Below are 55,964 nucleotides of genomic sequence, written 5' to 3'. Positions count from 1 at the left end.
GGCCCGCGCGATGGCCAGCGGCTTCATCTTGCCGGCGCGGATATGGGGCTCGGCGATGGCCGCGCCCACCATGGCCAGCTGCACCTCGCCGCCGATCAGCGCCGTCACGGCCGGCATGATGCCTTTGTAGGGTATCTGGGTGATCTGTATGCCCGTCTTGTGGCGCAGCCCCTCGAACAGCAGGTGGGGCAGGCTGCCCGAGCCCATCGAGGCGTAGTTCAGCTCGTTGGGCCTGGCCTTGGCCAGCGCCACCAGGTCGTCGAGCGAACCGGCTTGCACCGAAGGATGCGCCAGCACCATCTGCGGCAGGCTGACCAGTTGCGAGATCGGCGTCAGGTCGCGCACGGCGTCGTAGGGCAGCTTGTCATACAGGAAGGGATTGCTGGTGATGGTCGATTCGCTCGTCACCAAGAGGGTATGGCCGTCGGGCGCCGCCTTGGCGACGGCGTCGGCGCCGATGATGGAGGCCGCGCCCAGCTTGTTCTCGACGATGACCGGACGGCCCCATTTCTGCCCCAGGCGCTCGGCCAGGGCCCGGGCGATCACGTCCACGCCGCCGCCGGGCGCATAGGGCACCACGATGCGCACCGGCCGCGCCGGCCAGGCCGGCTGCTGTCCCATCGCCGGCACGGCGGCCGCGACGCCCACGGCCGCGACGCCTGCCGCCAGCCACCGGCGGCGGCCCGTGGCCACCGCTGCACTTCCTTGCCTCATCACGTCTCCTTCCCGCCGGACGGCCCGGGAAGCAGGCCCGCCTTCCGATGCCCCGCGGCGACATGGCAAGCATTTCACCCGCGGCCGGCGGGACAGGCAAACGAGAAAAAGTTGTAGTCCTATCAGTTACCCATCTGAATCGCAGCCGTCCTCGCACTTACACGCTGTCATGAAAAATGCCCCCACGCTTGCCCGCTTCGCGGGCTGCGCTGCCCCCCAAGGGGGCGCTTTTTCATCTTGGGGCGGCCCGGCGATGAAAAAAGACTCAAAATCTGCAAGAATCGGGCGCTCCGCCTTCGCCGGCCGCGCCCAGCGGCCCTCTCTTGCGAGTCCCCATGGCCTACATGCTGCTCATCGTCGAACCCACCGGCCAGCGCGCCGAGCGCAGCGAGGAGGCCGGCCGCGACCTCTACGACCGCATGGTCGCCTTCGGCGCCGACCTGAAGACGCGGGGCCTGTTGCTGGCCGCCGAATCGCTGGCCTCGCAGGACAGCGCCGTGCGAGTGCAGAAACGGGACGGTCGCGCCCGCCTGGTGGACGGGCCCTTCGCCGAAGCCAAGGAAATGATAGGCGGCTTCTTCCTGCTGGACTGCGCCACGCGCGAGGAAGCCGTGGCCATCGCGCAAACCTGCCCGGCGGCGCAATGGTGCACGATCGAGGTGCGGGAAGTGGCGCCCTGCTACCGCTGAGCCACCCGGTTAGGTAGTTTCCCTAGGCCGGCTCCGCCATGTCGATTCCGGCCCGTCCCGATCGTCGTAGGGACAGAAGCCCACGTGCGGGCTTGCCACCACCGGAGAAACCGCCATGCGATTCATGATCATCGTCCGCGCCACCGCCGACACCGAGGCCGGCGTCATGCCCGAGGAACCCCTGCTTGCCGCGATGACCGCCTACCACGAGGAACTGGCCCGGGCCGGCGTGCTGCTGGACGCCAACGGCCTGAAGCCGTCGTCCCGGGGCTGGCGCGTGCGCTACCGCGCCGGCAAGGGCTCGGTCATCGACGGCCCGTTCACCGAGACCAAGGAACTGATCGCCGGCTACACGCTGATCCAGGTGCGCTCGCGCGAGGAGGCCATGGAATGGGCCCGGCGCTTTCCGTCGCCCATGGGCTCCGAGGCCGATGGCGAGATCGAGGTGCGCGAGCTCTTCGAGCTGGATGACCTCGGCCCGAGCGAAGCGGTAGACCGCTTCCGCAAGCTGGAAACGGCCAGCCGATAACCCACCGCGCGTCCAACTCTTTCCAAGGAATCCGTCATGCACAAGCAGATCTTCGTCAACCTGCCCGTCGCCGACCTGCCGCGCACCCAGGCCTTCTTCGGCCAGCTCGGCTTCACCTTCAACGCCCAGTTCACCAACGAAAAGGCCGCCTGCATGGTCATCGGCGAAAACATCTACGCCATGCTGCTCACCACGGATTTTTTCCGCGGTTTCGCCAGCAAGCCGATCAGCGATGCCCGGCAAAGCACCGAAGTCCTGGTGGCCCTGACCTGCGACAGCCGGGAAGCCGTCGACGACATGGTGCGCAAGGCCCTGGCCGCCGGCGGCACGGCGCCGCGGCCTCCGCAGGACCACGGCTTCATGTACAGCCATGGCTTCGACGACCCGGACGGCCATGCATGGGAGGTCTTCTACATGGACCCGGCCACGGTCGAGCAGGGCTGAGCCTGTGACCCAGGCCGCCACCCACCGTGCCATCGAAGCCGTCTGGCGGATCGAATCGGCCCGCATCATCGCGGGCGTCGCGCGGCTGGTGCGCGACGTCGGCCTGGCCGAGGAACTGGCGCAGGACGCGCTGGTGGCCGCGCTGGAACGATGGCCCGAAGGTGGCGTGCCGGACAACCCCGGAGCCTGGCTGATGACCACCGCGAAGAACCGGGCGCTGGACCGCCTGCGCCAGGCCGCCCTGCATGCGCGCAAGCACGAGGAGTACGGCCACGAGACCGAAGTGCTGGGCGCCGGCCATGCGCCGGACCCGGCAGCCCTGGTCGAGGCGGCACGCGACGACGAAGTGGGCGACGACCTGCTGCGCCTGATCTTCACCGCCTGCCATCCCCTCCTGTCCACCGACGCCCGCGTCGCGCTGACGCTGCGCCTGCTGGGCGGCCTGACGGCCGGCGAGATCGCGCGCGCCTTCCTGGTGCCCGAGGCCACCATCGCCCAGCGCATCGTGCGCGCCAAGCGTTCGCTGTCGGCGGCCAAGGTGCCGTTCGAGGTGCCTCGCACGCAAGAGCGCGAGGCCCGGCTCGAATCGGTGCTGGAAGTGATCTACCTCATCTTCAACGAAGGCTATTCGGCCACGGCCGGCGACGACTGGATGCGGCCGGCCCTGTGCGGCGAGGCACTGCGGCTGGCGCGCGTGCTGGCGGAGCTGGCGCCGGACGAGGGCGAGGCCCATGGCCTGTGCGCACTGCTGGAGATCCAGGCCTCGCGCCTGCCGGCCCGCACCGACGCCGACGGGCGTCCCGTGCTGCTGATGGAACAGGACCGCGCGCGCTGGGATCCGCTGCTGATACGGCGCGGCCTGGCCGCCCTGGCCCGGGCCGAGGCCCTGGACGGGGCCCACGGCCCCTATGCGCTGCAGGCCGCGCTGGCCGCCTGCCACGCCCGGGCCCGCACGCCGGACGAGACCGACTGGGAACGCATCGTGGCCTTGTACGATGCCCTGGCGCAGGTCGCTCCCTCGCCCGTGGTCGAACTGAACCGCGCCGTGGCGGTCGGCATGGCGTTCGGTCCGGCCGCCGGGCTGGCGCTGGCGGACGCGCTGCGTTCGGAACCGGCCCTGGACAACTATCACTGGCTGCCCAGCGTGCGCGGCGACCTGCTGCACAAGCTCGGACGCCACGCCGAGGCGCGCGAGGAATTCCTGCGCGCCGCCGCCATGACCCGCAACCTGCGCGAACAGGAACTTCTATTGGCACGCGCTGCCCAAGTCCTCCCCTCCCACTGATTCCTCCATGACATCCCCCCCGTCTCTCAAAGCCACCCGCAAGGAATGGATAGGACTGGCCGTCATCGCGCTGCCCTGCATGGTCTACGCGATGGACCTGACCGTGCTCAACCTGGCCCTGCCCGCCATCAGCGCGCAGTTGAATCCCTCCAGTTCGCAGCTCTTGTGGATCATCGACATCTACGGATTCCTGGTCGCGGGCCTGCTTATCACCATGGGCACCCTGGGCGACCGCATCGGGCGGCGCAAGCTGCTGCTGATCGGTGCCGCGGCGTTTGGCGTCGCTTCGGCCATCGCGGCCTTCTCCGACAGCGCGGGCATGCTGATCGCCATGCGGGCCCTGCTGGGCATCGCGGGCGCCACCCTGGCGCCATCGACCATGTCCCTGATCCGCAACATGTTCCACGATGAGCACGAGCGCCAGTTCGCGATCGGCGTCTGGATCGCCAGCTTCTCGCTCGGCAGCGCCATCGGGCCGCTGGTGGGCGGGGTGCTGCTGCAGTTCTTCTGGTGGGGATCGGTCTTCCTGGTCGCGGTGCCGGTGATGCTGCTCCTGCTGGCGCTCGGCCCGGTGCTGCTGCCGGAATACCGCGATCCGGACGCGGGCCGCATCGACCCGCCCAGCGTGGCGCAGTCCCTGTTCGCCGTGCTGGCCATGATCTACGGCCTCAAGCAGATCGCCCAGCACGGGGCGTCATGGACCGCCGGCGCCATCATCGTGGCGGGGTTCGCGGTGGGCGTGGCCTTCGTGCGGCGGCAGCGGCGCCTGCCCTATCCGCTGCTGGACCTGGACCTGTTCATGCGGCCGGCCTTCAGCGCGGCCATCGCCGCCTACGCGCTGTCCTGCCTCGCCATGTTCGGCGTCTACATCTTCATCACGCAATACCTGCAACTGGTGCTGGGCCTTGATCCGCTGCGGGCGGGCCTGGTCACCGTGCCGTGGGCGCTGGGCTTCGTCGCGGGCTCGCTGCTCGCCCCGCGCCTGGCCCGGCGCGTGCCGCCGCTGTCCATCTTCGTGGGCGGCCTGCTCGCGGCCACCGCCGGCTTCCTGTTGGTGCTGCTGGCCGACCGCCCCTACGGACTCGAGGCCATCATGGCGGGCCTGATCGTGATGAGCCTGGGCATGGCGCCGGTGTTCACCATCGGCAACGAAATGATCATCACCTCGGCGCCCCCGCAGCGGGCCGGTTCGGCTTCCGCCATTTCCGAAACCAGCGCCGAATTCAGCGGCGCGCTCGGCATCGCGATATTCGGCAGCCTGGGCACGATGATCTACCGCGCCGGCCTGTCCGCGGGCATGCCGGACGGCATCCCCGCGCAGGTGGCCGAGACCGCCTCGTCAACGCTGGGCGCGGCGGTGGCGGTGGCGCCTGCCCTGCCCACGCCGCAAGCCGACGCCATGCTGGCGGTGGCGCGCGCGGCGTTCGTCGATGCGCTGCAGTTGTCGGCCGCCGTCGGCGCGGTGCTGACCCTGTGCGCGGCCGTGGCCGCGGCCTGCATCCTGCGCGGCGGATCCGCCCGCGCCGAGGCGCTGCGCGACGACGCAGCGTAGCGCGGCCGGGTCCGCCCGCCGCTCAGCCGCCGAAAGCGAGCACCAGCGCGTGCAGCGCGATCCCGATCAGTCCGCCCACCAGCGTGCCGTTGTAGCGGATGTATTGCAGGTCGGGCCCCACGCTCAGCTCCAGCGCCTGCACCAGCCGCCCTTCGTCCCACCCCTTGACGGTCTGCGCGATGTGCTCGGTGACGCCCTCGCGCAGGCGGCCCGCCAGGCTGCGCGCGCCGGTCATGACGTGCTCGTTGATCGCCTCGCGCAAGGCCGGATTGGCGGCCAGCTGGCGCCCCAGCCCCGACAGGCTCCGCTCCAGGTGCCGGGCCAGCGGCGAGTCCTGGCTGTCCAGGTTGCGGCGCAGGGCGGCGTGGATCTCGACCCACAGGCCCTGCACGTACTCCTGCACCGACGGATGATCGATCAGCCTTGCCTTGATGCCGTCGATCTGTTCGCGCAGTTGCGCATCGTCGCGCAGGCGCGCCACGTAGTCCGCCACCCAGGCCTCGTAATCCTGGCGCAACGGATGCTCCGGCCGCGACAAGACTTCGTGCAGCTCGTCCAGCAGCGCGCGGGCCAATCGATCCGCCAGATTGTCCGCGATGCGGTCGACCGGCTTCACCAGATTCACGGTCCCGACAATCTTGGGCCATTCCTTGCGGGCGTATTTCACCATCAGGTCCGACACTCGCTCCTTGACGGTTTCGTCGTCCAGGTAGCCTCCCAGGCGCCGCAGGGCCTCGTCCAGCAGTTGATGGTGGCGGCCGTCGCGCGTCAGCAATCCCAGCACTTCGCCCGCCGTCGCCCCCGCATCCCAGGCGCGCAGGCGCGCGACGACGAAGGACTGGATGGCCTCGCGCACGGCCCGCTCGTCCAGCAGGTCCAGCGCCTGGGACAGCCAGGTGCGCGCCATGCCCGCCGCCATGCGCGCCTGGGCCGGCTCGCTCAGCCATGCGCCCAGCCTGCCCGCGGGATCGAACACCTGGAGTCTTGCCAGCAGGGCATCCGGCGCCAGGAAATGGTCGCGCACGAACACGGCCAGATTGTCCCCCAGGCGCGCCTGGTTGGCGGGGACGATGGCGGTATGGGGAATCGGCAGGCCCATGGGCCGCTTGAACAGCGCCACCACGGCGAACCAGTCGGCCAGCGCGCCGACCGTGGCGGCCTCGCAGAAGGCCCGCACCCAGGCCCAGGCGCCTTGTCCGCCCATGGCATGGCTGAGCCCGAAGCCCGCCAGCGACGCGGCAAGCAGCCCCAACGCGCTCAGCTTCATGCGGCGCAGGCGGACCAGGCGGGGATCGGCGGATGGAGCGGAATTCAAGACGGCGAGGCTTGCATGGACAAGCCTCCACTTTACCCACGGGCGGCGCGCGCTTCCAGCCGAGAGCATCGCGGGCGATAAAATCTCCGGTCACGATTCGCTTCCGGAGCTCGACCGCCATGACCGTTCGCCGCATCGTCGCCAACCTCACCACCCCCGACCCCGCCCTCGCGCGGGAGTTCTACGGCAGGCTGCTGGGCCTGGACGTGGTCATGGACCACGGCTGGCTCATGACCTTCGCCTCCGGCGGCAGCCAGACACCGCAGGTCAGCGTGGCCAGCGAGGGAGGTTCGGGCACGCCCGTGCCGGCCCTGTCCATCGAGGTCGACGATGTGGACGAAGTGCTGGCGCGCGCCCGCGCGCACGGGGCCGAGATCGTCTACGGACCTTGCGACGAAGCCTGGGGCGTGCGGCGCTTCTACGTGCGCGATCCGTTCGGCAACCTGGTCAACATCCTGATGCATCGCTCGTGAGTGGCCTTTCGCGCAAGAGCGGCGCCTCGTCGCCCAACGCCCCTATGTTCTAATCTGCGGGCAGGGCCGTGCCGGCCGCCGACTCACAGGAAGCAAACCATGGCATCCCAGATCCACATCCTTTCCTCGATGGCAACCAAGCAGCTGCTTGCCGATCTCGTCGCCCAGTACCCCCAGGCGCAGGCCCAGGACGTCCTGGTGGAGTCGGTCGGCGGCGTCGATGCCGCCCGGCGCGTGCAGTCCGGCGAGGCCTTCGACGCCATCGTGCTGGCCGCCAACGTCATCGACCAGATGACCGAAGCCGGGCACATCGTGGCGGGCAGCCGCGTGGACCTGGTCGAGTCGGGCGTCTACGTGGCCGTGCGCGCCGGCGCGCCGCGGCCGGACCTCGGCTCCGAGGCCGCGGTCAAGCAGGCCGTGCTGGATGGAGGCACGATCGGCTACTCCACCGGCCCCAGCGGCGTCTACCTGTCCAAGCTGTTCGAGCGCTGGGGCATCGCCGACCAGATCAAGGACCGCACCGTCCAGTCCAAGCCGGGCGTCCCGGTGGGCACCCTGATCGCCAAGGGCGAAGTCGATCTCGGCTTCCAGCAACTGAGCGAGATGATGAACGTGCCGGGCATCGACATCGTGGGGCCCCTGCCTCCCGGCCTGCAGATCATGACCACGTTCTCCGCCGGCGTGGCGGCCACGTCCGCCCAGCCGGACACCGTACGCAAGCTGCTGGCCTTCATGGCCAGCGCCGAGGCCGCGGGGATCAAGCGCAAGAACGGCATGGAACCCCTATAGGGCGGCCATGAGCGCGGCGACGCCCCTGTTCCGGGCCGACCGGCTGACGCTGGGCCTGGCCCTGCCCTGGGTCGACGCCGCCGAACATGCCGGCCAGCGCGAAGTCGATTTCCCCCGCCAGCTGGAACTCGCGGCACAGGCCGAGGCGGCGGACTTCGCCGCGCTCTGGGTGCGCGACGTGCCGCTGAACCATCCGGGCTATCCCGAGGCCATCGGCCATCTCGATCCCTGGACATGGCTGGGCGCCCTGGCGGGGCGAACCCGGCGCATCCACCTCGTGACCGGCGCCATCGTGCTGACGCTGCGCCATCCGCTGCACGTCGCCAAGGGCGCCGTCTCGGTCGCCGCGCTGGCGCCGGGGCGCTTCGTGCTGGGACTGGGATCGGGCGACCGCCCGCCCGAATACCTGGCGTTCGGCCGGGACTCCGCCACCCGGCGCGAGGATTTCCGGGCCCGCTGGGAACAGGTGTCGGCCGCGCTGGACACTCCGCCGCGCGTCGTGCCCGATTTGCAGGACGACCCGCCCGTGGCCTTCAGCCTGCGGCCACACCCCGCTACCCCCGTGCCCATGCTGGCCGTCGGCTCGGCCGGCCAGAGCCTGGACTGGATCGCCCGCCATGCGGTGGGCTGGACCACCTACCACCGCCCGCCGGAGGTCCAGCGCGGCCGCCACGCCATGTGGCGCCAGGCGGTGGCGCGCGCCGCGCCCGGCCAGTTCCGCGCCTTCGGCGTCGCCATGCGCGTGGAACTGCTGGACCGCCCCGATGCGCCCGCCGAAACCATCGAACTGGGCTACCGCACCGGCGTGCGGGCGCTGGCCGGCATCCTCGCGCGCATGCGCGAGGCCGGCACGCATCACGTCAGCCTGAACCTGCCCGCGGGTGCCCGGCCGCTGCCGGACGTCATCGCCGAACTGGCCCCGCTGAACGCCGAATTGTCCTGAACGGCGCTCAGGACAGGCCCGTCACCGGCACCACCGCGCCATGGATGGCGCGCGCCGCCGGCGAGGCCAGGAAGCGGATCACTTCGGCCAGGTCGGCCGGCGCCACCCAGCGCGCGGGATCGGCATCCGGCATGTCGCGCCGGTTCTCCGGCGTGTCGATGATGGTGGGCATGACGCCATTGACGTTCACGCCCCGTTCGCGCAGCTCCGCGGCCATCGATTCGGTCAGCCGCATGACCGCGCTTTTCGAGGCGCAATAAGCGCCCATGCCGGCCACCCCGCGCTGGGCGGCATGGGCGGCGACGTTGACGATCCGGCCTTCGCCCCGCTCCACCATGCCGGGCACGACGGCGCGCGCGGTATGGATGATGCTGCGGGCGTTCAGGTCCAGCAGGAAATCCCAGGTGGCATCGCTGGTCTCGTGCACGGCCTCGCCCATGCGGAAACCGCCCGCGATGTTGCACAGCACGTCGATCGCGCCGTAGCGGTCGCGCGCGCGGCCCGCGGCGTCCGCGACCTGGCCGGCGTCCAGCAGGTCCACCGCCAGGGCCAGGCACGAAGCCGCATCCAGCCCCGCCGGCGGCCGCGCCTCGCGGCGGTCCAGCAGCACCAGGTTGGCGCCTTCGGCGGCGAAGGCCGCGGCAACGGCGCCGCCCAGCGTTCCGGCCGCGCCGGTAACCATCACCGTACGCCGGCCCGTGTGTGTCGATGCCATCTCAGTTCCCTTGCGCCCGCGCGGCATGGTAGGTGCCGATGCCCCGGGTCATGATGTCGTCTTCCGGCAGCAGGATGCCGGGCTCCAGTTCGGACTGCTGGCGGATGCGCTGGTAGATGGGCGCGAAATCGACCCGCGCGAGCTCCAGCAGTTCTTCCAGGTCGTGCAGCACGAAATAGGTCTCCTGGAAATCGTCGATGCGATAGTGCGTCCGCATCACGCGCTCCAGTTCGAAGCGGACCCGGTTGGGCGAGGGGTCGTCCAGCGCGAACAGGCTTTCCGCGTACGACGAGATGATGCCCGAGCCATAGATGCGCAGGCCCTCGGCCTGCTGCACCAGGCCGAACTCCACGGTGTACCAGTACACCCGCGCCAGGTTGGGCAGAACGCCCATGCGCTGGGCCCGCAGCCCGCCTTCGCCGTAGGCCTGCACGAAATCCGCCAGGATGGGATTCATCAGCATGGGCACGTGACCGAAGACATCGTGGAAGACGTCGGGCTCTTCCAGGTAGTCGAGCTGGTCGGCGCGGCGGATGAACTGCCCGGCGGGAAAGCGCCGGTTGGCCAGATGCTCGAAGAACACGTCGTCGGGCACCAGGCCGGGCACGGCCACGACCTGCCAGCCGGTGCGCCGGGACAGCACCTCGCTCAGGCGCCGGAAATCGGGAATCTGGTCCGCGCCTATGGGCAGGTCGCGCATGCCCGCCTCGAATTCGCGGCAGGCGCGGCCCGGCACCAACCTGGACTGCCGTTCGAACAGGAATTTCCAGACCGCGTGTTCTTCCTGGGTGTAATGTTCCCAGCCCTGGTCGACGGTCCAGTCCGCCCGTTCCGGCCGGCTCCCGTCGCCGGCGGCCAGACCGTGCTTGGGCGCGGTGGATGGCTGCTTCATCCTGGCCTCTTACCTGGAGTGGGCCCGCGCGGCTTCGTCGGCATGGCGCGCCAGGTCGATGTCGCGCTGCGTCAGGCCGTTCGCGTCATGGGTGGTCAGCGTGACGTCCACCCGGTTGTAGACGTTGGACCACTCGGGATGGTGATCGTTCTTTTCCGCGTACAGGGCGATGCGCGTCATGAACGCGAAAGCCTGGCTGAAATCCTCGAACTGGAACCGGCGCCGGATGGCGCCCCGCTGCGTGTCCAGTTGCCATTCGGGCAACCGCGCCATCGCCTGCTCGATGTCCTGCGCACTCAACTTCTGCATGGCCTGCTCCTCGCGCCGGGAGATCGCACCGCCAGCCGCGCCCCGGCTATCCGCGCGGCCAGCTCTCCCCAGCAAATCTTATTCCGTTGCCTTGAAACCGGAAACCCGCATCCGGTCGCTCCACTGCCCCCGCTCGCGCTCCAGCCGGGGCCCGAGCCCGGCCGTGGGCCGGGCCGGCAAGGCGTAGCCCAGGTCGGCGATCGCCTTGCGGTAGGCCGGGCTGGCCATTACCGCATCGGCCCGCGCCCGCCACTCCGCCAACCGATCGGCCGGCGTTCCCGCCTTGACGAACAGGCCGAACCAATCGACCGCCTCGAGCTGCGGCAGGCCCGCTTCGCGCGCGGTCGGCACGCCGGGCAGCTTGGCATTGCGCTGCGGCGAAGTGATCAGCACCGGGCGCAGCTTGCCCTGGGCGTGGTAGGGCACGAGCAGTTGCTCGGTCGTGATCAGCGCCGCGACCTGCCCACCCAGCACGTCGGTGACGGCATTGGCGCCCCCGCGGTAGGGCACGTGCGTAAGCGGCGTGCCGGCCTGCTTGGCCAGTTCCGCGCCCAGGAAGTGCTGCGGCGTGCCCAGGCCGGGGGTCGCATAGTTGGCCTGGTCGGCATGGCTCTTGGCCCAGGCCATGAATTCCGCCAGGGTGGCTCCCTGCGCGGCGGGCCCCAGTGCTACGCCGAAGCCATATTCGGCCAGCGCCGACACCGGCGCGAAATCCCGGACGGCATCGTAGTTGGCGGACTTCAGCACCATGGGCGTCAGCAGCAGCGAACTGGCCGGCATCACCATCAGCGTCTGGCCGTCGGCGGGCGCCGCCTGCACGGCGTCGATGGCCAGCTTGCCGGTCGCGCCGGCGCGATTCTCCACCACCACCGACACACCGGATACCTGCCGCAGGTGCTCGGCGAACACACGCGCCACGGCATCGGGCGCCCCGCCGGCGGGATAGCCCACCAGCACGCGCACGCCGGCCGGCTGCGCCTGCGCCGTGCCGGCCGCGACGGCCAGCATGGCCGCGAACAATCCGCGTAGGACCTTGGGATACTTCATGTCATGTCTCCTGCCTGTTCTGTCGATCACGCGGCGCCAGGCGCCACAAAACATTCACTTCACGCCGAAACCGGCGTGTACCCCCCTATGCCCGCTCCCGCCCGGATCGCCGCGTCTCCGCCATGGCGCCGGATCAGTTCGGCCTGCCGGGCCTTGGCGCGGCGGTCGACCTCGTCGGGATCGCAGAATTCGGCCAGGCGCTCGCGCCAGGCTTGCACCCGTCCCGGCGATTGCGCGGCGATGTCTCGCAGTTCGCCCGGATCGTCGTCCAGGTCGAACAACTGGGGCGGATGGTCGCAGTAATGGACGTACTTGGTATGAGCATCGCGCAGCATGAAGACACCGGCGCGCGAGCCGACGGTATGGTATTCGGACAGCACCGCGCGGCCGGCGGGCAGGTCCCGCAACAGCGAACGGGCCGATGGCGATATCCGTCCGGCATCGGCCGGCACGCCCACCGCGTCGAGCACCGTGTCGTAGACGTCGGTCTGGCCCACGGGCGTATGCTCGACGCGCCCGGCCGCGATGCCCGCCCCGGACAGGATCATCGGTATGCCCGCCGATTCGGCGTACATGGTGCTCTTGCCCCACAGCCCCCGGGCGCCCACGTTGTCGCCGTGGTCGCTCAAGTACATGACGCAGGTGCGGTCGTCCAGCCCGCCGGCCTTCAGCGCCTGGAGCAGCGCGCCGACCTTGGCGTCCAGGAAGCTGACCAGGCCGTAGTAGCCGGCCAGCGCCCGCCTGACGTCCGACTCGTCGCGGAAATGGACGTTGTAGCCGGTCTCGCGCGCATATTGCCGGATGAAGGGATGGGCCTCGTCGTCGATGCCGAACCGGTAGGCCTTGGGCAAGCGCAGCGGCTGCCCGGCGTAGCGGTCGAAGAAGGGCGCCGGCACGGTCAGCGGAAAATGCGGCGCGACCAGCGACACCATCAGCACCCAGGGCTTGTCCGGGGCGGGCGACGCCGCCTTGCGCCGCAGCCACTCGACCGCCGTCTCGCAGATGCGATCGTCGTAGCGGTTGTAGTCCGACTCGCCCGCGCGCGCCGAGGCCAGCATGTTCGCGCCATCGCCCAGCGAGGCGGGCGGATTGCGCAGCAGCATCTTGACCTCGCCCCGGCCGCCATGGATGTGCATGGGCAGCAGGCTCTCGGAAAAACCGTAGTCGTCGCCCGGCGCGCCGCGGTAATGGAGCTTGCCGATGGACACCACCTCGTGCCCGCGCTGGCGCAGCACGTGGTGCCAGCCGGGCACCGCGCCGTCGTAGGCGTCGACGTTGTCCCAGTACCCTGCCTCGTGCACGGCCCGCCCGGTAGCCAGCGCGGCGCGGGTCGGGACGCAGATGGGGCTGGCGCACACCGCGTTGGCGAAGCGCGTGCCGGACGCGGCCAGCGCGTCCAGGTGCGGGGTCGACACCTCGCCATGGCCGGCGCAGCCCATGACGCCGGGGCTGTGTTCGTCCGACAGGATGATCAGGAGATTGGAAGCCATGAAGCGGATCGTTGAACGGTGCGGGAGAGACGATGCGCGCTTTTTGTTGTGTTGTCAATGATGTTTTGACAACAAATTGGCGGCCGGCGCGCGCTTCTGTCAACATGGCGCCTGTCCGTCCTACTCTCATCCCGGCCCATGCCCATGACCGCCCCCTCCCGATCCTCGTCCCGCCGGCGCGGGCCCGCGCCGGTCGATTTCGAACTGACCTCGCTGCTGGGCTTCGTCATCTTCCGCCTGTCATCCAGCCTGGGCGGCCTGGCCGAACGGGATGCGCAGGAAGTGGCCGGCCTTACCCTGCCCGAGTACCGCTGCCTGGTGGTACTGGCCACGCGCGGCGACATGGGCGTCACGCCGCTGTGCCAGGTCATGCACATCGACAAGGCCTGGGTCAGCCGCACGCTGGCCAAGCTGGCGCAGGCGGGACTGGTCAGCTCGATCCCCGACCCCGCCGATGCCCGCCGCACCATTTTCAGCGTGACGCCGCGGGGCCGGCAGACCAGCCAGGCGCTGATCGCCCAGGCCATGGACAGGCAGGCCAGGATGCTGGAAGGATTCGACGGGGACGACGTGGAGCGCTTGCTGGGACTCCTGCGCCGGATGCAGGAGAACGCCGATCGCGTGAAGGGCCAGTAGGCGGGCGCGGTTCAGGCCTCGCCGGCCGGCGTCCCGCAATCCATGCACTTCATGGGTCCCCGGCGGGGCGGAAAGATGACGCTGCTCCAGCACAGCGTCACCAGTGCCAGCGCCACCTGCGGCCAGTTCACGTCGCGCGCGAACCGCGCGCCGCCGCAGGCCTCGCACCGCGCGGCGATGGGCTGATCGAACACTTCCTGCTGATATTCCCCGCTGTTGCGGCGCGCCAGCACGGCCTGCGCGCGCGACAGCGACGATGCGGGAACCTGCACCTGCACGCCGCCCAGGGCCAGCGAAAAGGGCCAGTTGGCCCATACCTGGTGCTCGTTCTGCAGCAGCACCGGGATCCCTTCGCTTTCCAGCAGCCCGCGCGTGATGTGGGCATCCCAAGGGTTGGTATGGACTTCCAGGGTGACGAACTCGGCCATTTCACGTCCCTCCCGTCGCCACGCGGCGCCGCCCCCGGGAAGGGAAACGCCGCGCCTCGTCCTGCGCTAGACCCGCTCGAAGATCCCCGCGGCGCCCATGCCCGTGCCCACGCACATCGTGACCATGCCGTACTTCAGGTTCCTGCGCCGGAGCGCATGCACCACGGTGGAGGCACGGATCGCGCCAGTCGCCCCCAACGGGTGGCCCAGGGCTATGGCGCCGCCCATGGGATTGACCTTGGACGGATCCAGGCCCAGGTCCCGGATCACCGCCAGCGACTGCGCGGCGAACGCCTCGTTGAGCTCGATCCAGTCGAGATCCGCCAGCGACAGGCCGGCCTGCCGCAGCGCGGCGGGCACCGCTTCCTTGGGACCGATGCCCATGATCTCGGGCGGCACGCCCCGTACCGTCGCGGTCACGAAACGTGCCAGCGGCACCAGGTTGAATTCCTTCAGCGCCTTCTCGGACACCAGCACCAGCGCCCCCGCGCCGTCCGAGGTCTGGGAACTGTTGCCCGCGGTCACGCTGCCCTTGGCCGCGAACACCGGCCGCAGGCGGCCCAGCGCCTCGGCGCTGGTGTCGGCGCGCGGTCCCTCGTCCAGCGACATCATGCGCTTGCGCACCGCCACCTTCTCCGCCTCCAGGTCGGGAAAGCGCGTCACCACCTCGATGGGCGCGATCTCGTCCTTGAACTCGCCCGCCTGCTGGGCGGCCAGGGCCTTCTGATGCGAGGCCAGCGCGAACGCGTCCTGGTCTTCCCGCGACACCTTCCACTGGGCGGCCACCTTCTCGGCGGTCAGGCCCATGCCGTAGGCGATGCCGATGTTCTCGTCGCCCTCGAACACCCGCGGGTTCAGCGACGGATTGACGCCCATCATCGGCACCATGCTCATCGACTCGGTGCCGCCGGCGATCATCACGTCGGCCTCGCCCACGCGGATCCGGTCGGCGGCCATCGCCACGGCGGTCAGCCCCGACGCGCAGAAACGGTTGACCGTGACGCCGCCCACGACTTGCGGCAGGCCGGCAAGCAGGGTCGAAATCCTGGCCACGTTCATCCCCTGCGCGCCCTCGGGCATCGCGCAGCCGATGATCGCATCCTGGATGCGCCGCGGATCCAGCCCCGGCACCTGCGCCAGCGCCGCGCGCAGCGCATGGATCAACAAATCATCCGGCCGCACCGTCCGCAACGCCCCCCGCGGCGCCTTCCCGATAGGCGTCCGCGACGCGGCAACGACATACGCATCCTGAACCTGACGTGACATCCCCATCTCCTTCAATCCTATTGGTAGCGCAATGGCGCCCCGTTATTCCACATCCCCGCCCCACCCAGGATGCGGTGGATCCGGCTCCGCCGGTCCACCCGCATCGCCCCCTGGGGGGCGCGCGTCAGCGCGTAGGGGGGGGTCAATTCCTTATAGGCTTGCCCGTCTGCATCATGCCCATCAGGCGCTCCTGCGTCTTGGGTTCGCCCAGCAGCGACATGAACGTCTGGCGCTCCAGCGCCATGATCCATTGCTCATCCACCAGCGATCCGGCCTCGATCTCGCCGCCGCACAGGATCTCGGCAATGGCATGACCCAGGCGGTAGTCGTAGTCCGAGATGAAGCCGCCGTCGCGCATGTTCACCAGTTGCGCGCTCAGCATGGCGATGCCCTCGCTGCCGGCGGCCGCGAAGGGTTCCTTCCACGGCGCGCGCCAGCCCGTGTCGTGCAGCGACTGCGCTTCGCGGATGGCGGCGTACAGCACCTCGTGCACGTTGAAGACGATGGGGTCGTCGTCCAGCAGGTAGCCCATGCGCCGGGCCTCGACCGCGGACTTGGAGACCTGCGCCGTGGCGGCCTGGAAGGCATACTTCTTCAGGAAGGCCATCAGCGGCATGTCCGGCGCCAGCGCCCGCTCCTGCGCCGCACGCCGGGCCAGGTAGGTCAGGCCGCCACCACCCGGGATCAGGCCCACGCCCACCTCGACCAGGCCCAGATAGGTCTCGATATGCGCGACGCGGCGCGCGCAATACACCGACAGCTCGCAGCCGCCGCCCAGCGCCATGCCCGCCAGCGCGGCCACCGTGGGCACCTGGGCGTAGCGCAGCCGCAGCATCAGCTGCTGCAGGCGTTCTTCCTCGGGCGCAACGGCCTGCACGCCGCCGCTCATGAACAACGGCACGATGGCCTGCAGGTCGGCGCCAGCCGAGAACGGCTCGCCCGGATTCCAGACCACCAGCCCGCGATAGCTTTCCTCGGCCAGGTCGACGGCGCGCAGCAGCCCCAGCGTCACGGCGGGGCTGATGGTGTGCATCTTGGTCTTGAACGAGGCGATCAGCACGTCGTCCATGCCGCTGCGGTCCAGCGTCCACAGGCGGACGGCCTCGTCCTCGAAAACGGTCTTGCCGGTCGCCAGCGGCACGATGCCCTCGCCCGCCAGCGGCGCGCGGAAGATCTGGCGCGCATAGACCGGCAGGCCGGAACGCGGCTCGAACCTGCCCGCCGCCGGATTCCACGACCCTTCCGGGGTGTGCACGCCGCCGCGCTCGGCCACCGGGCCGCTGGTCACCCAGGCCGGCAGCGGCGCGCTGGACAGCGTCTTGCCGGCGGCGATGTCGGCTTGCACCCACTGCGCGACTTGCAGCCAGCCCGCCTGCTGCCACAGCTCGAACGGCCCGACGCCATGGCCGAAGCCCCAGCGCATGGCGAAATCCACGTCGCGCGCGGTACCGGCGATGTCGGCCAGGTGCACGGCGATGTACTGGAAGGTGTCGCGCAGGATGGCCCACAGGAACTGTGCCTGCGGATGCTCGCTGTCGCGCAGCGCCTGCAGGCGCTGCCCGGCGTCCTTGTTCTTCAGGATGCGCGCGACCGCGTCGTCGGCCTTGCCCTCGGCCGGCACATACTCGCCCTTGGCCGGATCCAGCCGCAGGATAGCCTTGCCCTGCTTGCGGAAGAACCCCGCGCCGGTCTTCTGCCCCAGCGCGCCCTGCTTGATCAGCCCGGCCAGCACCGGCGGCGTGCCGTAGTGCGCGGCGAACGGATCGTCGGGCAGGTAGTCCTCCATGGTCTTGATGACATGCGCCAGCGTGTCCAGGCCGACCACGTCGCCGGTGCGGAAGGTACCCGATCTGGCGCGCCCCAGCTTGGCGCCGGTCAGGTCATCCACCACGTCGTAGGTCAGCCCGAAGCGTTCGGCCTCGATCATGGCGGACAGCAGCCCGAACACGCCCACGCGGTTGCCGATGAAGTTGGGGGTGTCCTTGGCCCGCACCACGCCCTTGCCCAGCACCGTGGTCAGGAAGGCCTCGAGATGATCCAGGATGGCGGGCTGGGTATGCGCGGTGGGAATCAGCTCCACCAGGTGCATGTAGCGGGGCGGATTGAAGAAATGCACGCCGCAGAAACGCGGCAGCAGCGCGGGAGCCATGCCCTTGGACAGCTCGGTGATCGACAGCCCGGAGGTATTGGTGGCGAAGATGGCTTGCGGACCGATCGCCGAGGCGACCTTGGCATACAGGTCGTGCTTCCAGTCCATGCGTTCGGCGATGGCCTCGATCACGAGGTCGCATTCCCTGAGCTTGGCCAGGTCGTCCTCGTAGTTGGCGGGCTCGATCAGCGATGCCAGTTCCGGCACGGCCAGCGGGGCGGGGCTGAGCTTGCGCAGATTGTCGATGGCCTTCTGCACGATGCCGTTCTTGGGGCCTTCCTTGGCGGGCAGGTCGAACAACACCACCGGCACCTTGGCATTGACGCAGTGCGCGGCAATCTGGGCGCCCATGACTCCGGCACCCAGCACTGCGACTTTGCGAACGAGGAAATTCGACATGGTCTTCCTGGCGATAAACGGGCCGGAGCGGCCGGCCCCATCTAGGGCATGCACGGCAGCGGCCGCGCACGGACGATTCGGAACTAAGGACGCGCGCAGCCACCACGCATCATCGCGGCAACTGCCTACCCCCATAGTCTACCTCCTGAGGCTGTAAGCCCTGGGGGAAGCAGGGGGGGTCCACACATCTCGATGGGACTTGGTGCTATAGAGAGCCGGTTCCAGCTTGCGCAACTGCGGCAGGCCATTCGCTCCCTTGGGCTGCGCCGTGATGTACTCCAGGAACACGTCAGCATCCAGCGCGCCCACGTCCATCCGCCGCGATGCCGGCACCGCCGCCAGCGTGCCATAGCCGTCGCCGCCGCTGGCGTTGAAGCTCAGCACGAACAGCTTGTAGGTGCGGGTGGCATTGCCCAGGTCCAGCGGCGCCCAGGTCCCCGTGACGCTGTCGCGCAGTTCGATGTTGGCGATGCGGCTGCCCTTGGGCCGGGTCGCATCCACGTCCCAGCGCAGCCCGCCGGTGTAGGGATAGGGCCCCGTGGCGCCGGTACCGCCATAGGTCGCCTCGATTCCGTCCTCCAGCAGATTCCTGATTTCCGTCGCGGTCACCTCCAGGCGATACATCGGGTTGCCGAAGGGCACCACCTCGATCGCGCGGCCCGCGGTGATGTCGCCGTGCAAAGGCACCCGCACGCCGCCTCCGCTCTGAAGCGTCAGGTCGGCGCCGCCGTAGGCCTGCTGCGCGATTTCCAGGAAGGCCTGCGCCACCAGTTGCTGGATGTCGCCGCCGCGCCGGGTCACGTCGCCCAGCGCGTTGCAGGCCGCGCTGGAGCGGCCGTAGTCGTTCCAGCCGGCGGTCCGCGTGGGCGAGCCGCCCGGGACGCGGCGCGAGCAGAGCTCATCGGGCGCCTGCGCGACGACGGTCTTGTCGAACGCATCCACCCGCAGCTTGAACGGCTGGAGCCGCCGCGCCGCCGCGGAATCGGGCGCCACGATCGCCAGGAAACCGCTGGCCCGCACGTCGGCCAGGATCGCCGACCGGTCCGGCGCCCCCACCGCCGCGCCGCCGATGGTGAAATCGTCGCCGATCAGGACATGGGGCGTGCCTTCGCACTTGCTGACCTCGCCGCGGGCATCGAACTCCACGTTCAGCTCCCCCACCACCCGGCCATACTCCCAGGCCTGGACCAGGCACACCGGCTTGCCCAGCTTGTCGGTCGTACGCGTGGGATAGGGGCCAGCAGGCGTCGCGCCCATCGCGTACGTGCCAGCCATCGAAGCGGGGCCCAGCAGGCTATGCGAATCCCCGCCCACCAGCACGTCCACGCCATCGAGCCGGGCGACGATCTGCTTGTCGTAGCCATAGCCCGTGTGACTGAGCAGGATGATCTTGTCGATGCCCTGCCCGCGCAGCGCATCGATCTCGCGCTGGGCTGCCACCGCCTCGTCCTCGAACACCGTCCCCCTGTCCGGCCGGGAAGAAGCCTGGGTCTTGGCGGCGATCGTCAGGCCGACGATGCCTATCCGCTGGCCGTCGCGCACGATGACCGTGGACGGCGACACCACGTCCGGCGCGCGCGAGGGATGCAGCGCCGAAGCGGCGGCGAAGCGGACGTTGGCGCTCAACACAGGCGTCTTGCAGTGGCCCGCGTGCAGCAGGTCGATGAAGCGCTTCAGGCTGCTGTCGCCCTTGTCGAACTCGTGATTGCCGAGCGCGAACGCATCGAAGCACACCGTGTTCATCATGGCGGCATCGGGTTCGCCCATCTCGCCTGCGCGGGTGAAATAGGGCGTGCCGGTCAGGGCGTCGCCCGCGTGCAGCTTCAACACATGAGGCGACCGCGCGGCCAGTTCGTCGATCGCCGCCTTGACCCGGGGAAAACCGCCGGCCGATACCGCCACGGCCTGGCGCGACCCGTCGGCCGTCTTCAACCGCAGGGTGGCCCGCGTGGCATCCAGGTGCGAATGGTGATCGTTGATGTGCAGGATGGTCAGAGCCAACGGCCGCGGCGCCGAACCGGCGGGAGCGGGAGCCTTGCCGCCCATCGGCGCACATCCCGCCGCCAGCAGCAGCGCTGCCAGTCCGAGCCAGGGGATGGGCGATCTGTCATGAAACGGTCGTGGAGCTTGCATGAAACCCATCCCTCGGCGGTTGATCGCCATCGTAGCCGCATTCGCGGCCACGGTGCGCCTAGAACAGGCCGAGCAATGCCGCCAACCCCAGACAGGCGAAGATCAGAGCCGCGATGCCGTGCACCAATCGCACGGGCAGCCGATGGGCCAGCTTGTCGCCCAGCAGCACGGCCGGCACGTTGGCGATCAACATGCCCAGGGTGGTGCCGGCCACCACGGCGTAATAAGCCTGGAACTGCGCGACCAGCGCGACGGTCGCGACCTGCGTCTTGTCGCCCATTTCCGCCAGGAAGAACGCCACCACCGTGGTGCCGAACACGCCCAGCCTGAGCTTGCCGGTCTCGGCTTCATCGAGCTTGTCGGGAACGAGCATCCAGGCCGCCATGGCGATGAAGGACACGCCCAGTATCCAGCGCAGCGCGTCGGGGCCGATGACCTGCGTCAGCCATGCGCCGACGGCGCCGGCCAGGGCGTGATTGACGATGGTCGCGGTGAAGATGCCCAGGATGATGGGCCAGGGCCGCCGCCAGCGGGCAGCCAGGAACAGGGCAAGCAGTTGGGTCTTGTCGCCGATCTCGGCCAGGGCCACGATGCCGGTCGAGACGAGGAAGGCTTCCATGTTTGATACGCGCTCCGGGCCGGACGGTTGACCGAATGATCGTGCAACAGCCCCGGCCCACCGGAAGCTGCACGATCAAAGGTCTTGCCAAGTCCTTGACCGCCTGCGCCATGCCCGTAGGCAAGTGTGTTGACGCAGGCCCTTGCACCCGAAGGCAAGGAGGCTACTCCCCAATGACGGGCGCAAGTATAGCGCAACTGGCCCGCCGCGCGCCGTACACCGCATAATATGCGCTGCTTCAAGATGGAATGCCCGAATGAAGAACCGCTCCTCCGACCAGGACGGCCGGAGCCCGGCCGGCTCGCTGGCGCAGGCCACCGGCGCCTGTCTCGCCGCCGCGGCGCTGCTCTCGCCGGTCGCCCACGCCCAGGAAGACCTGCTTCCCATTCCCGTCGGCTTCGTCCACCTGACCGACGTCGCCCAGACCGTGCGGCTGGACATCCGCTATCACGGCAGCGCCAATTTCATGGGCCGGCCGGCGGCGGGCTACGACGCCCCCACCTGCATCCTGACCGAGCCCGCCGCGCGGCGCCTGCTGGCCGTGCAGCGCGAGGTCCGGCCCCAGGGCCTGACGCTCAAGATCTTCGATTGCTACCGGCCCCAGCGCGCGGTGACCGATTTCGTGGCCTGGACGCGCGACACCGCCGACCAGAAGACCAAGGCCGAATACTTCCCCGGCGTGGACAAGGCCGCGCTGCTCGAACTGGGCTATATCGCCGAGCGGTCCGGCCACAGCCGGGGCAGCACGGTAGACCTGACGCTGGCGGCGCTGGAGCCTGAAACCGCCCCGGCCCTGCCCATCCGCGGGCCGCTGCTGGCCGGCGGCGAGGTCGACATGGGAACTCCCTTCGACCTTTTTGATGTAAAGTCGCATACAGACAATCCTGATTTACCCGAGGCTGTCCGACACAATCGCCGGTTCCTCAAGGAACTCATGGCCAGGCACGGTTTTCGCAACCTGCCCGAAGAGTGGTGGCACTACACTCTGGACGAAGAACCGTATCCGGACACCTATTTCAATTTCCCCGTACGCTGACCCGCGCGCCGCGCGCACGGCGCACGCACAACAAGAAGATGCATCCCCTGGACGGACTCACCCCGCCGCGCAAGTACTGGGCCCTGGCAGCCACGATGCTGGCGATGGCGATGACCGTCCTGGAAACCACCATCACCAACGTCGCGCTGCCGTCCATCGCGCGGGACCTGGGCGTGTCCCCGGCGCAGGCCGTCTGGATCGTCAACACCTACCAGCTCGCGATCGTCGTCGCCCTGCTGCCCTTCTCGTCGCTGGGCGAGATCCTGGGCTACCGGCGGGTGTTCGGCATGGGCCTGACGGCTTTCACGATCGCCTCGGCGGGCTGCGCGATGTCGCAGTCGTTCACGATGCTCATTTCCTTCCGCGTGCTCCAGGGCCTGGGCGCGGCGGCCGTCATGAGCGTCACGCCGGCGCTGCTGCGCTTCATCTATTCGCAGAAACAGTTCGGCCGGGCCATCGGCTATAACGCGCTGGTCGTCGCGACCTCGTCCGCCGCCGGACCGATGATAGGTTCGCTGATCCTGTCGGTCGCCTCGTGGCCCTGGCTGTTCGCGGTCAACCTTCCCATCGGCCTGTTCATCCTGTCCATCGGCAGCCGCATGCTGCCCGAGACCGAACTCGCCAAGCGCCCTTTCGATGCGCTCAGCGCCACGCTTAGCGGCCTGACCTTCGGCCTGATCGTGGTGGGCGTGGACCGGCTGCTGCACGACTTCAAGACGGCGCTCGCGCTGCTGGCCTGCGGCGCGATCAGCGGACTGGCGCTGGTCCGGCGCGAACTGACCCAGGCGACGCCGCTGCTGCCACTCGACCTGCTGCGCATCCGCCCGTTCGCGTTCTCGGTCTGCGCCTCGGTCTGCGCGTTCTCGGGCCAGACCATCTCCTACATCTCGCTACCCTTCTACTTCCAGCAGACCCTGGGCCGCAGCCAGCTGGAAATGGGCATGATGATGGTGCCCTGGCCGCTGGCGGTGGCCATCGCGGCGCCCTTGGCCGGGCGCCTGTCGGAGTCCATCGCGCCCTCGATCCTGTGCTCGATAGGCGCCGGCCTGGTTGCCGGCGGACTCGTCATCATCTCGCTGCTGCCCGCCGGCACGCCCAACGGCTGGATCATGGCCTGCATGGTGGTCTGCGGCACGGGCTTCGGCATGTTCCAGACGCCCAACAACCGCGTCATGCTGACCGCGGCGCCGCGCCATCGCAGCGGCGGCGCCGGCGGACTGCAGGCCACCGCGCGCCAGTTCGGCATGGCCCTGGGCGCGGCGCTGGTGGCGCTGGCCTTCACCGCAGCGTCCTCGCATGGCCCCACCACCGGCCTCGTGCTGGCCGCCGTGTTCCTGGCCGCGGCCTCCGCGGTCAGCGCGGCCCGGCCCGGCACGCAGTTGTCAGGGTAGTTCGAGTTCAGCCAGCAGCGGCGCGTGGTCGGACAGGCGCGTCCAGGGCCGGCCGTACAGCACGCTGGCCTGCCTGACCGAAAAACCTCGCTGGTAGATCCGGTCCAGCCTCAGCCACGGAAAGATGGCGGGGAAGGTGCGGGGCGGGCGCGGCGCCATCAACTCGTTGCCCAGGCCCAGCTTGGGCGGCCCCTGGAACCCGGCCCGCAGCCGCCAGGGCGAGGCCTCTCCGCCCCGCAGCACGCGGCCCAGCATGCGGACCGAATCGCGCAGGCGCGGAAGCTCCACGTTATTGCCCCGTGGCGCGGTCGCGAATACCTCGTGCAGGCCCAGGCGTTCGACCAGGATGTCCGACAACACGTTGGTCCAGTCGTTGAAGTCGCCCGCGATCAGGATGGGGGCCGAAGCCGGCACGACCTCTTCGATGCGCGACACCAGCGCCCCGACCTGGCGCGAGCGGCTGCCCGCGAACAGCCCGAGATGGACCACGAAGCAATGCACCTCGTGTCCGCCTATGCCCACGCGCGCGTGCAGCAGGCCGCGCTGCTCCATGCGGTGATCGGAGATGTCCTGGTTCTGGTGCGACAGGATGGGAAAGCGTGACAGCAGCGCATTGCCGTGGTCGGTGTGCCGGTAGACGGCGTTGCGCCCGTAGGCGGCCTCCAGCCGCAGCGCCGCGGCCAGCATCTCGTGCTGCTCGTGCAAGGTACCGGACCTGTCGTTGCGGCCCTGGACTTCCTGGAGAAAAGCCAGATCCGCGCGCAACCCGTGCAGGCCAAGGCGCAGTTCCTGCACGGACTCGCGCTTGCCCAGGGCGGACATGCCCTTGTGAATGTTGTAGCTGACGATACGAACGACAGACATCGTGAGCATCAAGGGGTGACAAGGGATTCATTCTAGTGGATTCGCTGCGCTATCATGAATCGGCAGTTCCCCCGTTCCGGAGCGGCCGGCCGCCATGCGTGGCCACCGCGCTCCGGCATCCCCTTTTTCGCATCCAGATCCGGGAATCTTCATGAGCACCACCAAGATCGGCGTGATCATCGGCAGTCTCCGCAAGGAATCGTTCAACCGCCAGCTGGCAAAAGCGGTGACGAAGCTGTTGCCGTCACACTTCCAGACCGAGGAAATCGCCATCGGCGATCTGCCCCTGTACAACCAGGATCTCGATACCGCCCTGCCGGCGTCCGTCGTCACGTTCAAGCAGCAGGTGGAATCCGCGGACGGCCTGCTGTTCTTCACGCCGGAATACAACCGGTCGTACTCCGGCGTGCTCAAGAACGCGCTGGACTGGGGCTCGCGCCCCTGGGGCAAGAGTTCGTGGCCGGGCACGCCCGCCGGCATCATGGGCGCCTCGCCCGGCCAGGTCGGCACCGCGCTGGCTCAGGAACACCTGCGCATGGTGCTGTCGGCGCTGGATGTGCCCGTGCTGCCTCAGCCCAGCATCTTCGTGCAGTACACGGGTGGGCTGGTGGACGCCGAGGGCAAGATCACCAACGAAGCCAGCGCCAAGTTCATCCAGGGCTTCGTGGATCGCTACGTGGCCTGGGTGGAGAAGTTTCCCGCCCCTACGCGCTGAGGGGCGCCCCCTCGAGGAGGCGGCACTGGCGGACCGGAAGGGAAGCCCACCCCGTACACCCTTCGGGCGCCCCCTCAAGGGGGCGGCACTGGCGGACCGGCGGAGCCGGATCCGCGGCGTCCTGCTAACGACAGGAGGGTCAGCGGTTGGGCATGAGGGCGGCGACGGCTACGCCCAGCCAGCCTACGATCATGGCGCCGCCGCCGAAGGGGGCGGTGCCGCCCAGCAGTTTCATGCCGGCCAGCTGGCGCAGGGCCAGGTCGACGGAGAACAGCAGCGTGCCGGCGATGATGAGGGCCGCAGCGCCGATCAGGGCGGTGCGGCCGCGCTGGACGTGGGGCACCACGGCGGCCAGGCCGGTGATGGCGGCGGCATGGAGCAGCAGGAACAGCGCGGCGGTGGACAGGATGCCGCCGCCCGCCAGGTGCGTGGCCATGGCGGCCAGCATGACGCCGGCGGCGCCCATCGGTGCGGCACACCCCAGCAAGACTCGAGAAGATAACAACATGCAGCGCTTCCTTGAAAAATGCCCCCACGCTTGCCGCTTCGCGGCGGCGCTGCCCCCCAAGGGGGCGTTTTTCATCCAGGGGCGGCCCGGCGACGAAAAACCGGTCGGGCCTGGGTCGCGCCGCCTGCCGGCTACTTCGCGAACACCTGGCCGAGATCGCCAAATGCCTTGAATTCGAGCGCGTTGCCCGAAGGATCCAAAAAGAACATAGTAGCCTGTTCACCCACCTCGCCCTTGAAACGGACATGGGGTTCGATCACGAACCGGGTGCCGGCCTGGCGCAGCTTCTCGGCCAGGGCCTCCCATTCGTCCATGGGCAGGATGGCGCCGAAGTGGCGCACGGGAACGTCGTCGCCGTCGACCGCGCTGGTATGGCGCGTGCCCGCTTCACCGGGCGACAGATGGGCCACGATCTGGTGGCCATGGAAGTTGAAGTCGACCCAGGCGTCGGAACTGCGGCCCTCGGGACAGCCGAGCAGGTCGCCATAGAAGGCCCGCGCCTGCGCCAGATCGTCGACGGGGAAAGCCAGGTGGAAAAGGGGGATGCCAGCCATGAGGAACTCCGGTGCAGGCCCGCCATCCGGGCCCGGGCTATGATTGTATTGAACGAAACTTCCCATACGAAACGAAAATTTCCCGGCCTTGATATCGATTTTTTCTATTAGTTCCGCGCCGCCCCCATGGTGATCCGCTACCTGCAAACCTTCTTGGCCGCCGCCCGCGACTCGTCCTTTTCGGCCGCCGGTGCGCGCCTGGGGCTGACCCAGTCGGCCGTCAGCACCCAGATCAAGCGCTTGGAGGAAGACCTGGGCTGCCTGCTGTTCGAGCGGGCGGGCAAGTCGGTCCGCCTGAGCGAGCGCGGACGCCAGCTGCTGCCCGAGGCCGAGCACATCGTGCAGCGCTACCAGGCCATGCGCGGCGCCAGCCGGCAGCCGGCGCCGGTGGCGATCATGGTGGGCGCGATCTCCACGGCGCAGACCGGGCTGCTGCCCGGTGCGCTGCGGCGCTTCCGGCAGACCCTGCCCGCCGTGCACGTCAACGTGGTGCCGGGCATGTCCTCGCAGCTCCTGGCGCAGGTAGACGAGCAGGCACTGGACCTGGCCGTGCTGATCAAGCCCAACCTGAACCTGCCGCGCCACCTGAAGTGGACGACGCTGATGCGCGAGCGCTACGTCGGCATCGCCCCTCGCGGGACGCGGGGCGACTGGCAGGCGGTGGCGGCGGCGCTGCCGTTCATCCGCTACAACCGCAAGTCGCATGGCGGGCATCTGGTGGACCAGTTCCTGCGCCGCCTCTCGAGCGGCGTGGACGAGTTCATGGAACTGGACGAACCGGCCGTCATCCTGCGCATGGTCCGCGAGGGGCTGGGCTGTGCCGTCATCCCCGGCACGCTGGTGGACGCGGCCGCCGACCGGCGGGTGCGCATCATCGAGCTGCCCGGTCCGCCCTTCTTCCGCGAGATCGGCGTGGTCGCGCATCCACGCGACGCCAACGAAGCCGTGCTGGCAGCACTGATCGAGAACATGCGGGAACAGGCGGTCGAGCTGGAAACACGGGCCTGACGCGGCGCCTTGTTCGCCCCACGGACGCCATGCTACGGTTTTCGTACGCCCCCCTGTTTCCCCGCTCCAGGAGACCGTTCATGACACGCACCTCCATCATGCCCTGCCTGGTCTATCGCGACGCCCCCGCCGCCATCGACTGGCTCTGCCAGGCCTTCGGCTTCGCCCAGCACCTGGTGGTGCCGGGCGATGGCAATACGATCGCGCACGCGCAACTCACCCTGGGAGACGGCATGATCATGCTGGGCTCCGGGACGAGCGAACTCATGCGCCAGCTGACCGCCCTGCCAGCCGACATCGGCGGCCGGCAGACCCAGACGCCCTACGTCGTCGTCGCCGATCCCGAGGCGCACTATGCCACCGCCATCAAGGCCGGCGCCCGCATCGTTCGCCCGATCCAGGAGGAGGACTACGGCGGCAAGGGCTATACGCTCGCGGATCCCGAAGGCTACGTCTGGCACTTCGGCAGCTACGACCCGTGGCAGGACTCGGAGCTGAATCCTCCGTAGCCCTTCGGTTTCAGCCCGCCACGCGGCGCGACAGGAACACCGCCAGCGCGGGCGCCACGGCAAAGGCGCCGAACAGCCACAGCGCGGCGCCCTGGGCGCCGGCCAGGCCGCCCGGGTCGGCCAGCCCGGCCGCGTTCGCCACCATGCCCGCCAGCGCCGAGGCCAGCGACATCGCATACAACTGCACCGTCGTGATCGATGCCGACGCCAGGGTTTCCTCGCCGGGCGGCGCCGCGACGAACAACCTGGTCAGCAGATGCGGCCATCCCACGCCTATGCCCAGGCCCACGCCCGCCAGCGCCAGGCAGTACAGCATCAGGCCCGGCACGCTTTCCAGCCATCCAGCGCGCGGCGTCAGGACCGCCAGCGCCACCAGTGCCGCCAGGCTGATCCACGGCCCCGCGCGCACCATCCGGTCGGCCGCGGCGCCATGCCGGCCGGCGCTGCCCACCGAACCCAGCGTCCAGCCGCCGGCCATGACGGCGGTCAGGTAGCCGGCGGCAAGCGGCGTCATGCCGTGGATGACCTGCAGGAAATACGGTACGAAGATCTCGGTCGTGATGCCGACCACCAGCAGGCTCATCAACGCGTACAGCACGCCCAGGCGGGCCGACAACGAGTACGCGCCCGTCGGCAGCAGCCGCGCGGCGGCGCGCCGGTCGATCGCCGCGATGCCTGCGGCCAGGAGGCAGCCCACCGCGACTCCGGCCAGGTTCCATAGCGCGCTCGACGTCAGGCTGCCCAGGGACACGGCCAGCACCGACACGACCAGGAGGCCTATCGTCGCGTAAGGCGGACGCATGCCGGTATCGCCCGTGGACCGCGTCCGGCCCGGCAGTTGGACGGACACGATGGCGGCCAGCACGGCGGCCACCGGAATCAGCGACCAGAAGGCCCAGCGCCAATGCCCTTCCCCGGCGAACAGCCCGCCCACCGCGGGGCCGCACAGCGTCGCCACGCCCCACATGCCCGACACCAGCCCCATCGCCCGGGGCCACAGCCGCGCCTCGAATACCTGGCGGATCAGCGCGTAGCTCAGCGCGAGCAGTATGCCGCCGCCGAAGCCCTGCACCGTTCTAGCGGCCAGCAGGCTGGGCATGGAGGGGGCCAGCGCGCACCACGACGACCCCGCCGCGAAGGCCGCCAGCGCCAGCAGGTAGGCCCCCCGGGGCCCCAGCAGTTCCAGCAGGCGGGCCGACAGCGCCGACCCGACGATGGACGCGACGACGAACAGCGAGGTGTTCCAGGCGTAGTACTCCAGCCCGCCTATGTCGGCGATCATGCTGGGCAGGATGGTGGTCACGACGTAGACGTTGATGGCATGCAGCGCGACGCCGCCCGCCAGCGCGATGGACCGCAGCGCGTTGCGGCCGTGGAGCAGCTCGCCCCAGGAAGCGTCGGGCAAGGTCGATGCACTCATGATTTTTCTCCGGCCGCGCCCACGCCCCAGCCCAGGGCCTTGTACAAGGCCACCGCGTTCACGTAGGAAGCGGTCTCCGCTTCGGTGGCCTCCTGGCTGATCTGGTAGTAGCTGCGCTGGTTCTCCAGCACGGCCAGGTATGGCCCCGCGCCGGCCCGGTAGCGCCGCGTGGCGATCTCCAGTCCCGAGCGCGCGTGCGCCGCGGACCGCGCCAGCGCCGCCAGGCGCTCCTGCTGGTGGGCCAGCCGCGTCAACGCCCCCTCGACCTCTTCCTGCGCCAGCAGCAGCGTCTGCTCGTAGCGGGCCTGCGCGCCGGTCGACTGCGCCTGCGCGGCGCGCAGCCGCGCGCGGGCGCTGCCCAGCCGGAACGCCGGCCAGTCGACGGTGGGCGCGACCTCGAACGCCCGCGCGGCGCCGCCGAGGTCGCCGCCGCGCAGCGCGAAGAAGCCGATGAACCCGCCCAGGCTCACGCGCGGATAGAGATCGGCGGTGGCCGCGCCCTCGTTTTCGGTGCTGGCGGCAAGCAGCCTTTCGGCGCGCACCACGTCGGGCCGGTTGCGGATCAGCGCGTCAACGTCGCCCAGCGGCAGGCGGCCCACCAGCGGGGCCTGCCCGCCGGCATCGGCCGGTACGGCCGTCTCGCCCGGCCGCCGGCCCAGCAGCACATCCAGCCGATAGCGGGCCTCCTGGCTGGCCGCCCACAGCGGCGCGATGGCCGCCTCGCTGCGGGCCAGGTTCGCGCGCGCGTTCTCCAGGTCCTCCCGCAGTCCGCTGCCGGCGCGGACGCTGGCGTCCACCAGCCGCACCGTCTGGCGCCAGCTCTCGGCCTGGGCCCGCGCCACGTCCAGGCGTCGCTGCAAGCCCCGGTACTCGTAGTGATAGCGGGCGACGTCGGCGGCGATGGCCAGCCGCACGCGATCCAGGTCGGCCCGCGCCGCCTCGGCCTGGGCCTGGGCCGAGGCGGCCAGATGGGCCAGGCGGCCGAACAGGTCGATCTCCCACTGTGCGTCGAACCCCGCGCGGAAACTCTCGAAGGGCTTGCGCGCCGGGTCCCCCGTGGCCATGGCCTGCTGCTGGACGCCGCGGCGCCCGGCGGCCTGCGCGGTCACGGCGGGATAGCGATCCAGCTCGCGTTCGTCGTACATCGCCCGCGCGCCCTGCAGGCTGGCGTAGGCCTGGCGGACATCGTGGTTGTGTTCCAGCGCGGCGCCGATCAGGCGCTCCAGCGCGGGATCGTCAAAGAACGACCACCAGGGCGCCGTGGAGGATTCGGCGGCGAACCGGGCCTGCTCGGGGCTGGCCAGGGTGATCGTGGCGACCGGCGGCGCCTCGTAGCGGGGCCCGACGGCGCATCCGGCGATCAGTGCCGCCATCGCCAGCATGGCGGGCATGACAGGTTGCTTGTACATGCGATGCTCCTCAGTGCGCCTGCGGCGCGGCGGCACCGGCCTCGGCCAGTTCGCGCCGGCGCGCCGCGCCGGTGGCGTGGTCGCGGGCCAGCAGCGAATAGACGGTGGGCAGCACGAACAGGGTGAACAGCGTGCCCACCACCATGCCGCAGACGATGACAATGCCCAGGCCGAAGCGGCTCTGCGCGCCCGCGCCCGAGGCCCCCAGCAGCGGCAGCAGCCCGAACACCATGGCGGCCGTGGTCATCAGGATGGGCCGCAGGCGGATCTGCGCGGCGCGCAGCACCGCCTCGATGGGCGTGAGCCCTTCGGCGGCGCGCAATTCGTTGGCGAACTCCACCATCAGGATGCCGTGCTTGCTGATCAGGCCGATCAGCGTCACCAACCCGATCTGCGTATAGATGTTCAGCGTGGCCCCGCCCAGCGCGAGCGGCACCAGCGCGCCGCAGATGGACAGCGGCACGGTGATCAGGATGACCAGCGGATCGACCAGGCTCTCGTACTGGGCCGCCAGCACCAGGTAGATGACGACCAGCGCGGCGACGAAGGCCAGCGCCAGCGCATTGCCCTCCTGCTTGTACTGGCGGGCATCCGATTGCCAGTCGTGGCTGAAATCGGCAGGCAGGCTCGCCGCCACCGACTCCAGGAACGCCACCGCATCGCCCAGCGTCACGCCGGGCGCGGGAATGGCCTGGAAGGTGGCCGAGTTCTGCTGGTCGAACTGCGTCAGCTTGTTGGGTTCGACCTGCACCGACACCGCGACCACCGACGACAGCGGCACGAGGTCGCCGTCGGCGGTGCGCACGTACTGGAGCGCCAACACCTCGGGCGTGAGCCGCCGCTCGCGCGTGCTTTGCGGGATCACGTCGTACGAGCGGCCGTCCAGGCCGAAACGGTTGATGTAATTCTCGCCCACCAGCACCGCCAGCGATTCGCCGATGTCGCGCATGCCTATGCCCAGGCTGTTCGCCTTGGCTCGATCCACCTTCACCTGCACGACGGGATTGTTGTAGTCGAGGTCGCTGTCCACCACCACGAACAGGCCGCTCTGCCGGGCACGCTGCTTGATGTCCTCCATGACGTCGAACAGGGTGCGATAGTCCAGCGAGCTGCGCAGCACCATCTGCACCGGCAGCCCGCCGGTGGATCCCGGCAGCGCGGGCAGCTGGAACGCGAAGATGCTGCTGCCCTCGACGTCGTTCACGGCCGCCTGCAGGGCCGACTGGACTTCGGCGCCCGAGCGGTCGCGCTCGTCCCACGCGGACAGGTCGATGCCGCCTATGCTGGAGGCCAGCCCGTCGCTGCCGTTGATGATCCAGCGCCCCGTGGTCTCGGGCAGGCTCTTGTAGACGTCGTCCAGCTTGCGCGAGAAGTGCTCGACGTAGTCGAGGTTGGCGTACTGCGGCGACTTGACGGCGGTCAGCACGCTGGCCTGGTCCTCCACCGGCGCCAGCTCACGCTGGGGCATCGAGTACAGCACCGGCAGGCTCACGCAGACCGCCAGCGCCAGCGTGCCCGTCACCCAGCGGTGCCGCAGCGAACGTTGCAGCAGCGAGGCGTAGCCGCGCGTCAGGCCGCCGAAGAAACGCTCGGCCAGCCGCGCCATGCGCCCCTCGTTCTGCTGCGCGGGCAGCAGGAAGGAACTCATCACCGGAGACAGCGTCAACGCGATCACGCCGGACACCACCACCGAACCCGCCAGGGTGAACGCGAATTCCTTGAACAGGGCGCCGGTCAACCCGCCCATCAGGCCGATGGGCGCGTACACGGCCGCCAGGGTCAAGGTCATGGCGATGACCGGGCCCGCCACCTCGCGCGCGCCGATCAAGGCGGCCGCGGCGGGCGAGCGCCCTTCCTCGATGTGGCGGTGAACGTTCTCGACCACCACGATGGCATCGTCCACCACCAGCCCGATGGCCAGCACCATGGCAAGCAGCGTCAGCAGGTTCACGCTGAACCCGAACGCCAGCATCAGCGCCGCCGCGCCCAGCATGGACAGCGGGATGGTGGCGATCGGCACCAGCACCGTGCGCAGCGAACCCAGGCACAGGAAGATCACGGCCACCACGATGACCAGCGCCTCGATCAGCGTGTGCACGACCTCGTCGATGGAGGCCTTGATGAAGCGCGAGGTCTCGAACGCCAGCCTGGCGTGCACGCCAGGCGGCAGGGTCTTGTCGATCTCGGCCAACTGCTTGCGTATGCCATCCACGATCACCAGCGGATTGCCGGACGGCGTCGAGGCCAGGCCCACGAAGATCGCCGGCGTGCCGTCCATGGTGGCGCTGCTCTCGGTCGAGGCCGCGCCCAGTTCCACCGTGCCGACGTCGCGCAGCCGCACCAGCCCGTTGGCGTCGCTGTGGACCACCATGTCGCGGAATTCCTCGACACTGATGAGATCGGTATCAACACGCACGTTGGCGATCACGTACATGCCCTTCACCTTGCCCGGCGCCGCCTGGTAGTTGTTGCGCCGCACGGCCTCGGCCACGTCGGCCGCGGTCAGCCCCCGCCCGGCCAGCCGGTCGGGATCCAGCCACAGCCGCATCGCCAGCCGCTGGCCGCCGTAGACCGAGACCTTGGCGACGCCCTCGATGCCGGAGAACTTCGGCTCCACCACCCGGCGCACATAGTCGCTCAGGGCCGGCATCGACAGCGTGTCGCTGGCGAAGCCGACATAGGCGACGTCGGTGGACTCGCCGGCGGATCGTTCGATCACCGGATCGTAGGCCTGCTCGGGCAGCCGGTAGCGCACCTGATTGACCTTGGCCATGACCTCGGCCAGGGCCTGCGTGGAGTCGCGGTTCAACTCCATGCGCACCGTCACGATGCTGCGGCCCTGTACCGAGGACGAGGACAGATAGTCGATGCCTTCCACCGAGGACACGGCCTGGGCGATGGGCTGCGTGACGAAGCCCTGCATCAGCTCGGCGGAGGCGCCGGGATACTCGGTCGTGATGGTGACGGTGGAACTTTCCAGCAGCGGATACTGGCGGATGGGCAGCCGGCTCAGGGACAGCAGGCCCAGCAGCAGGATGAGCGCGCTGACCACCAGGGCCAGGACCGGGCGGCGGACGAAGACGTCGGTGAATGTCATGGCGGCACCCGGGTCAGATGCCGGAGACGCGCGTGGGCGCGGCGTCGCGCAGCGTATCGCCCGCGCTCAGCTCCACCGGCATGCCGTCGTTCAGCTTGAGCTGGCCCGAGGTGACCACACGGTCGTTCTCGCGCAGGCCTTCTTCGATTTCCACCAGGCCTTCGTGGCGCGTACCGACCTTGACCGCCACCCGCTTGGCCACCAACCCCTTGCCCGGCGCGTCCTGCACGACGAACACCGTATCGCCATAGGCGGTATACGTGACCGCGGTCTCGGGCACCGCCAGCACCGAGGCCGGGCCGTCCTGGCGCTCGACCCTGACGCTGGCGTACATGCCCGCTTTCAGCGCGCCTTCCGGATTGGCCAGGCTGGCCTGGACCCGCACGGTGCGCGAACGCGAGATCATGGGATCGATCGCGTTGATCGTGGCCCGAAAGCGCCTGCCCGGATAGGCGTCCACCCGCACGTCCACGGGCTGGCCGGCGCGCAGCCGCGGAACGGCCTGTTCGTCCAGCGAGAAATTGGCCCGCAGCGACGCGGCATCGACCAGCGACGCGATGGGGTCGGCGGCGTTCAGGTACTGCCCGGCGTGGACGCGGCGCAGGCCGAGCACGCCATCGAAAGGCGCGCGGACCGTTTTCTGCGCGATCAGGGCCTGGACCCGCTGTAGTTCCCCCTGCGCCATGTCCCGCGCGGCGCGGGCGTTGTCGAGCTGTTCGCGCGTGGCGGCATCCTCGTCCAGCAGCCGGGCCACGCGGGTGTGCTGGAGTTCGGCATTGCGCAGCTGCGCCTCCAGGCGCCGCGCCTCGGCCTGTTCGGGCGCGTCATTCAATTGCACCAGTACCTGCCCGGCCTTGACGCGCTGGCCCGACTCGAACGCGATGCGCGTGATGCGCCCGCCCACCTCGGTGGCCAGGAGCACCTGGCGTACCGCCTCCAGTTCGCCGACGCCCACGTAGACCTGGGGCAGCCGGGCGCGCTGCACGCTGGCGACCGCCACCTTGGGCGCGGGATAGGAGGCGGCGGGGGGAGCGTCGTCGCCGCCCGATGCGGCGACGCGCACGCCGGCCAGGACGACGGCGGCCAGTATCGCCGTGCCCACCAGGATTTTCTTGCGCATGATGCGGACCTTGAAGGAGGATGGGGCCCGTTCGGCTCCGGTCGGAGGACCGGGAAAGGCCAACGGAAACCCCGGGTTCCTCGACAACGGGACCGGCAGGACCTATTATCAAAGAAATTTCTTGCATATTAGAGACCGTCTTTTATTTAAGCAAGAAAAACCTTGGATAATTGAATGGTATTCCCTACCGCCGATCGCATCCTGTTCTTCATCAAGACCCATGGGCCGGTCTCCACCGCCACCCTCGCCCGCAAGCTGGAGCTGACCTCCGAGGCCGCGCGCCAGCAGGTGCAGAAGCTGGTGGCGGCGGGCCTGGTCGAAGGCCGCCAGCAACCCGCGGCGGGCGCCGGCCGGCCCCGCCAGGACTGGGTCCTGACCGAGGCGGGCAATCGTCGTTTTCCCGACACGCACGCCCAGTTGACGACGCAGCTGATCGATTCGATCCGGCAGTTGTTCGGCGAGGAAGGCCTGGACCGCCTGATCGCCAAGCGCGAGGCCGAGGCCCGCGTCGCCTATGCGGCGGCCTGCGATGGCGAGGGCCTGGAGGAACGCCTGCGCCAGTTGGCGCAGGTCCGCTCCAACGAGGGCTACATGGCGCGGGTGGAGCGCGACGGCGCCGACTGGCTGCTGGTGGAAGACCACTGTCCGATCTGCGCAGCGGCACAGGCTTGCCAGGGCTTCTGCCGCTCGGAACTGCAGTTGTTCCAGGAGATCGCGGGTCAGGACACGCAGGTGGCGCGCGAGCAGCACCTGCTGGCGGGAGGCGGCCGCTGCGTGTACCGCATCCACAAGGTGTAGGAGCGGCGCGCCACTACGCCACTCTTGCCATTCGTTATCGAGCCTTGGGACGAGCTGCCCCGCGGGACTCCAACATGCGCCGTGCGCCTTCCAACTCTTTTTGCAGCACTTCGGCATCCGGCAACACCGTCCGGTAATTCGCTGCCATGACTTTGGTCGGCAATCCGTCCAGCGCGTACCGTGCCAGAGCGTGTCCCTTGTCAGCACATAGGATCAGGCCAACCGGCGGTCCCTCGCCGGGCAGGGTCCAATGCTCCGCAGCATAGTTGCAGTACATGTGCATCTGGCCCACGTCCGCGTGGGTCAGGCTGCCTAGCTTCAAATCGATGATGACGATACAACGCAACCTGCGATGAAAAAACAGCAGGTCCACCCGATGCCAGGTCTGATCGATGCGTAGCCGGCGCTGTCGACCCACGAAGGTGAATCCTTCGCCAAGTTCGAGTAGGAAGTCTTCCAACCGCTGGATCAAGGCCCCCTCGAGATCAGACTCCGAATACTCGTCCTTGAGATCCAGAAACTCCAGCATGTAGGGGTCCTTGATGGCATCGTCCGGGGTGACGATGTCCCCCGGCTTCGGTCTCATTGCCCTTGCGAGCATCGTGCCCTTGTCCTTGGACAACGCGGTGCGTTCATAGAACTGGCTACCTATCTGCCGATCAAGTTGACGTACGCTCCATCCTCCTCGCAACGCTTCGATTTCGTAGAACCGGCGGGCATGAACATCGCTGACCGATAGCAACCGAACATAGGCGGACCACGGCAACGTGAAAGTCTGCGCCAGCTCGGAGAGATCGAACATCCGAAAGGCTGGCTGAGGCCTTCCTGCAGGGCATTCATTTCCAGATTTCCGAGACAATGTCTCGGAAATGCAGGACGGAGGATACGCAAGAAAAAACCGTCGCATGTTTTCGAGGTTGTCTACGCTGAACCCACGTCCGAATCTGGCGGTCAGGTCATGGGAAAGCCTTGCGATCAACTGCTCGCCGTAACCGGCTCGCCGCCTGCCCTTCTGTTCAGCTTCGACGATCCGTCGACCAATCTCCCAGTAACTCGCGGTCATCAGCGCATTGACACTACGCGCCGCCGCATGGCGTGCAGCATCGAGCAACCCCACGATACCGCCATGGATACCGGCATAGCCGACCGGCAAGGCGGCGCCCTTTCTCCCGCCGGTAGAAAACTCCACCCCGCTCATCCGACGTCCCCCTGGGGCACTGCGCCCGGGTACGAAGATAGCGCGTGCGCGTCACCATGGCCGCATGGACTGTGAGCATCTTGTCCTGCTTGACGACAAGCTCGCACGTTCTTACAGAAGAGCTTACAGAAAAACAAAGCCCCGCCTCGTGCGAAGCGGGGCCCGGATGGCCGCGTAACGAAACCGGCGGTTTACTGCGCCGTCTTCGTCTCGGCCGCGCGCAGGCGGACGTGCAGCTCGCGCAGTTGCTTCTCGTCGACCATCGACGGCGCGCCCGTCAGCAGGCACTGGGCGCGCTGGGTCTTGGGGAAGGCGATCACGTCGCGGATGGACTCGGCGCCGGCCATCATCGTGACGATGCGGTCCAGGCCGAAGGCGATGCCGCCGTGCGGAGGCGCGCCGTACTGCAGCGCGTCCAGCAGGAAGCCGAACTTGACCTGGGCTTCCTCGGCGTCGATCTTCAGCGCGCGGAACACCTTGCTCTGCACTTCCTCGCGGTGGATACGGACCGAGCCGCCGCCGATCTCCCAGCCGTTCAGCACCATGTCGTAGGCCTTGGCCAGGCAGGCGCCGGGATCGGTCTCCAACAGGTCCTCGTGGCCGTCCTTGGGCGAGGTGAAGGGATGGTGGGCGGCGGTGTAGCGCTGCTCTTCCTCGTCGTATTCGAACATCGGGAAGTCGACTACCCACAGCGGCTTCCAGTCGCCTTCGAGCAGGCCCTGCTTGCGGCCGAACTCGCTATGGCCGATCTTCACGCGCAGCGCGCCGATCGAGTCATTGACAATGCGGGCCTTGTCGGCGCCGAAGAACAGGATGTCGCCGTCCTGGGCGCCGCTGCGCTTGAGCAGCTCGGTCAGCGCGGCATCGTGGATGTTCTTGACGATGGGCGACTGCAGGCCTTCGCGGCCCTTGGCCAGTTCGTTGACCTTGATCCACGCCAGGCCGCGGGCACCGTAGATGCCGACGAACTGGGTATAGGCATCGATCTCGCTGCGGCTCAGTTCCGCGCCGCCCGGCACGCGCAGCGCCACGACGCGGCCGCCGGCGCTGTTGGCCGCGCTGGCGAAGACCTTGAAGTCGACGTCCTTCATGACGTCGGTCAGGTCGGTGAACTCGAGCTGGACGCGCAGGTCCGGCTTGTCGGAACCGAAGCGGCCCATGGCCTCGCTCCAGGGCATGACCGGGAACGGGTTGGCCAGTTCGACGCCCTTCACTTCCTTGAACACGTGACGGATCATGTTCTCGAAGATGTCGCGGATTTCCTGTTCGTTCAGGAATGAGGTCTCGCAATCGATCTGGGTGAATTCGGGCTGGCGGTCGGCGCGCAGGTCCTCGTCGCGGAAGCACTTGACGATCTGGTAGTAGCGGTCGAAGCCCGACACCATCAGCAGCTGCTTGAACAGCTGGGGCGATTGCGGCAGCGCGAAGAAATGGCCCGGGTTGACGCGCGAGGGCACGAGGTAGTCGCGCGCGCCTTCGGGCGTGCTCTTGGTGAGCATGGGCGTCTCGATGTCGATGAAACCCAGGCCGTCCAGGTACTTGCGCGACTCGATCGCCACGCGATAGCGCAGCATCAGGTTCTGCTGCATCTGCGGGCGGCGCAGGTCCAGCACGCGGTGCGTCAGGCGGGTGGTTTCCGACAGATTTTCGTCGTCGAGCTGGAACGGCGGCGTCACCGACGCGTTCAGGATCTCGATGTCGTGCGCCAGCACTTCGATCTCGCCCGACTTCAGCGCGGGATTGGTCGTGCCTTCGGGACGCTTGCGGACCAGGCCGGTCACGCGCACGCAGAATTCGTTGCGCAGGCGCTCGGCGATCTGGAAGGTGTCGGCGCGATCGGGATCGCAAACGACCTGGGCCAGGCCTTCGCGGTCGCGCAGGTCGATGAAGATGACGCCGCCATGGTCGCGGCGACGGTGCACCCAGCCAAACAGGGTCACGGTTTGTCCCAGGTGCTCGGTCGAGACCTGGCCGGTATAGCAGGTACGCATGGAATCTCCGTCTAAATTGGTGTGTATCGATGCAGGGCCGGGCCGCGCACGCGCGCCGGACGTCCTCGGGGACGTCAATTGCCCCGCGCCGGAGAACCCGGCGCCACCACCCCCATCGATACGATGTACTTCAAGGCCGCATCCACAGACATGCCGAGCTCGACGATATCGGCGCGCGGCACCATCAAAAAGAAGCCCGACGTCGGATTCGGCGTCGTCGGCACGTAAACGCTCACGCAATCGGCGGGCAGGTGTTCGGCCACCTCGCCGCCGGGCGTCCCGGTCAGGAAGGCCAGCGTCCACGAGCCCTCGCGCGGGTACTGCACCAGCACCGCCTTGCGGAAGGCCTGGCCGTTGGGCGCCAGCACCGTATCGCTGACCTGCTTGACCGAGTTATAGATGGAACGCACCAGCGGGATGCGGCCCAGCAGGCCTTCCCAGACCTCGAGCAGCTTGCGCCCGAGCAGGTTGGCCGCGCCCATGCCCGTCAGCAGCACCACCAGGATCACCACCGCCAGGCCGAAGCCCGGTATGTGGGTGCCGAACAGCGACTCCGACGTGAGCACCGACGGCACGACGGCCTCGAGCGTCGACACGACCAGGCCCAGGACCCACAAGGTGATGACCAGTGGGACCCAGATCAGCAATCCGGTGACGAAGTAGCGTTTGAACACGAAGGTTCCAGTAGGAGCGGACGGCGCCGCGCCCGGGTCAGGTCGAGGCGGGCGTGCTCGGCGCGGGCGCGGCCGGCGACGCGGCCGCGGAATCCGAGCCGGACGAAGCACTTGCCGTGGACGAACTGTTTTCCGTGGACGAGCTGCCTTCCGTGGACGACGTCGACGACGCGGCGGCCGAACCGCCAGACTTGCCGCCGCCGTTGTTGCGGAAATCGGTTACGTACCAGCCCGATCCCTTGAGCTGGAAGCCAGCCGCGGTCAGCTGCTTGGAAAACGCGGCCTGCCCGCATTGGGGGCAGTCGGTCAACGGGGCATCGGACAGCTTCTGCAACACATCCTGCTGGTGTCCGCAGGCACTGCACTTGTAGGCGTAGATAGGCATCGCCAAGACTCCTCAGGCATACCGGTTCATCCCCACGTCCGCGGGGAACACTCAAAGAGCGGCCAAAGCTATCTGGACCGGCGGGCCGGACTTCGGGAAATTGATCAAAGCCTTGAATTTTAGCGATTTTTTGGGTATTTAGCGCGACAAGGTGGAAAAACGGCGCCGGCGGGACATTCCCGCCCCTAGACCGGCAGCAGGAAGAAGACCGCCGCGACCGCCGTGGGCAGCGCGGCGCCCAGCAGCAGCGCGAGCGGCGTGATGGTCCCGCCCGGGAAGGAACCCTTCAGGACCGCGAAACCGGCCGGATTGGGCGCGTTGGCGATGACCGTCAAGCCGCCTCCGGTGACGGCGCCCGCCACCAGCATGGTGCGCCAGGCTTCCGAAGTGCCGTCCACCAGCGATCCCAGGTAGGTCAGCGCCGCGTTGTCGGTGACGGCGGTCAGCGCGGTCGCGCCCCAGTACAGCACCAGCGGCGACATGTCGGCCAGCAGGTCCTGCAACCACCATTTCTGCAGGCCGCCCAGCACCACCAGCCCGGCCAGGAAGAAACCCACCATCAGGCCCTCCTTGATCATCAGCGGACGCTGGTATTTCCGGTAGGCCTCGGTATAGCCGATGAACAGCAGGAACAGGCCGGCGAATACCGCCGGATGATGCGCGAACAGCACGACGGCGGCCAGGAAAGCCAGATGCACGGCCGTCACGGTCACGGGTACCCGGCGCTCCTGCCCCGCTTCGCCGGAGGCGGCGGGCGCCTGGGCCCGGACCAGGCGGTGGAAGCAGAGCGTCACGATCAGCGCGTTCAGGACCACCGCGCATGCCGCGCGCCAGCCGAAATGGGCCAGCATGTAGGCGCTGTCCCAGCCGAAGGTGGATGCCACCATCAGCACCGGCGGCGCCGCGTACGAGGTCAGGACCCCGCCGATCGAGACGTTGACGAACAGCACGCCCAGGGTGAAGTACTTGAAACGGGTGTTCTCGATGCGGTGGAAGCTGGTGTCGCGCAGCATGACCGCGGCCAGCGTCATGGCCGCCGGCTCGGTGATGAACGAGCCCAGCAGCGGCACCACCGACAGGGTCAGGAAATAGACCGCGACCGACCGGCTGCCCGGCACCAGCGCGGCGACGGCGCCCACCAGTTGCGTCACCAGGTTCAGGATAGGCCGGCTGGCGGCGATGACCATGATGGCGAACACGAACAGCGGCTCGGTGAAATTGCGCGTGTCCATGTATTCGACGGCGGACGTGGCGCCCGACAGGCCGGCCATGGCCACCAACAGCACGAAGGCCCAGAACCCGAACACGGCCTCGACCTCGGACAACATGTGCCAAAGCCCGGCGTGCCGCCCGCCCTTGTGCGCCAGCGCGGCGAAGGCGGGCACCGAAAAGGTGTGGATGATCGCGATCGCGAACAGGACGGTGGCGATCAGCTCGATCGCGCTGACGGAGGCAAGAGTCATTACGTGCGGGCGTCCGGACTGACAGGGTGCCGTGGAGTGTAGCCCACCCCCTACGCCCTTCGGGGGCCCACCATTCTAGGCGCCCGAAGGGCGTAGGGGGTGGGCTTCCCTTGCGCGCGCAGCGCGTAGGGGGGCTTCAAGTCCTTAGCGTGCGGATGGTCTCGTCCAGGACCTGCGCCTGGTTCTGCAGCGATTCGGCCGATGCGACCGACTGCTGCACCGCCGCCGCCGACTCCTCGGAATACTGGGCGATCTGCTCGACCCGGCTGGCGATCTGCTCGGACGCCGATTTCTGCTCCATGGCGGCGTTCGAGATGTCGGCGATGACCTCGGCGGTGCGGCCGGCGGCTTCGCGGATGCGGACCAGCACGTCGCCGGCCTGGCGCGCGCCTTCGGCGGAACGTTGCATGTCGGCATTGACCTGACGCATGGCGTCGGCGGCCAGCGCGGTCTGCTTCTGCACCGCGGCGATGACCTGGGCGATCTGCGAGGTCGATGTCTTGGTGCGCTCGGCCAGGCCCCGGACCTCGTCCGCCACCACCGAGAAGCCGCGCCCTTCCTCGCCGGCGCGGGCCGCTTCGATGGCGGCGTTCAGCGCCAGCAGGTTGGTCTGCTCGGCGATCTCCTGAATGGTCTTGACCACCGCCGAGATCTGGCGCGACGACGCTTCCAGTTCCTGCACCACCTCGGCCGAGCTGGCGACCTGGCTGGCCATCTTCTCGATCTCGGACACCGTCTGGGTCACGACCACCGCGCCTTCCTCGGCCGCCGTGCTGGACGTGCGCGAGAAGCTGTTGGCTTCGCGGGTGTTGTCGGCGATCTGGGAAATGGACACGGTCAGTTGCTCGACCGCGGCCGCAACGCCGCTGGCCGCTTCGGACTGCACCTCGGTGCCCTTGCCGATCTGGTGCAGGGCCTGCAGCGTCTGGGTCGTGGCCGTGGCGACCTGCGATCCGGTGGAATTCATCTGCTGGGCCAGATGGGCGATGCGGGCGCGCGTGGCGTTGATGCGATCGGCCATGATGTGGATCTCGTTGCGCGAACCGCGCGGCCCCGCCGGCACGTCGCGCGTCAGGTCGCCGTCGCCCAGGCGCCCTATCCCGTCGACCACGTCGCGCACCGGCCGCAGCGCGGTGGACATCTGGTAGTAGATCAGGAGGCCGGTCAGGATGCCGCCCACGACCAGCAGCGCCACCATCAGCCCGATCTGTCGGTACTGCGCCGCCATGAAATCGGCCTTGGGTCCGGTCGCCACCAGCGTCCAGCCCCAGTTGGGCACGGTCTGGAAGGCGACCAGCATGGAGGAGTCGTCGGTGGAGCGCTTGGCTTCCTGGAAGCCGCGGTCCTGGTCGACCATGTGATAGTAGAAGGGGCGGTCGGCCTCGGCGGCCTCTTCGACCGTCTTGCCCTTGTAGAGCGGATGGACCAGGAACTCGGAGGTGCCGTTCATCCTGGGCGTCATCGCGAACATGGTGCCGTAGCCCGCCACCTGGGTCTTCTCGATGAACTCCAGGGCGCTGCCGACGTCGTCCGACAGGTCGACCTGCAGGGTGATGCCGCCGAAGATCTTGCCGGCGTCGTCCTTGAGCGGCCGCACGTGCAGCGCGTACCAGCGCTTGTTGCGGTAGACGATGTTGGTGGCGGCCTGGTGCGAATCCATGGTGGTCGCGACGAAATCGCCGGCCGGGATGGGCTGGCCGGTCATGGGCGAGCCGTCGGGCCCGCGCAGCAGCGTCGCGGCCCGGATCCACTGGTTGTTGTGGCGCACGACCAGTTCGGGCTCGGCGCCGGTGTAGCTGCGCATGCGCTGCAGGATCGCCGAATTGCCGTTGAGCACGTTCTCGCCCGCGCGCACCGTCACGACCTCGCCGGCGACGCCGGTTTCGGTCATCGTGCCGTCCGGCGACGGCAGCTCGCCCAGCATGCGCTGGAACACCAGCAACTGGCGCTCGACCCGCCCCCGGGACGATTCGAACGAGGACACGAGGCTCGAGTTGATCGAGCCGAGCGCGTCCATCATCTCGCGTTCGACCGCGTGCTTGCCCGCTTGCAGGCCCTGCCAGGCCACGACGACGGCAGTCACCAGCGAGACGACGGCGCTGACGGAAAGCGCCAGCACCAGTACCTGTTTGGCCAGCGAGCGCTGACCCAAGCCGAGAGACACAGCCATTGTTTACCCCAAACCGTTGTTGCCGGCTCGTGCCGGTCGTTTCGTGCGCACACGTTCCCTTCGCGTGGCGGGCGTTTCCGTGTTTACGGCAGGGGAGGCCGGGAATTGAGCATTTTTTGCTGGAGTATGGCGGACCGGCGCACCCGGGATATCCCGGTAGGCGGCATGGGAACGATTCCTGCGGGACGAAGCGCTCGTTCCTCAAGGAGATCTTCATGTTCGCGCACAACAAACGCCTGCAATACACCGTCCGCGTCTCGGAATGCAACCCGGGGCTGGCCAACCTGATGCTGGAACAGTTCGGCGGCCCGCAAGGGGAACTCGCGGCCGCGTGTCGCTATTTCACCCAGGGGCTGGCCGAGGACGACCCCGGCCGCAAGGACATGCTGCTGGACATCGCCACCGAGGAACTGAGCCACCTGGAGGTGATCGGCACCATCGTCGCCATGCTCAACAAGGGGGCCAAGGGCAAGCTGGCCGAAGCAGCCGAGGAAACCGCCGAGCTCTACCGGTCCATCACCGGCGCGGGCAACGACTCGCACCTGACCCAGGTGCTCTATGGCGGCGGCCCGGCCCTGGTCAATTCGGGCGGCGCCCCCTGGCATGCGGGCTACATCGACTCCATAGGCGAACCGACGGCGGACCTGCGGTCGAACATCGCCGCCGAGGCGCGCGCCAAGATCATCTACGAACGGCTGATCAACCTGACCGACGACGCCGGCGTGAAGAACGCGCTCCAATTCCTGATGACACGGGAGATCTCGCACCAGCAGTCCTTTGAGAAGGCCCTGTACGCGATCACGCCCAACTTTCCGCCCGGCAAGCTGCCGGGCGACCCGCACTTCGCCAACGTGTATTTCAATATGTCGCAGGGCGAAGGCGACATGCGCGGCTCGTGGAACGGCGACGGCCATTTCACCTACGTGTCCGAGCGCGAGGAGCAGTGCGCGGTGGATGGGGGTGACGGCCAGCCCCAGGTAGCGCTGGATCCGGACGAAGAAACCGCGCTGGAAGACCTTGCCGTGCGCACGGCCTCCGACCCCGACGTCGACCCCACCACCGGGGCCGAGCTGGGAGCGGAAACCGGACGTTAACGCACGGCGGCCGGAACGGGCGAAGGCCGGTGGGCCGGATGGCCGCCGGCCCGTCCCACGCCTTCATAGTGCAGGCCGCAGGCGCGCACATAGCCGGGGTCGTACAGATTGCGGGCATCGAACACGGCCCGCGCGCGCAGGACCTGGGCCAGGCCCCGGAAATCCGGCGACTTGAATTCGCGCCACTCGGTCATCACCACCAGCGCGTCGGCCCCCTGGCACGCGGCCCGGGCGTCGTCCGCGATGGAAAAGCCATCCCGCCCCAGGGCCCGCAGCGCGTTGGCGCCGGCGACGGGGTCGTAGCCGCGCACCGTGGCGCCGCCGCGCAGCAGGCGCCCGACCAGGTCGATGGACGGTGCCTCGCGAATGTCGTCGGTGGCCGGCTTGAAGGCCAGGCCCCATACCGCGATGCGGCGGCCGGCCAGCCGGCCGCGGAAGAAGCGCTCGATCTTCTCGTACAGCAAGGCCCGCTGGCGCAGGTTCACCGCCTGCACGCTGCCCAGTATGTCGGCCGCCGCGCCGTACTCGTCGGCCAGCCGTATCAGCGCACGCACGTCCTTGGGCAGGCAGGATCCGCCGTAGCCCGCCCCGGCATACAGGAAGTCATAGCCGATGCGCGGATCCGCGCCGGTGCCCCGGCGCACCGACTCGATGTCGGCGTCCACTTTCTCGGCCAGGCAGGCCAGTTCGTTCATCAGCGAGATCCGGGCGGCCAGCATCGCGTTCGAGGCGTACTTGGTGAACTCGGCCGACCGGATGTCCATGCAGATGAGCCGGTCGTGGTTGCGGTTGTAGGGCGCATAGAGGGTGCGCAGCAAGGCGCAATCATCGTCGTCGGACGTGCCGATGACGATACGGTCGGGACGCTGGAAATCCTCGACCGCGTGCCCTTCCTTCAGGAACTCCGGATTGGAGGCTATCCGCAGTTCGCACGGCGCGCCGCGGCGCGCCAGTTCCGCCTCGACGACTTCGCGCACGCGATCGCAGGTACCCACCGGCACGGTGGACTTGACCACCACCAGCAGGTCGCGCGTGGCCGAGCGCGCGATGTCCGCGGCGGCCTGCAGCACCTGGCCGATGTCCGCCGCCCCGTCCTCGCGCGAAGGCGTGCCCACCGCGATGAACACCGCGTCGGCATCGGCCACGGCGCCCGGCAGGTCGTCGGTGAACAGCAGCCGGCCGGAGGCCGCGTTGCGCGCGGCCAGCGCATCGAGTCCGGGCTCGTAGATGGGCAGGTGCCCGCCTCGGAGCTGGCGCAGCCGGGCGGCGTCGCGGTCGACGCAGTGCACCCGGTTGCCCACGTCGGCCAGGCATGCGCCGGTCACGAGCCCTACGTAGCCGGCACCGATGACGGCGAGATTCATGGCCTGCTCCTGTGAATGTCGGTCCTCCACCCCAGCAAGATCCGTTCCCCTGTCGCGGATCTCTATCTCGTTACACCTGTTCCTGCGGGCCGGTGGCAAGGTAATCGCCATGAGCCATTCAAAGCCTGCCCTGACCATCGTGTCCCCGCATCTGGACGACGCCGTCTTCAGTTGCGGCGCGCTGCTCGAGCGCACGCCCGGCGCCACGGTCGTCACCGTTTTCGCCGGAACGCCCACGGACACCAGCCTGACCGACTGGGACCGCCAATGCGGCTTCCAGGATGCGGGGCAAGCCATGCGTGCCCGCCGGGCCGAGGATGCCGAGGCGCTCGCGATGCTGGGCGCCGAGCCGATGTGGCTGGATCTGCTCGATGCCCAATACGGAGGCGACTACCGCCCGCAAGACGTCGAAGGGCAACTCGCTCCCTGCCTGGGGCGCCAGCGCGGCGGCATCGTGGCCGCGCCGATGGGCCTGTTCCACTCCGACCATCACGTGGTCCACGAGGCGTGCCTGCGCCTGCACGCGCGGCATCCCGGCCTGGACTGGCTGTGCTATGAAGACGCGCTGTACCGCCGCCTTCCGGGCCTGTTGCAGGAGCGCCTGGCCTCGCTGCTGTGCTCGGGCTGGCGGCTGACGCCCGTCATCGCGCCGCCGGCGAGCGGCTTGAAAGCGCGCGCGCTGCGCGCAGCCTTTCCGGATCTGCACGTGATAGAGACGGGCGACAACCTGGGCGCCGCCGGCCGCAATCTGGGCGTGCGATGGACCCGCACGCCCTATGTGGCATTCTGCGACGACGATACCTGCTGGCAGCCGCATTCGCTGGACCTGGCCGCGGACATCCTGGACCGTCATCCCGACGTCGCCGTGCTGTGCGCGCAGGTGCAGGTGGGCACCGAAGGGCGGCCCGATCCCGCGTGCGAACGCATGGCGCGCAGCCCCCTGCCTTCGCGCGGGCTGCCGGGCAAGGCCCTGCTCGGTTTCCTGGCCGGGGCCGCCGTCATGCGGGCCTGTGCCTTCGTGGAAGCCGGGGGCTACCATCCGGCCTTCTTCATCGGCGCCGAAGAAGCGCTGATGGCCCTGGACTTCGCCGCGGCGGGCTGGCGCATGGTCTATTGCCCGCGCATCGTCACCCGCCACCACCCCTCTCCCAGGCGCGACACGCCGCTGCGGCGGCGCTTGCTGGCCCGCAACGAGATCTGGACGGCTTGGCTGCGCCTGCCCGTGGCCGAGGCCGGCCGGGAAACCCTGCGCATCCTGCGCGAACTGCGCGGCTTGGACCGGCTTGCCGTCGCCGGATCGGCCCTGGGCGGACTGCGGTGGATTCCCGGCCAACGCCGCGTCGTGCCGCCCCGGGTGCTGGCCATGCGGCGGGCACTGGCGCGCGGCATGAAGGCGGGCGGAGGCCCCGTGCCGCTGCCCGGCCGGCGCTCTGCGCCATCCTCGCGCGAACGCTAGCGCCCCTGCGCCGTCCCGGGTATGCATATTGCTGTGGGCCGCGTTCCGGCGCGACCGCGCCGCCACGGGAGTCCGTCGTCCATGGCCCAGGACCCGCACGCCAAGCCGCTCAGCCAGCAACTCGCCCGCACGCTGGGTCCGCCCATCTGGGCGGCGCGGCGGCGCGTGCTGACGGCGCTGGCGCTGCTCATCCTGGCCAAGCTGGTCATGGTGGCGGTTCCCATGGTGCTCAAGAACGTCGTGGACGAACTGAGCCAACCCACCCATCCTCTGGTATTGCCCGTCTTCCTGCTGCTGGCCTACGCGCTGCTGCGCTTCCTGGGCACCCTGTTCAATGAATTGCGCGACGTGGTGTTCTCGCCGGTGCTGCACGAAGTCGTGGCCGGCTTCAACGAACGCACCTTCGCGCACCTGCACCGCCTGGGTCCGCGTTTCCACGTCGCCCGCCAGACGGGCGCGCTGGCGCGCGACGTGGACCGTGGATCGGCCGGCATCACCTTCCTTCTCGGCACCACCTTGTTCACCGTCGTGCCCACGCTGTTCGAGATCGGCGTGGTGGCCGTCGTCCTGGCGATCGGCTATGACATCTGGTTCACCGTCATCGTCGTGCTGGCGCTGCTGGGCTACAGCATCTTCACCTTCGCCCTGACCGAGCGCCGGGCCGCGCTGCAACGCGAGATGAACGTCGCGGACTCCGCCACCAGCGGACGCCTGGTCGATACGCTGCTCAACTACGAGACGGTCAAGTTCTACACCAACGAACGCTACGAGCTGGTGCGCTTTCGCAAACTGCTGGAACGATGGCGCGAAGCGGGCGTGGCCAACCAGCAGGCGCTGTCGGTACTGCACGTCGGCCAGAGCGCCATCATCGCGATGGGCGTGGCCTCGGTCATGCTGCTGGCCGGACGCGAAGTGGTCCTGGACCACATGACCGTGGGCAGCCTGGTCCTGGTCAATGCCTACATCATTCAGATCAGCCTGCCGCTCAATACGCTGGGCATGGTGTTCCGCCAATCCAAGGATGCCGTCATCAACGCCGAACGCCTGTTCGCGCTGCTCGACACCCCGCCCGAGACGGACGAGACTCGCCAGTCGACGCCGCTGGACTTCAAGCGGGGCGAGGTCCGGTTCGAGTCGGTCGATTTCGGCTACGAGCCCGGCCGGCAGATACTCTGGAACGTGGACTTCCGGATCGAACCCGGCGCCACGGTGGCGGTGGTGGGCGGCAGCGGCTCGGGCAAGTCGACGCTGGCCCGCCTGCTGTTCCGCTTCTACGAACCCGACGCCGGCCGCATCACCCTCGACGGCCAGGACCTGGCCGCCATCGACCAGAAGAGCCTGCGCGCCCACATCGGCATGGTGCCGCAGGACACGGCGCTATTCAACGAGACGGTGGCATACAACATCGCCTATGGTCGGCCCGGCGCCTCGATGGCGGAGATCATCGAGGCGGCGCGGGCGGCGCGCATCCACGAATTCATCAACGCCCTGCCCGCGCAGTACGACACGATGGTGGGCGAACGCGGCGTGAAACTGTCCGGCGGCGAGCGCCAGCGCATCGCCATCGCCCGCGCGATCCTGAAGAACCCGCCCATCCTCATCTTCGACGAGGCCACCTCGGCGCTGGACACCATGGCCGAGCGCGCCATCCAGACCGAACTCGCGCAACTGTCGCGCGACCGGACCACGCTGATCATCGCGCACCGGCTGTCCACCGTGGTCGATGCCGACGAGATCCTGGTCCTGGACCAGGGCCGCATCGTCGAACGCGGCACGCACGAAGCCCTGCTGGCCAGCCAGGGCATGTACGCCCAGATGTGGAACCTGCAACTCAAGCAGAGCGAACTGGAGCGCACCAGCCGCCAGCTCAGCCGGCAGCCCGTCAACATGGTGGCGCTGGTGGCCAGCGTGCTGGACGGCCTGCGGCCGTTGATCGAGGAACGCGCCATCGAGCTCTATACATTCATGGGCTCGCATCCCTATCGGGTCACCGGGGACCCCAGCACTTTGCAGCAAGTCGTATCCGAACTTTGCATGAACGCCATCGCCGTCAGTCCGCCCGGCGGCCGCATGGAACTGCGGCTGGACACGGCCGACGGCAACGCGCGTTTGTCCATCACCGACGGACGCGACGACGAGGCCATCGTCGCGCTGGAGCACGGCGCCGCGCCGCCCCCGCTGTCGCCAGACGGTTCGGCGGTCTTCGATCCCATGCACATCCGGGCGGTGGTCGAGGGCCAGGGCGGCAAGCTGGTAACCCACGCGGTGCGCACCGGGCGGGGCGAGACGCGGGTGCTCAGCCTGCCGCTGCGCGCGGTGGCCGAAGAAGCACCCGCCGCGCCTGGCAAGGCGGGCGCGGTGTCGCTGGACGGCATCCGCGTGATGGCGGTGGACGACCAGGCCGAAGTCCTGGAACAGATCGGCGCAGTGCTGAAAACCTATAGGGCGAAGGTACTGCCCATGGCCTCCGGCCATGCCGCCCTGTCCTACCTGGAACGCACGCCGTCGGAGCAATGGCCGGACGTGCTGCTGTGCGACCTGTCGCTGGGCGACGAGGACGGCCACCAGGTTCTGCAGGAGATCCGGAGCCTGGAATCCCGGCGTTCGGTCTCGCTGCCCGATCTCATGCCGGCCGTCGCGCTGACCGGCCGCACTCAGCCCATGGACCGCATGCGCGCGCTGCTGGCGGGTTTCCAGGTGCACCTGGCCAAGCCGGTGGACCCCGACGAACTGGCCGCCACGGTCGCCACGCTGGTGCGCGATCACGCGCGGCCCGGGCCGGGCCCGGCAGCCTGAATCCTGTCCGCATTCCCACCACCAAGGAGTCTTCCCATGAACGGCAACCCCTTTCTTGCCTCGGCCCCCACGGTGTCCGCGCCCAGTTTCTACGCGGACAGACAAGCGGCCGCGCAGGCGGTCCGCATGGCGCTGCCGACGATCGAGGCCGCGATGCGCGACCCCCGCGTCGGCGAGAGCGGCTTCCTGTATCTCGTCATCATGGATCCGGCCAGCTCCCCCGGGCGGGACCAGTTCGAAGAGGCCATTCTCTACGAGCACGCCGTGGGCGACCCGCAGCAGTGGGACGCCGACTACGCCGCCTTCGCGCGCGGCAAGGCACGGATCAGCTGGCGCACGGGCATCGAGAGCCACCTGGTACAGACCGCCTACCCGCAACTGCTGCGGGAGAACGACTCCACGCTGTGGGGTACCGCGTGCCTGGACGGCTACGTGGTTGCGTCCAGCGGCGCCAATCCCTGGTACGACGAGGCCTTCGCGATGACCGTCGCCGCCTGCCTGAGGGCGATCGTCAAGGGCCGGGCGCTGACGGAGTCCCGCGGACTGGTTCTGTAGGAACCGTCGGCAAGAAGTTCACGCTCGTGTAGACCTTACTGGTGTGGCCGGAAAGCCCATGGAGACTGGAGCCGCTTCCCGGGGCCGGGAACGGAAGATGCGATGTCTGCCCCCGTAGTTGTGCTGATCAACGAAAGGGACACCACCATGCGCACCATCGCCCTCGTCAGTGAACATGCATCTCCGCTGGCGCCCCCCGGCAGCGTGGACAGCGGCGGCCAGAACATCTATGTCGCGCATCTGGCGCGCGAGCTTGCCGCCCAGGGCAACCGGGTCGACGTCTTCACCCGCCTGGACGACCCTTCGCTGCCCCGCACGCTGGCCTGGCAGCCCGGCGTACGGGTCATCCATGTTCCCGCCGGCCCCGCGCGCCCGATTCCCAAGGAGTCGCTGCTGCCGTACATGGGGCACTTTTCCGAGTTCCTGCTCCACTACTTCCGCAACAACTGGCCGATCTACGACGTCGTCCACGCCAACTTCTTCATGTCGGGCCTGGCTGCCCTGCCGGTCACGCGCGAGTTCGGCGTGCCGCTGGTCATGACCTTCCACGCGCTGGACCGGGTGCGGCGCAAGCACCAGGGCAGCGCGGACCGGTTTCCCGCGGAGCGCTACGCCATCGAACTGGAGCTCGTGCGCCGGGCCGAGAAGCTGATCGCCGAATGTCCGCAGGATCTCGAAGACCTGGTCGAGCACTATGCCGCCGATCCCACGAAGATAGACATCATTCCCTGCGGTTTCGACGCCGATGAACTCGCGCCCATGGACCGGGCCGCCGCCCGCACGTCGCTGGGGTGGGAGCCGGGGAAATTCACGCTGCTGCAGCTGGGCCGCATGGTGCCGCGCAAGGGCGTGGACAACGCCATACGCGCGCTCGCCATCCTGCGTCGCCGCCATGGCGTGGATGCCGTCCTGCGCGTGGTGGGCGGCGACGCGGTGCGCCCCGACGACCTGGCCACGCCGGAGCTGGGACGGCTGCGCGGCATCGTGGACGAGGAGGGCGTGCGCGACGCGGTGTCCTTCTGCGGGCGGTGCGACCGCGATCGTCTGCCGCTGTTCTACGGCGCCTGCGATGTATTCGTCACCACGCCCTGGTACGAGCCCTTCGGCATCACGCCGGTCGAGGCCATGGCCTGCGCGAGGCCGGTGGTGGGCTCGGCGGTGGGCGGCATACGGTCCACCGTGATCGATGGCAAGACCGGCTATCTCGTCCCGCCGCGCGACCCCGAGGCGCTGGCCGAACGCCTGGCCTTCCTGGCCCGGCACGAGCAGGCGGCCAGACGGCTGGGGCGCAACGGCCTGCGGCGCGCGCAGAAGATGTTCACCTGGAACTTCGTCGCCCGCGACATGCTGCGCGCCTATGCCGGCCTGACCCAGGCGCCGGCCCAGCCCCGCCGCGCACGGCGCGAGCCGATGGCCGAAGCCGCATTGGCCGCCAAATGACAGCAAGGAGAAAAGCATGACATCCCGGACACCCACGAGCATGGCAGGCAGGACGGTACTGGTGACAGGCGGCGGGCAGGGACTGGGCGCGGCCATCTGCCAGGAATTGGCGGCCGATGGGGCCCGCGTTCTGATCGGCGACGTCGACGAAGGCAAGGCGCATGCGATGGCCCGGCGCATCGGCGCGCACACCGATGCGATCGGCTTCGACGTGGGCAACGAGAGCGACGTGCGGGCCGCCATCGACCGCGCCATCTCGCGCTTCGGGCATCTGGACGCCGTCGTCAACAATGCCGCCGTCGACCTGACCGTGCCCATCGACGAACTGGGGCTGGCCGACTGGGACCGCATCCTGCGCACCAACCTGACCGGCCCCTTCCTGATATCCCGGCATGCGTGCGCCCACATGAAGGAGCGCGGACACGGGCACATCGTCAACATCGCCTCGACCGCTTCCAAGCGCGCCTGGCCCAACGCCGCCGTCTACCACGCCACCAAATGGGGCCTCCTGGGCCTGTCGCACGCCCTGCACGCCGAACTTCGCCCCCACGGCATCAAGGTCTCGGCGGTCGTGGCCGGCGGCATGCGCACGCCCTTCCTGCTGGACCGCTTTCCCGACATCGATGCCGACACGCTCCAGGACCCGGGCAACGTGGCGCGCACCGTGCGCTTCGTCCTGCTGCAACCCGACGAGACCGTCATCCCCGAAGTGATGGTGCTGCCGATGCGAGAAACGTCATGGCCCTGAAACCGGCGGTATTCCTGGACAAGGACGGCACGCTGCTGGTGAACGACGCCTACAACGTCGATCCGGCGCGGATGCGCTTCGACCGGGGCGTGGAAACGGGCCTGCGGCGCCTGGGAGGCACGAACGCGCCCATGGTCGTCGTCACGAACCAGCCCGGCGTCGCGCTCGGACTGTTCGAGGAAGAAGCGCTGATAGGCGTGCACCTGCAACTCGCGCGCATGTTCGAGGGCGCCCATGCCAGGCTGCACGGGTTCTACTACTGCCCCCACCTGGCGCGTGGCGTGCGCCGTCCCTATGCCCTGCCCTGCACCTGTCGCAAGCCCCAGCCCGGACTGCTGCGCCAGGCCGCGCGCGACCTCGGCCTGGACCTGGAGCGGTCCTGGTTCATCGGCGACATCCTGGACGACGTGGAGGCCGGCCGCCGCGCGGGCTGCCGCACCGTGCTGCTGAACAACGGCCATGAAACCGAATGGGTACGGGGTCCGTTCCGCGAGCCCGACTACATCGTGGATGGCTTCGAACAGGCGGCCACCATCGTGGCGGTGGCGCTGCGCGCCAGGGAGGTGGCATGAGTGCCCTCGCGCAGCGGCCGGACGACGCGCCCGTGACCTCGGGCTGGGACCGCGCCACGAACATACTCTGCGTCAGGCTGGACAACCTGGGCGACGTGCTGATGACCACGCCGGCGCTGCGCGCGCTGAAGCACTCGGCGGCCGGCCGGCGCATCACGCTGCTGTGCTCGCCGGCCGGCGCGCGCCTGGCTCCGCACCTGCCCAGCGTGGACGCGGCGATCGCCTACGACGCGCCGTGGGTGAAGAACCTGCGGACGGCCGATCCGGCCCCGGACCTGGCCATGATCGAGCAGTTGCGCGCCGGCGGCTTCGATGCGGCGGCGATCTTCACCGTGTACAGCCAGAGCGCTTTGCCCGCCGCCCTGATGTGCAGGCTGGCCGGCATCCCGCGCGTGCTTGCCCATGCCCGCGAGAACCCGTACCAGTTGCTATCGGACTGGACGAAGGACGATGTTCCCATGGATGGCGGGCGCCACGAGACCCGGCGCCAGCTCGACCTGGTGGCGTCGATCGGCGCCCGGCCGCCGGCCGAGGGACTGGAGTTCGCCGTGCGGCCGGCCGACCGTGAAGCGATGCGGGGAAAACTCGCCGCCCGCGGCATCGCCGACTTGGCCTCCTGCATCGTGGTCCACCCGGGCGCCAGCGCGCCGTCCCGGCGCTATCCGCCCGAACTGTTCGCCCGCGTGGTCCGCGAGCTGTCCGCCACCGCGCCGGTCGTACTGACCGGAGACGCCGGAGAACGGCCGCTGGCCGAACACGTCGACGTCCTGGCGGGCCGGTGCGCGACCGACATGGCCGGTGAATTGAGCCTGGGGGAACTGGGTGCGCTGCTGGCCGACGCGGCTGTGCTGGTCTCGAACAACAGCGGGCCGGTGCACCTGGCGGCGGCCGTCGGCACGCCGGTGGCCGACCTGTATGCGCTGACCAATCCTCAGCACGCGCCCTGGGGCGTCGAACACCGGCTGCTGAACCGCGACGTGCCCTGCAAGTACTGCTATCGCAGCGTCTGCCCGGAAGGCCACCACGCCTGCCTGGCGGGCGTCGACCCCGCCGTCGTGGTCCAGGCCGCGCACGAACTGCTGGCCTGGCGGCGCCGCGCGTGCGCCGCCACGCAGGCCGCCTGAACACCCCTCAAGGAGCCCGCCCATGTACACACTGGGAATCAACGCGGTCTACCACGACTGCTCCGCGACGCTGGTACGCGACGGCGTGGTGCTGGCAGCGGCGGAAGAAGAGCGTTTCACCCACGTCAAGCACGGCAAGCGGCCAGTACCGTTCACGACCTGGCAACTGCCTTTCCACGCCATCGACTATTGCCTGGCGCAGGCCGGCATCGACCTCCCGCAGGTCGACCACTTCGCCTATTCGTACGACCCGTCCCTGCTGTTGCAGGAACAGGCCGTGGATGGGCACATCACGCTGCCGCTGGAGCCCTCGCGCGGCGGCAGCCCCACGGCGACGACCTCGCCCTGGGACCCGCTGTTCCTGTCGTATGTGGTCAACGCCCCCCGCCAATTGGCCGATGGCGCTCCGCATCATCTCCAGGAGCGCTTCCGCGGCGCTACGTCCAGCGACATCCAGCGGCGCTGGCATTTCGTCGAGCATCACCTGGCGCACGAAGCCAGCGCGTTCCTGGCCGCCCCCTTCGACGATGCCGCGGTCCTGACCATGGACGGCCGGGGCGAGCGCGCCACCACCAGCTACGGACACTATTCCGGTGGCGCCTACCGGCGCATCAAGCAAATCGATCTTCCCCATTCGCTGGGCCTGCTGTACGAGGAAGTCACCCGTCACCTGGGCTTCCTGCACTCCTCCGACGAATACAAGGTGATGGCTCTGGCGTCCTTCGGCGAACCACGCCACGCGGACTTCTTCGAGGAAATCATGCGCGTGGGCGACGATGGCGGCTATACCGTGTCGCCGCTATCGCTTGTGCAGCGCTTCGGCCCGGCGCGGCGCCGCGGCGGCCCGCTGGAAGAGCATCACTACGATCTCGCCCGGTCCTTGCAGTTCGCCCTGGAGCAGACGGTGGAGCGCATGGCGCGCTGGCTGCATCGCGAAACGGGTTCGCCCAATCTTTGCATGGCCGGCGGCGTCGCGCTGAACTGCGTCATGAATGCGCGCCTGCGCGAGCGCGGTCCCTTTCGCGAGGTCTGGGTGCAGCCGGCCGCAGGAGACTCCGGCACCTCGTTGGGCGCGGCGCTCTGGGTGAACAGCCAGCAGCGCGCGGGGCAAGAGCGCCGCTGGAGCATGGAGCATGCCTTCCTGGGCCCGGAATTCGGCGACGACGAGATCGAGGCCTTCCTGCAACGTTCGAAGCTGGCCTACCGCAGGCCGGCGGACATCGCCGAGGCCACGGCGGAACTGCTGGCGCAGGACAGGATCGTGGGATGGTTCCAGGGCCGCATGGAATTCGGGCCGCGCGCCCTGGGCGCACGGTCCATCCTGGCCTCGCCCATCGATCCGGGCATGCAGTCCCGGCTCAACGAGATCAAGGACCGCGAGGACTTCCGCCCGGTGGCGCCGGTCGTCATGGAAGAACGCGCCCGGGACTGGTTCGCCACGTCGCGCCCCGGCCCCATCGTCGCCCCGTTCATGCTGTTCGTCTTCGACGTGCTGGCGGACAAGGCCGATCGCATCCCGGCCGTGCGCCACACCGATGGCACCGCGCGGGTGCAGACGGTGCGCCGCGACCAGCACCCGCTGTACTACGACCTGCTCGCCGCGTTCGAGCGCCGCACGGGCGTACCGGTACTGGTGAACACCTCCTTCAACACGCGGGGCGAACCCGTCGTGTGCACGCCGCGCGACGC

Annotated in this window: 50 protein-coding genes and 1 riboswitch (2 of these 51 running past the window's edge); of the genes, 24 read left to right on the top strand and 26 right to left on the bottom strand. The window is 68.9% G+C overall.

Features of this window, described 5'->3' with window-relative positions:
* Positions 1 to 714, bottom strand: the 5' portion of a protein-coding gene (locus EGT29_RS04350) for a tripartite tricarboxylate transporter substrate binding protein (protein WP_124687868.1). It extends 300 nt beyond the left edge of the window; only the first 714 of its 1,014 coding nucleotides appear in the window; it begins with the start codon at positions 712 to 714; the stop codon falls past the left edge of the window.
* A gap of 335 nt (positions 715 to 1,049) precedes the next feature.
* Between EGT29_RS04350 and EGT29_RS04345 the strand changes: the two genes are divergently transcribed.
* The 5 genes from EGT29_RS04345 to EGT29_RS04325 all read left to right on the top strand — a co-directional run bounded on the left by EGT29_RS04345 (position 1,050) and on the right by EGT29_RS04325 (position 5,213).
* Positions 1,050 to 1,403 (top strand): YciI family protein, encoded by a 354-nt coding sequence (locus EGT29_RS04345; protein ID WP_124687867.1) that lies wholly within the window; start codon positions 1,050 to 1,052, stop codon positions 1,401 to 1,403.
* A 115-nt stretch (positions 1,404 to 1,518) separates the two neighbouring features.
* A complete protein-coding gene (locus EGT29_RS04340; protein ID WP_124687866.1) occupies positions 1,519 to 1,932 on the top strand; it encodes a YciI family protein in 414 nt (137 codons plus the stop codon).
* Positions 1,933 to 1,968: 36 nt separating this feature from the next.
* Complete coding sequence (locus tag EGT29_RS04335; RefSeq protein ID WP_124687865.1) at positions 1,969 to 2,376, top strand: VOC family protein; 408 nt, start codon at positions 1,969 to 1,971, stop codon at positions 2,374 to 2,376.
* 4 nt (positions 2,377 to 2,380) lie between these two features.
* On the top strand, positions 2,381 to 3,661 hold the full coding sequence (locus EGT29_RS04330) for an RNA polymerase sigma factor (RefSeq protein ID WP_124687864.1): 1,281 nt from the start codon (positions 2,381 to 2,383) through the stop codon (positions 3,659 to 3,661).
* 7 nt (positions 3,662 to 3,668) lie between these two features.
* Positions 3,669 to 5,213: an MFS transporter gene (locus tag EGT29_RS04325; RefSeq protein ID WP_192901795.1), complete on the top strand. Its 1,545-nt coding sequence runs from the start codon at positions 3,669 to 3,671 to the stop codon at positions 5,211 to 5,213.
* Positions 5,214 to 5,235: 22 nt separating this feature from the next.
* On the opposite strand, the gene EGT29_RS04320 is transcribed toward EGT29_RS04325, so the two are convergent.
* Positions 5,236 to 6,480: a DUF445 domain-containing protein gene (locus EGT29_RS04320; protein ID WP_124692210.1), complete on the bottom strand. Its 1,245-nt coding sequence runs from the start codon at positions 6,478 to 6,480 to the stop codon at positions 5,236 to 5,238.
* Between the two features lie 167 nt (positions 6,481 to 6,647).
* On the opposite strand from EGT29_RS04320, the gene EGT29_RS04315 reads away from it, so the two are divergent.
* From EGT29_RS04315 to EGT29_RS04305, 3 genes are all read left to right on the top strand, one after another.
* Entirely contained in the window at positions 6,648 to 7,001 is a 354-nt protein-coding gene (locus EGT29_RS04315; RefSeq protein ID WP_124687863.1) for a VOC family protein, read from the top strand.
* 99 nt (positions 7,002 to 7,100) lie between these two features.
* Positions 7,101 to 7,790, top strand: coding sequence for a substrate-binding domain-containing protein (locus tag EGT29_RS04310; RefSeq protein ID WP_124687862.1), 690 nt, complete (start codon positions 7,101 to 7,103; stop codon positions 7,788 to 7,790).
* A gap of 7 nt (positions 7,791 to 7,797) precedes the next feature.
* Entirely contained in the window at positions 7,798 to 8,733 is a 936-nt protein-coding gene (locus EGT29_RS04305) for a TIGR03571 family LLM class oxidoreductase (RefSeq protein WP_124687861.1), read from the top strand.
* 7 nt (positions 8,734 to 8,740) lie between these two features.
* On the opposite strand, the gene EGT29_RS04300 is transcribed toward EGT29_RS04305, so the two are convergent.
* From EGT29_RS04300 to EGT29_RS04280, 5 genes are read right to left on the bottom strand one after another with little or no spacing between them, the layout of a single operon-like run.
* A complete protein-coding gene (locus EGT29_RS04300; protein ID WP_192901794.1) occupies positions 8,741 to 9,448 on the bottom strand; it encodes an SDR family NAD(P)-dependent oxidoreductase in 708 nt (235 codons plus the stop codon).
* A gap of 1 nt (position 9,449) precedes the next feature.
* Positions 9,450 to 10,340, bottom strand: a complete 891-nt coding sequence (phhA, locus tag EGT29_RS04295; RefSeq protein WP_124687859.1) for a phenylalanine 4-monooxygenase — start codon at positions 10,338 to 10,340, stop codon at positions 9,450 to 9,452.
* A gap of 9 nt (positions 10,341 to 10,349) precedes the next feature.
* Positions 10,350 to 10,724 carry a 4a-hydroxytetrahydrobiopterin dehydratase gene (locus tag EGT29_RS04290; protein WP_370282780.1) on the bottom strand — a complete coding sequence of 125 codons (375 nt, stop codon included), beginning with the start codon at positions 10,722 to 10,724 and terminating at the stop codon, positions 10,350 to 10,352.
* A 3-nt stretch (positions 10,725 to 10,727) separates the two neighbouring features.
* A complete protein-coding gene (locus EGT29_RS04285) occupies positions 10,728 to 11,696 on the bottom strand; it encodes a tripartite tricarboxylate transporter substrate binding protein (RefSeq protein ID WP_124687857.1) in 969 nt (322 codons plus the stop codon).
* A 59-nt stretch (positions 11,697 to 11,755) separates the two neighbouring features.
* Positions 11,756 to 13,186 carry a sulfatase-like hydrolase/transferase gene (locus EGT29_RS04280; protein WP_124687856.1) on the bottom strand — a complete coding sequence of 477 codons (1,431 nt, stop codon included), beginning with the start codon at positions 13,184 to 13,186 and terminating at the stop codon, positions 11,756 to 11,758.
* Between the two features lie 144 nt (positions 13,187 to 13,330).
* On the opposite strand from EGT29_RS04280, the gene EGT29_RS04275 reads away from it, so the two are divergent.
* Positions 13,331 to 13,822 (top strand): MarR family winged helix-turn-helix transcriptional regulator, encoded by a 492-nt coding sequence (locus EGT29_RS04275; protein ID WP_161567694.1) that lies wholly within the window; start codon positions 13,331 to 13,333, stop codon positions 13,820 to 13,822.
* 11 nt (positions 13,823 to 13,833) lie between these two features.
* On the opposite strand, the gene EGT29_RS04270 is transcribed toward EGT29_RS04275, so the two are convergent.
* The 5 genes from EGT29_RS04270 to EGT29_RS04250 form a co-directional block, all read right to left on the bottom strand.
* Positions 13,834 to 14,250 (bottom strand): DUF2007 domain-containing protein, encoded by a 417-nt coding sequence (locus EGT29_RS04270; protein ID WP_124687854.1) that lies wholly within the window; start codon positions 14,248 to 14,250, stop codon positions 13,834 to 13,836.
* Positions 14,251 to 14,316: 66 nt separating this feature from the next.
* Positions 14,317 to 15,516 carry an acetyl-CoA C-acyltransferase gene (locus EGT29_RS04265; protein WP_124687853.1) on the bottom strand — a complete coding sequence of 400 codons (1,200 nt, stop codon included), beginning with the start codon at positions 15,514 to 15,516 and terminating at the stop codon, positions 14,317 to 14,319.
* A 142-nt stretch (positions 15,517 to 15,658) separates the two neighbouring features.
* Positions 15,659 to 18,064 (bottom strand): 3-hydroxyacyl-CoA dehydrogenase/enoyl-CoA hydratase family protein, encoded by a 2,406-nt coding sequence (locus EGT29_RS04260; protein ID WP_124687852.1) that lies wholly within the window; start codon positions 18,062 to 18,064, stop codon positions 15,659 to 15,661.
* A gap of 138 nt (positions 18,065 to 18,202) precedes the next feature.
* Positions 18,203 to 20,197, bottom strand: coding sequence for a bifunctional UDP-sugar hydrolase/5'-nucleotidase (locus EGT29_RS04255; protein ID WP_124687851.1), 1,995 nt, complete (start codon positions 20,195 to 20,197; stop codon positions 18,203 to 18,205).
* 58 nt (positions 20,198 to 20,255) lie between these two features.
* The gene (locus tag EGT29_RS04250; RefSeq protein WP_124687850.1) at positions 20,256 to 20,816 is read right to left on the bottom strand and encodes a TMEM165/GDT1 family protein; all 561 of its coding nucleotides are present in this window, start codon (positions 20,814 to 20,816) and stop codon (positions 20,256 to 20,258) included.
* A gap of 18 nt (positions 20,817 to 20,834) precedes the next feature.
* A riboswitch (yybP-ykoY riboswitch) is annotated at positions 20,835 to 21,000 on the bottom strand.
* A gap of 72 nt (positions 21,001 to 21,072) precedes the next feature.
* On the opposite strand from EGT29_RS04250, the gene EGT29_RS04245 reads away from it, so the two are divergent.
* Together EGT29_RS04245 and EGT29_RS04240 are read left to right on the top strand one after the other, a co-directional pair.
* A complete protein-coding gene (locus tag EGT29_RS04245) occupies positions 21,073 to 21,852 on the top strand; it encodes a M15 family metallopeptidase (protein WP_124687849.1) in 780 nt (259 codons plus the stop codon).
* A 38-nt stretch (positions 21,853 to 21,890) separates the two neighbouring features.
* Entirely contained in the window at positions 21,891 to 23,243 is a 1,353-nt protein-coding gene (locus EGT29_RS04240) for an MFS transporter (RefSeq protein WP_124687848.1), read from the top strand.
* On the opposite strand, the gene EGT29_RS04235 is transcribed toward EGT29_RS04240, so the two are convergent.
* Positions 23,235 to 24,107 (bottom strand): endonuclease/exonuclease/phosphatase family protein, encoded by an 873-nt coding sequence (locus EGT29_RS04235; RefSeq protein WP_124687847.1) that lies wholly within the window; start codon positions 24,105 to 24,107, stop codon positions 23,235 to 23,237. The genes EGT29_RS04240 and EGT29_RS04235 overlap by 9 nt on opposite strands.
* A 151-nt stretch (positions 24,108 to 24,258) precedes the next feature.
* Here EGT29_RS04235 and EGT29_RS04230 point away from each other — a divergent pair, with 151 nt between their 5' ends.
* A complete protein-coding gene (locus EGT29_RS04230; RefSeq protein WP_124687846.1) occupies positions 24,259 to 24,822 on the top strand; it encodes an NADPH-dependent FMN reductase in 564 nt (187 codons plus the stop codon).
* Between the two features lie 139 nt (positions 24,823 to 24,961).
* Here EGT29_RS04230 and EGT29_RS04225 read toward each other — a convergent pair whose 3' ends face one another.
* Positions 24,962 to 25,330 (bottom strand): DUF423 domain-containing protein, encoded by a 369-nt coding sequence (locus EGT29_RS04225; protein WP_124687845.1) that lies wholly within the window; start codon positions 25,328 to 25,330, stop codon positions 24,962 to 24,964.
* A gap of 131 nt (positions 25,331 to 25,461) precedes the next feature.
* Entirely contained in the window at positions 25,462 to 25,884 is a 423-nt protein-coding gene (locus EGT29_RS04220) for a VOC family protein (protein ID WP_124687844.1), read from the bottom strand.
* A 126-nt stretch (positions 25,885 to 26,010) separates the two neighbouring features.
* Between EGT29_RS04220 and EGT29_RS04215 the strand changes: the two genes are divergently transcribed.
* Together EGT29_RS04215 and EGT29_RS04210 are read left to right on the top strand one after the other, a co-directional pair.
* Complete coding sequence (locus EGT29_RS04215; RefSeq protein ID WP_341432712.1) at positions 26,011 to 26,892, top strand: LysR family transcriptional regulator; 882 nt, start codon at positions 26,011 to 26,013, stop codon at positions 26,890 to 26,892.
* An 80-nt stretch (positions 26,893 to 26,972) separates the two neighbouring features.
* Complete coding sequence (locus EGT29_RS04210; RefSeq protein WP_124687843.1) at positions 26,973 to 27,401, top strand: VOC family protein; 429 nt, start codon at positions 26,973 to 26,975, stop codon at positions 27,399 to 27,401.
* A gap of 10 nt (positions 27,402 to 27,411) precedes the next feature.
* On the opposite strand, the gene EGT29_RS04205 is transcribed toward EGT29_RS04210, so the two are convergent.
* The 4 genes from EGT29_RS04205 to EGT29_RS04190 are packed head-to-tail and all read right to left on the bottom strand — an operon-like array spanning position 27,412 to position 34,447.
* Positions 27,412 to 28,821 carry an MFS transporter gene (locus EGT29_RS04205; RefSeq protein ID WP_124687842.1) on the bottom strand — a complete coding sequence of 470 codons (1,410 nt, stop codon included), beginning with the start codon at positions 28,819 to 28,821 and terminating at the stop codon, positions 27,412 to 27,414.
* Positions 28,818 to 30,230 (bottom strand): efflux transporter outer membrane subunit, encoded by a 1,413-nt coding sequence (locus EGT29_RS04200; protein WP_124687841.1) that lies wholly within the window; start codon positions 30,228 to 30,230, stop codon positions 28,818 to 28,820. The genes EGT29_RS04205 and EGT29_RS04200 overlap by 4 nt, the downstream gene beginning before the upstream one ends.
* A 10-nt stretch (positions 30,231 to 30,240) precedes the next feature.
* Positions 30,241 to 33,327, bottom strand: a complete 3,087-nt coding sequence (locus EGT29_RS04195; protein WP_124687840.1) for a MexW/MexI family multidrug efflux RND transporter permease subunit — start codon at positions 33,325 to 33,327, stop codon at positions 30,241 to 30,243.
* A gap of 13 nt (positions 33,328 to 33,340) precedes the next feature.
* A complete protein-coding gene (locus tag EGT29_RS04190) occupies positions 33,341 to 34,447 on the bottom strand; it encodes an efflux RND transporter periplasmic adaptor subunit (RefSeq protein WP_124687839.1) in 1,107 nt (368 codons plus the stop codon).
* 174 nt (positions 34,448 to 34,621) lie between these two features.
* Between EGT29_RS04190 and EGT29_RS04185 the strand changes: the two genes are divergently transcribed.
* The gene (locus tag EGT29_RS04185) at positions 34,622 to 35,245 is read left to right on the top strand and encodes a metalloregulator ArsR/SmtB family transcription factor (protein ID WP_124687838.1); all 624 of its coding nucleotides are present in this window, start codon (positions 34,622 to 34,624) and stop codon (positions 35,243 to 35,245) included.
* 34 nt (positions 35,246 to 35,279) lie between these two features.
* On the opposite strand, the gene EGT29_RS04180 is transcribed toward EGT29_RS04185, so the two are convergent.
* The 6 genes from EGT29_RS04180 to EGT29_RS04155 all read right to left on the bottom strand — a co-directional run bounded on the left by EGT29_RS04180 (position 35,280) and on the right by EGT29_RS04155 (position 43,126).
* Positions 35,280 to 36,443 carry a YhcG family protein gene (locus tag EGT29_RS04180; protein WP_124687837.1) on the bottom strand — a complete coding sequence of 388 codons (1,164 nt, stop codon included), beginning with the start codon at positions 36,441 to 36,443 and terminating at the stop codon, positions 35,280 to 35,282.
* A 191-nt stretch (positions 36,444 to 36,634) separates the two neighbouring features.
* Positions 36,635 to 38,434: an aspartate--tRNA ligase gene (gene aspS / locus EGT29_RS04175; RefSeq protein WP_124687836.1), complete on the bottom strand. Its 1,800-nt coding sequence runs from the start codon at positions 38,432 to 38,434 to the stop codon at positions 36,635 to 36,637.
* 74 nt (positions 38,435 to 38,508) lie between these two features.
* The gene (locus EGT29_RS04170; RefSeq protein ID WP_124687835.1) at positions 38,509 to 39,108 is read right to left on the bottom strand and encodes a DUF502 domain-containing protein; all 600 of its coding nucleotides are present in this window, start codon (positions 39,106 to 39,108) and stop codon (positions 38,509 to 38,511) included.
* A gap of 37 nt (positions 39,109 to 39,145) precedes the next feature.
* On the bottom strand, positions 39,146 to 39,493 hold the full coding sequence (locus EGT29_RS04165; protein WP_124687834.1) for an FmdB family zinc ribbon protein: 348 nt from the start codon (positions 39,491 to 39,493) through the stop codon (positions 39,146 to 39,148).
* 185 nt (positions 39,494 to 39,678) lie between these two features.
* Entirely contained in the window at positions 39,679 to 40,956 is a 1,278-nt protein-coding gene (locus tag EGT29_RS04160; RefSeq protein WP_124687833.1) for a putative Na+/H+ antiporter, read from the bottom strand.
* Positions 40,957 to 41,092: 136 nt separating this feature from the next.
* Entirely contained in the window at positions 41,093 to 43,126 is a 2,034-nt protein-coding gene (locus EGT29_RS04155; RefSeq protein WP_124687832.1) for a methyl-accepting chemotaxis protein, read from the bottom strand.
* A 215-nt stretch (positions 43,127 to 43,341) separates the two neighbouring features.
* Between EGT29_RS04155 and EGT29_RS04150 the strand changes: the two genes are divergently transcribed.
* The gene (locus tag EGT29_RS04150) at positions 43,342 to 44,220 is read left to right on the top strand and encodes a manganese catalase family protein (protein ID WP_124687831.1); all 879 of its coding nucleotides are present in this window, start codon (positions 43,342 to 43,344) and stop codon (positions 44,218 to 44,220) included.
* On the opposite strand, the gene EGT29_RS04145 is transcribed toward EGT29_RS04150, so the two are convergent.
* Positions 44,217 to 45,584: a UDP-glucose/GDP-mannose dehydrogenase family protein gene (locus EGT29_RS04145; protein WP_124687830.1), complete on the bottom strand. Its 1,368-nt coding sequence runs from the start codon at positions 45,582 to 45,584 to the stop codon at positions 44,217 to 44,219. The two genes, EGT29_RS04150 and EGT29_RS04145, sit on opposite strands and share 4 nt — an antisense overlap.
* A 109-nt stretch (positions 45,585 to 45,693) precedes the next feature.
* Between EGT29_RS04145 and EGT29_RS04140 the strand changes: the two genes are divergently transcribed.
* The 8 genes from EGT29_RS04140 to EGT29_RS04105 form a co-directional block, all read left to right on the top strand.
* The gene (locus tag EGT29_RS04140) at positions 45,694 to 47,040 is read left to right on the top strand and encodes a PIG-L family deacetylase (protein ID WP_161567693.1); all 1,347 of its coding nucleotides are present in this window, start codon (positions 45,694 to 45,696) and stop codon (positions 47,038 to 47,040) included.
* A gap of 81 nt (positions 47,041 to 47,121) precedes the next feature.
* The gene (locus EGT29_RS04135; RefSeq protein ID WP_124687828.1) at positions 47,122 to 49,836 is read left to right on the top strand and encodes an ATP-binding cassette domain-containing protein; all 2,715 of its coding nucleotides are present in this window, start codon (positions 47,122 to 47,124) and stop codon (positions 49,834 to 49,836) included.
* A 36-nt stretch (positions 49,837 to 49,872) separates the two neighbouring features.
* Positions 49,873 to 50,391, top strand: a complete 519-nt coding sequence (locus tag EGT29_RS04130; RefSeq protein WP_124687827.1) for a hypothetical protein — start codon at positions 49,873 to 49,875, stop codon at positions 50,389 to 50,391.
* 102 nt (positions 50,392 to 50,493) lie between these two features.
* Positions 50,494 to 51,831 carry a glycosyltransferase gene (locus EGT29_RS04125; RefSeq protein WP_370282777.1) on the top strand — a complete coding sequence of 446 codons (1,338 nt, stop codon included), beginning with the start codon at positions 50,494 to 50,496 and terminating at the stop codon, positions 51,829 to 51,831.
* Positions 51,832 to 51,847: 16 nt separating this feature from the next.
* A complete protein-coding gene (locus EGT29_RS04120) occupies positions 51,848 to 52,579 on the top strand; it encodes an SDR family oxidoreductase (protein WP_124687826.1) in 732 nt (243 codons plus the stop codon).
* The gene (locus tag EGT29_RS04115) at positions 52,570 to 53,151 is read left to right on the top strand and encodes an HAD-IIIA family hydrolase (RefSeq protein ID WP_124687825.1); all 582 of its coding nucleotides are present in this window, start codon (positions 52,570 to 52,572) and stop codon (positions 53,149 to 53,151) included. Before EGT29_RS04120 ends, EGT29_RS04115 begins: the two co-directional genes overlap by 10 nt.
* Entirely contained in the window at positions 53,148 to 54,275 is a 1,128-nt protein-coding gene (locus EGT29_RS04110; protein ID WP_124687824.1) for a glycosyltransferase family 9 protein, read from the top strand. The genes EGT29_RS04115 and EGT29_RS04110 overlap by 4 nt, the downstream gene beginning before the upstream one ends.
* Before the next feature lie 22 nt (positions 54,276 to 54,297).
* Positions 54,298 to 55,964, top strand: the 5' portion of a protein-coding gene (locus EGT29_RS04105; protein WP_124687823.1) for a carbamoyltransferase C-terminal domain-containing protein. Its footprint extends 73 nt past the window's final position; only the first 1,667 of its 1,740 coding nucleotides appear in the window; the start codon lies at positions 54,298 to 54,300; its stop codon lies beyond the right edge, outside the window.

Source organism: Pigmentiphaga sp. H8, assembly GCF_003854895.1.
Classification (GTDB): Bacteria; Pseudomonadota; Gammaproteobacteria; order Burkholderiales; family Burkholderiaceae_B; genus Pigmentiphaga.
The sequence above is the reverse complement of the archived record's forward strand: the minus strand, read 5'-3'. Positions and strand labels throughout refer to the sequence as shown.

What these genes read in the sequence shown, in the direction of transcription:
- EGT29_RS04345 (WP_124687867.1), top strand. Translation starts at nt 1,050, where the DNA reads ATGGCCTACATGCTGCTCATCGTCGAACCCACCGGCCAGCGCGCCGAG.
- EGT29_RS04340 (WP_124687866.1), top strand. Translation starts at nt 1,519, where the DNA reads ATGCGATTCATGATCATCGTCCGCGCCACCGCCGACACCGAGGCCGGC.
- EGT29_RS04335 (WP_124687865.1), top strand. Translation starts at nt 1,969, where the DNA reads ATGCACAAGCAGATCTTCGTCAACCTGCCCGTCGCCGACCTGCCGCGC.
- EGT29_RS04325 (WP_192901795.1), top strand. Translation starts at nt 3,669, where the DNA reads ATGACATCCCCCCCGTCTCTCAAAGCCACCCGCAAGGAATGGATAGGA.
- EGT29_RS04320 (WP_124692210.1), bottom strand. Translation starts at nt 6,480, where the DNA reads ATGAAGCTGAGCGCGTTGGGGCTGCTTGCCGCGTCGCTGGCGGGCTTC.
- EGT29_RS04315 (WP_124687863.1), top strand. Translation starts at nt 6,648, where the DNA reads ATGACCGTTCGCCGCATCGTCGCCAACCTCACCACCCCCGACCCCGCC.
- EGT29_RS04310 (WP_124687862.1), top strand. Translation starts at nt 7,101, where the DNA reads ATGGCATCCCAGATCCACATCCTTTCCTCGATGGCAACCAAGCAGCTG.
- EGT29_RS04305 (WP_124687861.1), top strand. Translation starts at nt 7,798, where the DNA reads ATGAGCGCGGCGACGCCCCTGTTCCGGGCCGACCGGCTGACGCTGGGC.
- EGT29_RS04300 (WP_192901794.1), bottom strand. Translation starts at nt 9,448, where the DNA reads ATGGCATCGACACACACGGGCCGGCGTACGGTGATGGTTACCGGCGCG.
- phhA (WP_124687859.1), bottom strand. Translation starts at nt 10,340, where the DNA reads ATGAAGCAGCCATCCACCGCGCCCAAGCACGGTCTGGCCGCCGGCGAC.
- EGT29_RS04285 (WP_124687857.1), bottom strand. Translation starts at nt 11,696, where the DNA reads ATGAAGTATCCCAAGGTCCTACGCGGATTGTTCGCGGCCATGCTGGCC.
- EGT29_RS04280 (WP_124687856.1), bottom strand. Translation starts at nt 13,186, where the DNA reads ATGGCTTCCAATCTCCTGATCATCCTGTCGGACGAACACAGCCCCGGC.
- EGT29_RS04275 (WP_161567694.1), top strand. Translation starts at nt 13,331, where the DNA reads ATGACCGCCCCCTCCCGATCCTCGTCCCGCCGGCGCGGGCCCGCGCCG.
- EGT29_RS04270 (WP_124687854.1), bottom strand. Translation starts at nt 14,250, where the DNA reads ATGGCCGAGTTCGTCACCCTGGAAGTCCATACCAACCCTTGGGATGCC.
- EGT29_RS04265 (WP_124687853.1), bottom strand. Translation starts at nt 15,516, where the DNA reads ATGTCACGTCAGGTTCAGGATGCGTATGTCGTTGCCGCGTCGCGGACG.
- EGT29_RS04260 (WP_124687852.1), bottom strand. Translation starts at nt 18,064, where the DNA reads ATGTCGAATTTCCTCGTTCGCAAAGTCGCAGTGCTGGGTGCCGGAGTC.
- EGT29_RS04255 (WP_124687851.1), bottom strand. Translation starts at nt 20,197, where the DNA reads ATGCAAGCTCCACGACCGTTTCATGACAGATCGCCCATCCCCTGGCTC.
- EGT29_RS04250 (WP_124687850.1), bottom strand. Translation starts at nt 20,816, where the DNA reads ATGGAAGCCTTCCTCGTCTCGACCGGCATCGTGGCCCTGGCCGAGATC.
- EGT29_RS04245 (WP_124687849.1), top strand. Translation starts at nt 21,073, where the DNA reads ATGAAGAACCGCTCCTCCGACCAGGACGGCCGGAGCCCGGCCGGCTCG.
- EGT29_RS04240 (WP_124687848.1), top strand. Translation starts at nt 21,891, where the DNA reads ATGCATCCCCTGGACGGACTCACCCCGCCGCGCAAGTACTGGGCCCTG.
- EGT29_RS04235 (WP_124687847.1), bottom strand. Translation starts at nt 24,107, where the DNA reads ATGTCTGTCGTTCGTATCGTCAGCTACAACATTCACAAGGGCATGTCC.
- EGT29_RS04230 (WP_124687846.1), top strand. Translation starts at nt 24,259, where the DNA reads ATGAGCACCACCAAGATCGGCGTGATCATCGGCAGTCTCCGCAAGGAA.
- EGT29_RS04225 (WP_124687845.1), bottom strand. Translation starts at nt 25,330, where the DNA reads ATGTTGTTATCTTCTCGAGTCTTGCTGGGGTGTGCCGCACCGATGGGC.
- EGT29_RS04220 (WP_124687844.1), bottom strand. Translation starts at nt 25,884, where the DNA reads ATGGCTGGCATCCCCCTTTTCCACCTGGCTTTCCCCGTCGACGATCTG.
- EGT29_RS04215 (WP_341432712.1), top strand. Translation starts at nt 26,011, where the DNA reads ATGGTGATCCGCTACCTGCAAACCTTCTTGGCCGCCGCCCGCGACTCG.
- EGT29_RS04210 (WP_124687843.1), top strand. Translation starts at nt 26,973, where the DNA reads ATGACACGCACCTCCATCATGCCCTGCCTGGTCTATCGCGACGCCCCC.
- EGT29_RS04205 (WP_124687842.1), bottom strand. Translation starts at nt 28,821, where the DNA reads ATGAGTGCATCGACCTTGCCCGACGCTTCCTGGGGCGAGCTGCTCCAC.
- EGT29_RS04200 (WP_124687841.1), bottom strand. Translation starts at nt 30,230, where the DNA reads ATGTACAAGCAACCTGTCATGCCCGCCATGCTGGCGATGGCGGCACTG.
- EGT29_RS04195 (WP_124687840.1), bottom strand. Translation starts at nt 33,327, where the DNA reads ATGACATTCACCGACGTCTTCGTCCGCCGCCCGGTCCTGGCCCTGGTG.
- EGT29_RS04190 (WP_124687839.1), bottom strand. Translation starts at nt 34,447, where the DNA reads ATGCGCAAGAAAATCCTGGTGGGCACGGCGATACTGGCCGCCGTCGTC.
- EGT29_RS04185 (WP_124687838.1), top strand. Translation starts at nt 34,622, where the DNA reads ATGGTATTCCCTACCGCCGATCGCATCCTGTTCTTCATCAAGACCCAT.
- EGT29_RS04180 (WP_124687837.1), bottom strand. Translation starts at nt 36,443, where the DNA reads ATGAGCGGGGTGGAGTTTTCTACCGGCGGGAGAAAGGGCGCCGCCTTG.
- aspS (WP_124687836.1), bottom strand. Translation starts at nt 38,434, where the DNA reads ATGCGTACCTGCTATACCGGCCAGGTCTCGACCGAGCACCTGGGACAA.
- EGT29_RS04165 (WP_124687834.1), bottom strand. Translation starts at nt 39,493, where the DNA reads ATGCCTATCTACGCCTACAAGTGCAGTGCCTGCGGACACCAGCAGGAT.
- EGT29_RS04160 (WP_124687833.1), bottom strand. Translation starts at nt 40,956, where the DNA reads ATGACTCTTGCCTCCGTCAGCGCGATCGAGCTGATCGCCACCGTCCTG.
- EGT29_RS04155 (WP_124687832.1), bottom strand. Translation starts at nt 43,126, where the DNA reads ATGGCTGTGTCTCTCGGCTTGGGTCAGCGCTCGCTGGCCAAACAGGTA.
- EGT29_RS04150 (WP_124687831.1), top strand. Translation starts at nt 43,342, where the DNA reads ATGTTCGCGCACAACAAACGCCTGCAATACACCGTCCGCGTCTCGGAA.
- EGT29_RS04145 (WP_124687830.1), bottom strand. Translation starts at nt 45,584, where the DNA reads ATGAATCTCGCCGTCATCGGTGCCGGCTACGTAGGGCTCGTGACCGGC.
- EGT29_RS04140 (WP_161567693.1), top strand. Translation starts at nt 45,694, where the DNA reads ATGAGCCATTCAAAGCCTGCCCTGACCATCGTGTCCCCGCATCTGGAC.
- EGT29_RS04135 (WP_124687828.1), top strand. Translation starts at nt 47,122, where the DNA reads ATGGCCCAGGACCCGCACGCCAAGCCGCTCAGCCAGCAACTCGCCCGC.
- EGT29_RS04130 (WP_124687827.1), top strand. Translation starts at nt 49,873, where the DNA reads ATGAACGGCAACCCCTTTCTTGCCTCGGCCCCCACGGTGTCCGCGCCC.
- EGT29_RS04125 (WP_370282777.1), top strand. Translation starts at nt 50,494, where the DNA reads ATGTCTGCCCCCGTAGTTGTGCTGATCAACGAAAGGGACACCACCATG.
- EGT29_RS04120 (WP_124687826.1), top strand. Translation starts at nt 51,848, where the DNA reads ATGACATCCCGGACACCCACGAGCATGGCAGGCAGGACGGTACTGGTG.
- EGT29_RS04115 (WP_124687825.1), top strand. Translation starts at nt 52,570, where the DNA reads ATGGCCCTGAAACCGGCGGTATTCCTGGACAAGGACGGCACGCTGCTG.
- EGT29_RS04110 (WP_124687824.1), top strand. Translation starts at nt 53,148, where the DNA reads ATGAGTGCCCTCGCGCAGCGGCCGGACGACGCGCCCGTGACCTCGGGC.